The following is a 56328-nucleotide window of genomic DNA, read 5'->3' as shown; positions in this document are numbered from 1 at the left end:
GCTGCTCATCGGGATCCCCGCCGGCTATCTGGTGATCTCGGCGAACCAGAGCCGTGACAGCGGCAAGGACAAGGAGGCCAAGTACTCGGCGACGGGCCTGACCATCGGCTGGCCGTCGAAGGTGCAGCGGCGCCTGTACGAGATCCCGATCCCCCGGCAGTCCCGCGCCGTCGCCTACTACGAGACGAACAACTACAAGGTCAGCCGCCTGTACGCACAGTTTCTCACCGGCGGCGACGGCCTGGAGAAGTTCCTCGAGGACATCGGCAGCAGCACGGACGAGCTGCGGCAGGACGACTGGGCGATCAGCGACCGCGACCGGTCGGTGGCGGGCTGGGAGTTCACGGGCCCCGGCCCCTGGTACGGCCTCACGCACGCGCAGAAGGACCCGTCGCCCACCCACAGCGTCGTGGTGAACCGCTCCAACCCGGACCACCCCATGGTCTACGTAGTCTCGACCACGCACCCCTGACGACCGCCCCCGGACCGTCGGCCCCGGATTGTGAACAACGGGTGTGAACAGCGCGTTGCAGTACGGAAGTTGATCTGGCCGGAACACCCGCCCCTCCCTACACTCCGGGCGTGACGACACAGACCGAACCACCCGGAATCCTGACCGACGAGGCCGCCTACGACCGGCGCCGGCTGCGACAGTGGCTCGCCGGGCGGGCGAGGGCCGACACCGTGGACCGCCGCGACCTGCTGAGACTCCTCGCGGCGGCGGGCCTCGCGACCGCCTTGCCGCCCGCTCTCGCCGCCCCGGCCCACGCCGCGCCCCGGGCGACCGCCCCGGCCGCCGCCGCGCCCGGCATCGTCAAGCCCCTCCCCGCCGACCGCTTCACGATCCGCGGCACGAACGCCGAGACGAACTTCGCCGCGCTCGCGGAGACCGGCCACTCCACGCCCGTCTCCCACTTCTTCGTCCGCAACCACACCTCGACGCCGCTCATCGACCCGGCGACCTGGGAGCTGAGGCTGTGGGGCGACGGCCTCGCGGGCGGCAAGGAGAGGACGTTCACGCTCGCCGACCTCAAGCGGTTGCCCACCGTGACCCGCTCCGCGTTCGTCGAGTGCGCGGGCAACGGCCGCAGCTTCTACGCGAGCCAGCAGGGCCAGAGCGTCGAGGGCACCGCCTGGACCCTCGGCGCGATCGGCTCGGCCCGCTGGCGCGGCGCCCGCCTCTCCGACGTCCTGCGCCTCGCGGGGATCCGGCGCGACGCGGTCGACATCCTGCCGCGCGGCCTCGACCCGGAGTACGTGACGGCGGACGGCACGAACCTGGGCCGGGTGCGCCGCCCCCTGCCCGTACCGAAGGCCCTCGACGACGTACTCCTCGCCTACGAGATGAACGGCGCGCCCCTCCCGCCGGACCACGGTGCCCCGGTCCGCCTCGTCGTCCCGTCCTGGGTCGGCATCGCGTCGACGAAGTGGGTCGGCGACATCGAGGTGTCGCGCGAGCCGCTGTTCTCACCCTGGAACACGATCTTCTACCGCCTGTTCGGCGCCGCGTACCCGCCCGAGGGCAGCGCCCCGCTGACCCGCCAGACCCTGAAGTCCGCCTTCGAACTCCCCTGGAACGCGACCCTGCCCGCCCGCACCGGCCACCGCCTCACGGGCCGCTCCTGGTCGGCGACGGGCACCATCGCGCGCGTGGACGTCAGCACGGACGCGGGCCGCACCTGGCACCGCGCCCAGCTCAACGACACCCCGCGCCGCGCCGACTGGGTCCGCTGGTCCACCCGCTGGCACCCGACCGCCAAGGGCCCGACGGAACTCCTCGCCCGAGCCACGGACACCACGGGCCACACCCAGCCCGCCACCGCGGTCCACAACACCCAGGGCTACTTGTTCGACGCGGTGGTACGCCACCCGGTCACCGTCGTCTGACACCGACCCTTTGATCGACATCCCCATGGTGTACGGCGGCGCCGGCTTCCGGCTACGCGCCGCTCCGCGCGACGGCGTGGACGGTGACTCCTTCGGACACGACGGCGGCGGTTCGGCCCCTCTGGCCTGGCCCGGCCCGGCGCGGGAGTCGGTGTCTCCTACATCACCAACCTGCTCATCGCGGCGGGCGCCCGCCGATGCCATATACGATCCTCATCCCCCTCGCTGCCCGCGCACTCACTTCACCGGAGCACCTCTGATGGAAACCGGCGCCTCGGTCTTCGCCACCCCCGCCACCATGCCGCCGGGATCGCTGGCCCGGCTCCTGGAGGAGCACGGGCACACCGCCCTCTACTTCGCCGAGCACACGCACGCCGTGGCGGGAGCGCAGCCCGCCCGGATGCCGCACAAGTTCCGGGAGACACTCGATCCGTTCGTGGCCGCCACGGCCGCCGCCTGTGCCACTCGTTCACTGCGCGTCGGCAGCGCCATCTGTCTGGTGGCCCAGCACGATCCGCTGGTGCTGGCCAAGACCGTCGCGAGCGTCGACCATCTCTCCGGCGGTCGCGTCGACTTCGGCGTCGGCGCGGGCTGGGCCACCGACGAGATGCGGCACCACGGTGTGGACCCGGACCGCCGCTTCGCTCGCATGCGGGAGCACGTGGAGGCGATGCGGGCGATCTGGACTCAGCCGACGGCCGACTACGCGGGCGAGTTCGTCACCTTCGAGGGCGTCTGGTCCCGGCCCAAGCCGGCTCAGTGGCCGCATCCTCCGGTCATGGTCGGCGGCATGGGTCCCCGGGTACTGGACCGGGTCCTCGCCTATGGGGATGCCTGGCTGCCCGATTTCGCGAACGAGGACACGCTCACCCACACGCTGAGCCGCATCCCCGAACTGAACAAGCGGGCCGAGGACGCCGGACGCGCTCGCGTTCCTGTGGTCCTGGCCGGCGTACCGCATGACCCGCGCATTCTGGAACGCTGTGAACAGGCAGGTGTCACACGGGTGCTGACCTTGCTGCCGGCGGCCGGACGGGCCGTGGTCGAGCGGTATCTGGAGCAGTACGAACTGGCGATCGCCGCATGGCGGGGTGAGTGAGTGCTCAGCTTGCCTGTCGCAACGCCACCGTGCCGCGCTCCATGAAGCGAACCGCCAGCGGATGGGCGCCGGTCGAGGGACACACCGGCCACAGCGGCATGGGCGGGGCTCCTCCGAGCGGGACGAACTCGGTGAATCCGCCGCACAGCGTCACGTTGGTGGGCCGGGCCCCCTCCGGCCGGTCCCGCAGTCGCGTGGCCCCGCTCACCGTGTTGATCATTACCGGATGTTCGGCGAGTTCCGACCAGCCGAGGCTGTGCCGGCCGGCCGGCGGGGAGCTGCGGGCGACACATGCGACTTGACCTTCACCCTGACGTCAAGGTTGATGCTGCCACCCATGACCACACCAACCCCTTCTTCCTCCGAGCGGGCCACCTCCTGGGCCCTGGCCGTCCTCACTCTCTGCTCGTTCACTCTCGGCACCGGCGAAATCATGATCGCCGGCCTGCTGCCGGACATCGCCGCCGATGCCGATGTCTCACTGTCCACGGCAGGGCTGCTGGTCAGCTCCTTCGCCATGACCGTCGTCATCGGGGGCCCGGTCCTCGCCCTGACCACCGGGCGAGCGCGCAGGCGACGGCTGTTGATCGCTCTGATGGCCGTCTACGTACTCGGCAACATCGTCTCCGCGGTGGCGCCCTCCTTCTGGCCGCTGGCCGGTGGCCGGATCATCGCCGCGCTGGCCCACTCCGCGCTGATGCCCCTCTTCTTCGGCATCGCCGCGGACATCGTGCCGCCGCACAAGCGGGGCATGGCGGTTGCCAGGGTCTCGCTGGGCTTCAGCCTGGCGATGATCGCCGGCCTGCCCATCGGTACCGCACTCGGACAGTGGCTGGACTGGCGCGCCACCTTCTGGGCGGTCGCGGCGCTGACCCTCGCCGCCACCGTGCCCGTCGCGGCCCTCGCCCCCGACACCGCCGGCATCTCTGCCGACGACGACCAGGGCAGGCTGAGGGAGCTCAAGGTTCTCGGTGACCGCAGGGTGCAGATCGTCACGGGGATCACCGCACTGTGTGCGGCTGCTTCCTTCACCGCCTACACCTACGTCACTCCTCTGCTCACCGATGCCGTCGGATTCGGCGCATCCTCGGTCACCGTCCTCCTGTTGCTGTTCGGCATCGGAGGCACAGTCGGCAACCTGATCGGCGGTCGGCTCACGGACCGCTCGGTTCTCGGTGCCGTAACGGTCGGCGTCGCGGCCCTGGCGGCGTCCCTGCTGCTCCTGGGCGGCTCCACCGACGTCAAGTACGTGGCGGTGGCGTTCCTGTTCCTGTTCGGCGCCGCCTACTACGCGGTCATGCCCGCGGTGAACACCCGCCTGCTCAACGTGGCCTCGCAGCAGGCCCGCACCCTGGCACTGACCGTGCAGAGCTCGGCGTTCAACCTCGGTACGGCTCTGGGCGGGTGGCTCGGCGGCCGGGTCATCGCCGCGGGCGCCGGACTGCGCTGGCTGCCCGTTGTCGGTGGTGTCGTCGCTCTGATCGCCCTGCTGCTCGCCTTGGGCGAGACCACGGGAGAGCGACGTCGTACAGCCGGCCGGCAAACGGAAGCCGAGCCCGTGTCCGTTAAGACGGTCTGAGCACTCCGACCGGAAAGGAAGAGGACCATGCGCATCGGGGAACTCGCGTACGCCACCGGCACGACCACGCGCGCACTGCGTTATTACGAGGAACACGGACTGCTGCACCCCGAGCGCACCTCGAACGGGTACCGCGTCTACGGTCCCGACGCCGTGCGGGTCGTGGAGAACATCCGGCTGCTGTTGGCGGCCGGTCTCACCACGGAGGACCTGCTCCTCATCGACGACTGCCTGCGTGACGAGTTGCTGAGCGAGCACAGCTGCACGGACCTCAGCGCCAAGATCGCCGTCTTCGAGCAGCGGCTCTCGGTGATTCAGCAGCGGATCGACCATCTCACCCGTGTCCGTGCCGAGTTGCGCGACCGGCTCGGCGAACTGCGCGACCGGGTCGCCCCACCCGGGGAACGGGTCTGCCCCCGCCGCCTCGCGGAGAACAAGGCGGCCTGAGCACCCTGTCCGGGACGCCGTCCCGTGCTCCGCCGCCAACCCGGGGCCGTCAGCGGCTTCGCTGATGGAGGAAGCGGTGCGCCCACGTGAGGGCCGGGTGAAGACGCGGCCAGCATGCCGCACTGCGTCCGGAGCGGGCTCTATGCGCTGAGAGGCTGGATCTGACCGGCGAGACCGGCGGCAGCGCCCGACGCGTCGGGCTGTGCGTGCGTCGAGCCGTCGGCTTCACCCGGCTGTGTGAGAGTTTGTGAGACGTGAGAGGGTCTGGGGCGTGAGTGAGATGCCGTCGAACACCCTGCAATACCGCTTTGACGGGCCAGAGGAGGCCCCGGTCCTGATCCTCGGTCCCTCACTGGGCACCACCTGGCACATGTGGGACCGCCAGATACCCGAGCTGGCCAAGCAGTGGCGGGTGCTCCGCTTCGATCTTCCCGGGCACGGCGGCGCCCCCGCCCATCCGGCCGGTTCCGTCGCGGAGCTCGCGAACCGGCTTCTCGCCACCCTCGACGCCGTGGGCGTGCAGCGCTTCGGGTACGCGGGCTGTTCGCTCGGCGGTGCGGTCGGTGCCGAGCTGGCGCTGCGCCATCCGCAGCGCGTCGCCTCCCTCGCCCTGATCGCGGCCTCGCCGAGATTCGGGACGGCCGACGAGTTCCGCCAGCGCGGCGTCATCGTGCGCAGCAACGGGCTCGACCCGATCGCGCGGACCTCGCCCGAGCGCTGGTTCACCTCCGGCTTCGCCGCCGCGCAGCCCGCCATCACCGACTGGGCCGTGCAGATGGTCCGCATGACCGACCCGGGCTGCTACATCGCCGCGTGCGAGGCGCTCGCCGCCTTCGACATCCGTACGGAGCTGGGCGCCATCGGGGTGCCGACCCTCGTCCTGGTGGGGTCGGAGGACCAGGTCACCGGCCCGGCCGAGGCCCGTACGCTCGTCGCCGGCATCCCGGACGCGCGGCTCGCCGTCGTTCCCGGCGCCTCGCACCTGGCCCCGGTCGAGCAGCCGGCGGCCGTCACCGATCTCCTCGTACGCCACTTCTCCTCGGCCTGGATCCCCGGCTACGAGACCGGGCAGCACGCGATCGTCGCCGCCCCCGCCAAGCCGGTGATCGCGCCGCCGCCCCCGCCGGTCGCCCCGGTCGCCGAGATCGCCGCCGCTCAGCCGGAGGCGGCGGTGCGCGCCGATCCGCACGAGGCGGGGCTGAAGGTGCGCCGCGAGGTCCTCGGCGACGCGCACGTGGACCAGGCGCTCGCCACGGCCGACGACTTCTCCGGCGACTTCCAGGAGTTCCTCACCCGCTACACCTGGGGCGAGGTGTGGAACCGCGGCGGCCTCGACCGCCGCATGCGCTCCGTCGTGGCGCTGACGGCCCTGGTCGCGGGCGGGCACCACGAGGAGCTGGCAGCGCACACCCGGGCCGCCCTGCGCAACGGCCTCACCGCCGACGAGATCAAGGAAGTGCTGATCCAGACGGCGGTCTACTGCGGGATGCCCGCCGCGAACGCCGCTTTCAAGGTGGCCAAGGAGGTCATCCGCGAGGAGACGACACCACAGGAGTAGGGCCCGTCCGCCCGTCCGCCCGTACGGCGGAGCAGGATGGGATCCATGAAGCTCACGAAGAAGTCCCACTCCTGCGTCCGCCTGGAGAAGGACGGACAGACGCTGGTCATCGACCCGGGCGGGTTCTCCGAGGAGGACGCCGCGCTCGGCGCCGACGCGATCCTGGTGACGCACGAGCACCCCGACCACTTCGACGAGGCACGGCTGCGCGCCGGGATGGAGGCCAACCCCGGCGCGCGGATCTGGACGCTGAGGTCGGTGGCGGAGCAGCTCTCGGCGGCGTTCCCGGGCCGCGTCCACACGGTGGGCCACGGCGACACGTTCACGGCGGCGGGGTTCGACGTCCAGGTCCACGGCGAGCTGCACGCCGTCATCCATCCGGACATCCCGCGCATCACGAACGTCGGCTACCTCGTGGACGGCGGCGCCGTCTTCCACCCCGGTGACGCGCTCACCGTCCCCGACCACCCTGTCGAGACGCTGATGCTGCCCGTCATGGCCCCGTGGAACAAGATCTCCGAGGTCATCGACTACGTACGCGAGGTCAAGCCGAGCCGCGCCTACGACATCCACGACGCGCTCCTCACCGACCTCGCCCGGCCGATCTACGACCGGCAGATCGGCGGGCTCGGCGGGGCCGAGCACCTGCGCCTGACGCCGGGCGACTCGGCGCAGCTCTGAACACCCGCTAGCGGGCGAGGAGTTCGAGCACCTCGTCCACCGTGCCGAGCTGGGCGATGCGGGGGAAGATCTTGCCCATGGAGTGCTCGTGGGACGCGGCGTCCGTGTCGGTCGTCGCGTCCGTGACGATCACCTGGTGGTAGCTCAGCTCGAACGCGGAGCGCGCGGTCGACTCGACGCCGATCGACGTCGAGATGCCGCCGAGCACGATCTGCGTGACGCCGCGCCGGCGCAACTGCAGGTCCAGTTCGGTGCCGGTGAAGGCGCCCCAGTGCCGCTTGGTGATCACGATGTCGTCGCCGAGGGGGCCCAGCTCGGCCGGGAACTCCGCGAACTCGGCGGGCGGCGCCTGCCGGGGGCCGGGCGCCTCGGTGCGGCTCACCGGCAGGTCGCCGCCGTCCGGCGACCAGGCCACGCGCACACGCACGACGGGCAGGCCCTTGGCGCGGAAGGCGTCGGCGAGCCGCGCGGCGTTCTTCAGCACGTCCGCCGAGGGGTGCACGGTGGGCAGGCCGAGGATGCCGTTCTGGAGGTCGATGAGGACGAGCGCGGGGCGCTCGTCCAGGGGGGTGCTGATGCTCATGGTGCGCAGGCTAGCCGTCCGGCAGGAAAACTTGCAAGGTTACCTGTCTATGTGCGGGGGTGGGGCGGGCACGTGGTCACGGGCCCGTTGTCACACCCGGCGGGTAGGTTGGACGGCATGCGCATTGCTACGTGGAACGTGAACTCGATCACCGCGCGCCTCCCGCGCCTCCTGGCCTGGCTGGAGTCCAGCGGCACGGACGTGCTGTGCGTCCAGGAGACCAAGTGCTCGGCTGAGCAGTTCCCCACGGACGAGCTGCGGGAGCTGGGCTACGAGGCGGCGGTCAACGCCAACGGGCGGTGGAACGGGGTGGCGGTGATCTCCCGCGTCGGCCTGGAGGACGTCGTCCGGGGGCTGCCCGGGGACCCCGGGTACGAGGGGGTCGAGGAGCCGCGCGCCGTCTCCGCGACCTGCGGTCCCGTGCGGGTGTGGTCGGTCTACGTGCCGAACGGGCGGGAGGTCGGGCATCCCCACTACGCGTACAAGCTGGAGTGGTTCGAGGCGCTGAGGGCCGCCGTCGCGGACGACGCGGCCGGCTCCCGGCCGTTCGCCGTCCTCGGCGACTACAACGTGGCGCCGACCGATGACGACGTCTGGGACATCTCCCTCTTCGAGGGCGCCACCCATGTCACCCCCGGGGAGCGCGCCGCGCTGGCCGCGCTGCGCGACACGGGGCTCTCCGATGTCGTCCCGCGCCCCCTCAAGTACGACCACCCCTTCACGTACTGGGACTATCGGCAGCTCGGGTTCCCTAAGAACCGGGGGATGCGGATCGATCTGGTGTACGGGAATGCGGCGTTCGCTGCCGCGACGAAGGATGCGTATGTCGATCGGGAGGAGCGGAAGGGGAAGGGGGCGTCCGATCACGCCCCCGTCGTGGTGGACCTGGACGTGTAGCGCGGCCCGGCGGCAGCGCGTCGGCCCTGCCCGGGTCGCGTCCCGGCCGCCCCCCCGTCGTGGCTGGTCGCGCCGTTCCCCGCGCCCCCGGAATGCGCACTTCGTGCGGCATTCCCCCCTGCGCGTTTTCGGGTGCGGCTCACGTCGTGGTTGCTCGCGCCGTTCCCCGCGCCCCTGAGATGCGCACTGCGTGCGCCATCTCAGGGGGCTGCGGCGGAGCCGCATGCTCCAGGGGCGCGGGGAACTGCGCGACCAGCCACGACGAGAGCCGCACCCCTCACCCAACCGGTCGACCTACGGCGTCAGAAGGCGCAGGTCCACCGAGTCCGCCAGCGCCCGCAACCCCGCATCGCCCGGATGCAAATGATCCCCCGAGTCGAACTCCGCCCGCATCCGCGAAGGCCGCCCCGGGTCCCGCAGCACGGCGTCGAAGTCAAGCACCCCGTCGAACCCTGAACCGGCCCCGCGCAAGAACCCGTTCACCGCGACGCGCTCCGCATCGGCGGCCCCCGTGCACAACGCCTCCCCCTCGCACGGAGTGACCGTCGCCCCGATCACCTTGAGCCCCCGCGCGTGCGCCCGCCGCGCGATCTCCCGCAGCCCGGCCACGACCTGTTCCGCGCTCGCCCCCCACCGCACGTCGTTGATGCCCTGGAAGACGACGACGGTCCGTGCCGAGGTCTGGGAGAGGACGTCGCGGTCGAGGCGGTGCAGGGCGCTGACCCCGCCCGTGTCGGTGGAGATCCCGTCGCCCGGGTACCGGTCGGCGACGACGCGGTTCGCGGAGATCCCTTCGTTCAGTACGCCGTAGCGCGGCACGTCCGACTGGCCGAGCAGCCGCGTGGCGAGCACGTTCGGCCACCGCCGGTTGGCGTTCGGCGTCGAGCGCACCCCGTCCGTGATGGAGTCCCCGAGCAGCACCACGGAGCCGGGACCGCCGTCCACGTCGACCCCCGTGAGCAGCGGCCAGTACGAGATCGTCGACGTGTACGCCGTCCCCGCCGCCTCCGTCGCGTGGTCCCCGGGTTCGCTCACGTACGACGTCTGGAGGGCCTGGCTGTGCACGGGCGCGGCGGCGACCGGTTCGGGCAGGTGAAAGCTGACCAGCAGATTGGTGTCGGCGGGCACGCGGAAGCGGACCGGGTCGCTGTACGCCTGGCCGCCCGCGGGCAGCACCGTGCCGAGCCCGCCCCGGAACGTCAGCCGCGCCGGTTTGCCCCGCGCCTCCGCCCCGGCCCCCTGCACGGCCACGGACGCGCTCCCGACCCGTACCGGCGTCGAGGCGAACGTGTTGTCGAGCCGGATGCGGACCCGCGAGCCGCCGACGCTGCTGTGCACGACGAGCCGCACCGTGCGGTCGAGCCAGGGCCCGACCGTCGTGTACCCGGCGGGGGAGGCCGCCCAGGTCCCGGTCCAGCCGGTCGTCGCCGCCCGCACGGACAGGGCGAAGACGTGCAGCGCCGCGCCGCCCGTCGCTCGCGGCAGGTCCACCGACGTGATCCGGTGGCCGGTCCGCACCGGCACCGTCACCACGTACAGGCGGGTCTTCTCGGCGAGCTGACCGCCGGGCGTGTTGCGGTGCGGCAGGGCCACCGTCTTCGTGGCGAGCGGGCCCGTGCGCCAGTCGGGCGCGGTGAGCGTGTACGCGGACCGGGAGCCGTCCGCGTAGCGCACGGTGCCGGAGCCGTGCGCGTCGCCGCCCGTCCCGGCGACGAGGAACGCCAGCGCGTCGCCCCGCCCGGAGACGCGGACGCGCTGGCCGTCGGCCCGTACGTTGTCCGCTCCCGAGCCCGCCGTGCGCGGCCAGGTCAGGCGGGCGCCCTCGACGCCGAGCCGGGTGCCGGGCGTCCACCCCGCGGCCGTCAGGTCCTGCGCGGAGAGCGAGCCGCCCGCGCCGTCGAAGTCGGCGGCGTCCGGCGCGCTGTCGTCGCTGACCGCGCGGTTGTCGAAGAGCCGCTCCAGGGGGAGCGGCCCGGGTCTGTGCGGGGCGGGGGCGGCGCCCGCGGCGGTGACGGGGGCGAGGCCCGCGCAGACGGCCAGGGCGAGTGCGGCGGTCCAGGTGCGTCGGCGCACGGCCGGCTCCCTTCGTGGTGCGGCTGGCGTGAACGGTGCGCACTGAACGTAAGGAGACGGTGACGACGGGTCAATGAGGTGCGGCCGAAAGCGGCGTGAACTCACCGCGAACGTAGGCCAGCGCGCCTGTGGTGCGAGGGCGGGGCCGGATGCGAGGCTGTCGGTATGAAGATCCCTTTCGTGGCGCAATGGCGCAAGAGGTACGGTGCGACGGCCGTGGCCGTCTCCGCACCGGACGGGACCGACGCCGCCGGTGTCGCCGAACTCCTCGCCGAGTGCGAACTGTTGCGCGCGCAGGCGGAGCAGTCCGGGGTCGAACTCGATGACTCCGTGCAGTCCTTGGCGGCGCTCGACCAACTCGTGCCGCGCTGGCGGGAGGACGAGGAGGCGCTGCACTGGCTCGGCAACGACGCGGGGCTCTATCTCGGCACGGTACTGGTGCGCCGGGTGCCCGGCGCGCGGTGGGTGATCTGGCCCGACGGACAGCCGGTGGTGCGCCTCGCGTCGGGCCGGGAGATCGACGTGGTGGAGGCCGGGCACGCCTGGGCGTCGAGCGGTGCCCCCGAGTTGTCGCAGTTCTACGCGGAGGCCGCCGAGTCGTAGCGGGACCCGTGGGCGAACGCAGTTGAGCCGCAAATACGGTTAATTCCCCTGCGCGCGTGTCGTCCGTTAAGTCCCATATCGGCGTGGATAGTTTGCGCGGACCGACAAGCCGAGAGTGGGCAGGTACTGCCATGGCCGTCGATCCGTTGATCGAGCTGCGTGACGTGAACAAGTACTACGGGGAGCTGCATGTCCTCCAGGACATCGACCTCACCGTCGGCAAGGGGGAGGTGGTGGTGGTCATCGGCCCGTCGGGGTCGGGGAAGTCGACGCTCTGCCGGACGATCAACCGCCTGGAGACGATCCAGTCCGGCTCCATCCGGCTCGACGGGCAGCCGCTGCCCGAGGAGGGCAAGGCGCTCGCCCGGCTGCGGGCCGAGGTCGGCATGGTCTTCCAGTCCTTCAACCTCTTCGCGCACAAGACGGTCCTGCAGAACGTCTCCCTCGCCCAGGTGAAGGTCAGGAAGCGCAAGCGGGACGAGGCCGACAGGCGCTCCCGGGAACTCCTCGACCGGGTCGGCCTCGCCGCGCACGCCGACAAGTTGCCCGCCCAGCTCTCCGGCGGCCAGCAGCAGCGCGTGGCCATCGCCCGCGCCCTGGCCATGGACCCGAAGGCGCTCCTCTTCGACGAGCCGACCTCGGCCCTCGACCCCGAGATGATCAACGAGGTCCTGGAGGTCATGCGGCAACTGGCGCGCGAGGGCATGACGATGGTCGTCGTCACCCACGAGATGGGCTTCGCCCGCACCGCCGCCGACCGGGTCGTCTTCATGGCGGACGGCAGGATCGTCGAGGACCGCGCCCCGGAGGAGTTCTTCGCCCGGCCCGAGACCGAGCGCGCCCGGGACTTCCTCTCCAAGATCCTCAAGCACTGACGGGGGAGTGCAGCACGCATGATGCGCAAGTCGCCACTGCTCCTCGCCGCCCTGGCGCTGACGGCCGTCGCCGCCACCGCCTGCGGCAAGGAGGGCAGCCCGCCCGTCAAGGGCCCGTCGGGGGACGAACTCCCCGAGTACACCGTCGCGCGCGGGTTCTCCCTGCCGGACTCCCGGACGTGGCGGGCCGCGAAACGACGCGGACACTTCGTCGTCGGCGCCAAGGAGGACCAGCCCTACCTCGGCGAGAAGAACCCGGCCAACGGCGTCTACTCCGGCTTCGACATCGAGATCGCCAGAATGGTCTCGGCCTCGCTCGGCCTGGACCCGAAGAAGACCACGTTCAAGACGATCGCCTCCGCCAACCGCGAGACGGCCCTGCAGAACGGCCAGATCGACTACTACGTCGGCACCTACACCATCAACGACAACCGCAAGAAGCTCGTCGGCTTCGCCGGGCCCTACTACATGGCGGGCCAGTCGCTCCTCGTCCGCACCGACGAGGACGGCATCGAGGGCGCCGACGACCTCGACGGCAAGCGCGTCTGCTCGGCCGCGGGCTCGACCCCGTACCAGCGCATCAAGGCCGACCACCCCAAGGCCGACCTCGTCGCCTACGACACGTACTCGATCTGCGTCGACAACCTGCTGACCTATCAGGTCGACGCCGTCACCACCGACGACGCGATCCTGCTCGGCTTCGCCGCCAAGGCGCCCGACGAGCTGAAGCTCGCCGGCAAGCCGTTCTCGAAGGAGCCGTACGGCATCGGCGTCCCGAGGGGCGACAACGCCCTGCGCCTCGCCATGGACGACGCCCTCGCGGCCCGGCAGAGGAACGGCGACTGGAAGCGCGCCTTCGAGGCCACGCTCGGCCTGTCCGGCGCGCCCGCCCCGAAGCCGCCCGCCATCGACCGCTATCCGGCGAGCTGAGGAGCGTCCCCTTGAATGTCCTGACCGACAACTTCTCGACGTACTGGAAGGGCTTCCTCGGCACGGTCGAGCTGACCGTCTACGCCTCGGTCCTCGCCCTGCTGCTCGGCTTCCTCATGGCGTCCTTCCGCGTCGCGCCCGTCGGCTCCTTCCGCGCGCTCGGCACCGCCTGGGTCACCGTCCTGCGCAACACGCCGCTGACGCTGCTGTTCTTCGCCGTGCTGCTCGGGCTTCCGCGGTTCGGGCTCGTGCTGCCCTTCACCGTCTTCGCGGTGCTCGCGCTCGGCTGCTACACCTCCGCGTTCATCTGCGAGGCGGTGCGCTCCGGTATCAACACCGTGCCGAAGGGGCAGGGCGAGGCGGCGCGCAGCCTCGGCATGACCTTCGGCCAGACGCTGACCCATGTGATCCTGCCGCAGGCGTTCCGGTCGGTGATCCCGCCCGTCGGCTCCACGCTCATCGCGCTCGCCAAGAACTCGGCGATCGCGGGCGCGTTCAGCGTCGTCGAACTGCTCGGCACGTACAAGACGCTCAGCGAACTCGGCTACGACATCATCTGGACGTTCGTCTGGATCGCGCTCGGCTACCTCATCATCACGCTCGCCATCAGCGCCTTGTTCAACGTCCTCGAGAAGCGCTGGGGGATCGCCCGATGAAGGCACTCGACCACAGCTCCACCGCCCTCTACGACATCCCGGGCCCGAGGACCGAGCGCCGCCACCGCCTCTACGGCGTCCTCTCCACGCTCGTCGTGCTCGCGCTGGTCGGCTGGCTCCTCTACCTCCTGGTCGACACCGAGCAGTTCACGCACACCAAGTGGATGCCCTTCGAGTACAAAGGCATCCAGGAGCTGCTGCTGCGCGGCCTCGGCAACACGCTGAAGGCGTTCGCCCTCGCCGCCGTCCTCTCCCTGGCGCTCGGCACGCTCCTCGCCGTGGGGCGTCTGTCCGAACACCGGCCGGTGCGCTGGCTGGCGACGCTCTTCGTCGAGTTCTTCCGCGCGATGCCGGTCCTCGTGATGATCTTCTTCATCTACGTGGCCCTGAAGAGGGAGCCGCTCTTCGCGCTCGTCGCCGGTCTGACGCTCTACAACGGCTCCGTCCTCGCCGAGGTCTTCCGCTCCGGCGTCAACTCCGTCGAGCGCGGGCAGCGCGAGGCGGCGTACGCGCTCGGCATGCGCAAGACGCAGGTCATGACCCATGCCCTCGTACCGCAGGCCGTACGGGCCATGCTGCCCGCCATCATCAGCCAGTTGGTGGTGGCCCTGAAGGACACCTCGCTCGGTTATCTGATCACGTATGAGGAGTTTCTCCATGCCGGGAAGCTGATCGCTTCGAACCTCGACTACGATTTGCCCTTCATCCCTGTGGTGATGGTGATCTCGCCGATCTACATCGGGATGTGCATGCTGCTGTCGTGGTTCGCCCAGTGGGTGTCCAAGCGGCAGCGGCGCAATCCCAAGACCGAGGCCGCGGACATCGCCCCGGCCGAACCAGGGACGCTGCTGCCAGGGGTGCAGTAGCCGGAGCATGGGCAGTCCTCGCCCGGCAGCCGGAGATCACTTCGCATTCCGTGCGGAGAAGGTCAGCTGCGCGCGGGACGGGACGCGCCTGCTTGCCGAGGCCGAGCGGGCCCTTGTCGCCTTCGTACGCGGCAGGGGCACCGCTCCCCTTGGTCTCAAAGGGGTCTATGGGGCGCGGTGCGAGTTCCGCGGGCCGGACGGGTTCGGCAGCGGTGTCTGCGCGGCCCGCGTGACATCGCCCACCAGTTCGACCACGTCGGGCCCGTACGCCCCCGAGTTGACGACCTTCAGGAGCAGGACGAACGAGGTGCCGCCGTGCTTGCGCGCGAGGCGCTCGTGGTGCCGGGCGAGATACCGGGTGGCGGCCTGGTTGGTGACCGGCATCTGGCCGCAGAAGAGGAACACCGGCCGCGCCCCCTCGCCCTGGCCCGCCGTCAGCCGGGCGAGGACCACGTACTCCGTCATCCCCGGCTCCAGGCGGTAGCGCTCGGAGCCGATCTGGAAGGCGCCGCGGTCGGGGCCCGCCTCGGGATCGTTGTTGACCCGGACGCCCGGCAGCAGGCTGACCATGTGCGCGGCCATCCGGCGGTTCGCCACCGGCCCGCCGACACAGAACTCCGTACGCTCCCCGAAGCCCTGCTGGGCCGTGTCGTGCGCGACGACCTGGGCGTGCGCGCCGCAGTCCTTGACGAGCGCCGACAGTTCGAGGAGCGCGAAGACGTCGTGGCGCCGCACCATCAGGTCGGGGCCGCCCGCGTCCCGGCTCACCACGAGCAGCGACTCGGAGTTCTCCGGCAGCCCGAAGAAGGCCTGTTTCCGACGGAGCCGGCGCTTCCACAGGTAGCTGCGGGCGAGCCAGCCGAGGGCGGCGCCGACGCCCGCCGCGATCAGGCCGATGACGACATGGCGCACGTCTTCAGTCATGGGCGCGCACTCTAGCGGGCGGACACACCGGTGTTCGAGGGGGTCCTGACGGCTGTGCGAAGGCAAGTTACGCTGCGCGGACGGCTGTTGACCGGAGGTACTGATGCGACGTTCGATTGGGCGGAAACTCACCTTCTGCGCCGTTGCGGCGACCATGGTGGCGGTCGGCGCGGCGGCGCCCCCCTCGGCCGCCCCGGGCAGTCCCGGCGGCTCCCACGAGGCTCCGCGGAAGGTACCGGTGGCCGTCGGGTACGGCGGCGCCGTGGCGAGTGTCGACGCGGACGCCTCGGCGGCGGGCATCGAGGTGCTGCGCAAGGGGGGCAACGCGGTGGACGCCGCCGTCGCCACCGCCGCCGCGCTCGGCGTGACCGAGCCGTACTCCTCGGGCGTCGGAGGGGGCGGCTACTTCGTCTACTACGACGCCAAGACGCGCCAGGTGCACACGATCGACGGCCGCGAGACGGCGCCGCTGTCGGCGGGCCCGGACCTGTTCCTGGAGAACGGCAAGCCGATCCCCTTCGCCGACGCGGTCACCAGCGGCCTGAGCGTCGGCACGCCCGGCACCCCGGCGACCTGGCAGTCCGCGCTGGACGCGTGGGGCAGCAAGCGGCTCGACACGGTGCTGAAGCCCGCCGAGAAGCTGGCGCGCGACGGGTTCACGGTCGACGCGACGTTCCGCTCGCAGACCGCCGCGAACGAGGCCCGCTTCCGCAACTTCCCCGACACGGTGAAGCTGTTCCTGCCCGGCGGGAAGCTGCCGGAGGTCGGCTCGACGCTGAAGAACCCCGACCTGGCGCGCACCTACCGTGAGCTGGGCCGCGAGGGCGTGGACACGGTGTACCGGGGCGACATCGGCGCCGACATCGTGCGCACCGCCGACAAGCCGCCCGTCGACCCGGCGTCCGGCTACCACGCGCGGCCGGGCAAGCTGTCGGCCAAGGACCTGCGGGCCTACCGCGCCAAGCACCAGGCCCCGTCGAAGACCTCGTACCGGGGCCTCGGCGTCTACTCGATGGCGCCGTCCTCGTCCGGCGGCACGACCGTCGGCGAGGCGCTCAACATCCTGGAGCGGACGAACCTGTCCAAGGCGTCCGACGTGCGCTATCTGCACCGGTACATCGAGGCGAGCCGCATCGCGTTCGCCGACCGGGGCCGCTGGGTCGGTGACCCCGCCTTCGAGGACGTGCCGACCAGGCAGCTCCTGTCCCAGCGGTTCGCGGACTCGCGGGAGTGCCTGATCTCGGACGACGCGGTGCTGACCAGCCCGGTCGCGCCCGGCGACCCAAGGCATCCGGGCACGTGCGGCAAGGCGGGGGACAAGGCGGCCCCGACGACGTACGAGGGCGAGAACACCACGCACCTCACCACCGCCGACAAGTGGGGCAACGTCGTCGCCTACACCCTCACCATCGAGCAGACCGGCGGCAGCGGCATCACCGTGCCCGGCCGCGGCTTCCTGCTCAACAACGAGCTGACCGACTTCTCCTTCGCCCCCGCCACCCCCGGCGTGCACGACCCGAACCTGCCGGGCCCGGGCAAGCGGCCGCGCTCGTCCATCTCGCCGACCATCGTGCTCGACAAGGCCGGCAAGCCCGTCGTCGCGGTCGGTTCGCCCGGCGGCGCCACCATCATCACGACCGTGCTGCAGACCCTGACCGGCTTCCTCGACCGGGGCCTGCCGCTCGTCGACGCCATCGCCGCGCCCCGCGCCAGCCAGCGCAACGCCGCGCAGACCGAGCTCGAACCCGGCCTGTACGACAGCCCGCTCCGGGCGAAGCTGGAGGCCATCGGGCACTCCTTCAAGCTGAACCCGGAGATCGGCGCGGCGACGGGTGTGCAGCGGCTGCCGCACGGCAAGTGGCTGGCCGCCGCCGAGCCCGTACGGCGCGGGGGCGGGTCGGCGATGGTGGTGACGCCCGGGAAGTAACCCGCCCGCCACGCCACGGGGGCAAGTCATACGTCCCTGCGGCGCACCACGATCAGAGCGAGCGCGACGGCCGCCAGTGGCCAGACGGCGAACACCGTCCAGGACCCGGCGACCGTCGCGCCGCCGTACGCGTCCGGACCCCATCCGTACAAGGTCACGAGGCGCTGCCAGGCGCTCTGCACCATCATGTTCCGCGCCCGCTCCACCCACGGCTCGCGCGAGCCGAAGAACATCGGCAGCATCAGCAGCACGAACGCGGAGGCCACCATGGTCGTCGCGCCGTGCCGGATCAGCACGCCGAGCCCGAACCCGGTCAGCGCGCTGACCGGGGCGAGGAGCGCCGACGCGGCGAGGGCGCGCAGCGCGCCCGGATCGGTGAGGGACACGGCGGCGCCCCGGCCGCTCAGGATCGCTTGCGACACGGCGAACGAGCCGAGCGCGCAGAGCAGTCCGACCCCGGTCCACAGCAGGGCGGTCACGGCGGCCTTGGCGAGCATCAGTGACCGGCGAGCGGGCACGGCGGCGGTCGTGGTCCGGATCAGGCCGCTGCCGTACTCGCTGACGACGACGATCGCGCCGACGCTGCCCGCCGCCAGCATCAGCACGAGGTAGCCCTCGGCGGGGAACGCGTCGCCCAGCGAGAAGACGTGCTCGCGGCGGGCGTCGGCGTCGAGCCGAGGGATGTCCTGGTAGTCGCTCCAGGCGGCGAGCGCGGCGGTGACGAGCACGGTCAGCGTGACGGCCCCGAGGATCCACGGCGTGGAGCGCAGCGACTGGATCTTGATCCACTCGGCGGCGAGCAGATCGGTGAAGCGGGCGCGGGGGACGGCGGCGGTGGCGACGGTGGTCATCGGGCGGCTCCTGTCGAGGACGTGTCGCGGGCCGGGTACTCGACCCGGTCGGCGGTCAGCTCCATGAACGCTTCCTCCAGGGAGGCCGTCCTGGTGGTCAGTTCGCGCAGTGGGAAGCGGTGCTCCAGCGCGAGGGCGCCGATCCGCTCGGCGGACAGCCCGGTCACCACGAGCCGCTCCCCACGCTCAGGGCCGTCCTCCGGCACGGTCTGCGCGCCCGCCGCCGCGAGGAGCCCGGCGAACTCCGCCGCGCGCGGAGTCCCCACCACCACACTGAGCCGCGCCGCCCGCGCTGCGAACACCCGCAGCGGCTCGGCCGCGACGAGCCGGCCCCGCCCGATGACGACCAGCTCGTCAGCCGTGGACTCCATCTCCGACATCAGATGGCTCGACAGGAACACCGTGCGCCCCTCGCCCGCGAGCCGCCGGAACAGCCGCCGCAGCCACAGCACGCCCTCCGGGTCCATCCCGTTGAACGGCTCGTCGAACAGCAGCACCGGCGGGTCCCCGAGCAGCGCCGCCGCGACCCCGAGCCGCTGCTTCATGCCGAGCGAGAAGCCGCCGATGCGCCGCCCGGCGGCCTCGGCGAGCCCGACCTCGGCGAGGACGTCGGCGACCCGCCGCGCGGGCAGCCCGTTGGAGCGGGCGAGCGCCGCCAGATGGGCTCTCGCCGTACGTCCGCCGTGCACCTGCTGCGCGTCGAGGAGGGCGCCCGCGTGCCGCAGCCCGCGCGGGTGCGCGGCGAAGGGCACCCCGCCGACGGCCGTGCCGCCCGCGTCCGGCGCGTCCAGGCCGAGGACCACCCGCAGGGTGGTGGACTTGCCCGCCCCGTTCGGCCCGAGGAACCCGGTGACGACACCGGGCCGCACGGTGAAGGACAGGCGGTCGACGGCCGTCCTGCGGCCGTACCGTTTCGTGAGTTCGCTGACTTCGATCACGCGAGCCACCGTGCCGCGCGCCGCCGCGCCCGCACATCGGGCCACGGGATGCATCCCCCGGGCCGATGCCGCCGCGCGCCCGCCCTCGTACGCTCACCGGTGTGAACGGTGGAAACGCGAGCTCGTCGACGCGACGGTCGGTCCTCGCCTGGTGCGGCCTCGCCCTGTACCCCCTCGCCGGGGCCCTGTGCCTGTTCGGCTCGTCCGAGGTGCTGCCGTCGGTGCGCGCCGCCGGGGTGGCGCTGTCGGCGGTGCTCCTCGCCGGGGTGGCCGTGCGGGCGCCGCTGCTCGCGCTCGTCGTGGTGCTGCTCGGCACCCTGTTCGCGGTCGCGCTGTCGCCCTCGTACGGGCCCTGGGACGGTTCGCGGCAGACGACGGTGGTGGCGTTCGTCTCCGCCGACGTGGTGCTCGCCCGCCTGGTCGCGACCCGGTCGCCCGCGCAGTGGATCACCGGCGTCGTCCTCGCCTTCCTCGCGCAGGCCGCCGCCGTCCTCTTCTTCGTCCAGCCGCCGAACCTGATCGCGTTCGGGGTCGTCGCCCTGCTCGCGCTGCTCGTCGCCTGCATGGTCGGGCTGCTCCTGGGGGAGCGGCGCCGGTACGCCGCCGCCCTGCGCGAGCAGGCCGTCGCCGAGGCCGTGACCGCCGAACGGCTGCGCATCGCCAGGGAGTTGCACGACCTCGTCTCGCACAGCATCGGCGTCATCGCGATCCAGTCGGGCGTCGCGAGCCGCGTCATCGAGACCCGCCCGAAGGAGGCCCGCGACGCGCTGCGCGCCATCGAGACGACCAGCCGCGAGACGCTCAGGGGCCTGCGCCGCACCCTGGTCGCCCTGCGCAGGGCCGAGCCTGGGGAGACGGCGCCGCTCGCGCCGAGCACCGGCCTGGCCGACCTCGGCAGGCTCACGGAGACGACGACCAGGGACACGGGCGTACGCGTCGAGCTGACCGTGACCGGAGCACCCCGCGCGCTCCCGCCGGATGTCGACCTGGCGGCGTACCGCATCGTGCGGGAGTCGCTGGCCAACGTGGTCCGGCACGCCCACACCGACACCTGCCGCGTCCGCGTCACCCACGCCGACGACGCCCTGCGCCTGGAGATCGTCGACGCCGGGACGGGCCCCGCCCCGTCGGCTACCGTGCCCGGCATGGGGATCACGGGGATGGCGGAGCGGGTGAGCCTGCTGCACGGCGAGTTCAGCGCGGGACCCGGACCGGACGGCGGCTTCCGCGTGGCGGCGCGGATACCGCTGCCGGAGGCGGCCCGATGACCGTACGGGTGCTGCTCGTCGACGACCAGCCGCTGGTCCGCTCCGGGCTCAGGGTCCTGATCGGCGACACGGACGACCTGGAGGTGGCCGGCGAGGCGGGCGACGGCGCCGAGGCCGTCGAGCAGGCCGCGCGGTTGCGGCCCGATGTCGTCGTCATGGACGTCCGGATGCCCGGCACCGACGGCATCGAGGCGACCCGGCGGATCATGGCGGCGGACACCGGCAGCCGCGTCCTCGTCCTCACCACCTTCGACGAGGACGCGTACGTGTACGGGGCGCTGCGCGCCGGCGCGGGCGGCTTCGTCGTCAAGGACATGTCACTGGAGGAGATCCTCACCGCGATCCGCGTCGTCGCCGCCGGTGACGCGCTCATCGCGCCGGGGATCACCCGCCGCCTCATCGCCGACTTCGTGGGGCGGCCCGAGCGGGCGACGACGGCCCGCGCGGCACGCACCGTCGAGGGCGTCACCCCGCGCGAACGCGAGGTCCTCACCCTGATCGGCCTCGGCCGCTCGAACCAGGAGATCGCCGAGGACCTGGTCATCAGCGTGCCCACGGTCAAGTCCCACGTGGCCCGCCTGCTCACCAAGCTGGACGCGCGGGACCGCGTGCACCTGGTCATCACGGCCTACGAGGCGGGCCTGGTGACCCCGGAGCGCTGAGCCGGGACAGGAGGTCACCGGTATTCTTATCCGGTATAGGAATAGGGGTTCAGGTACCCTGGTCCCATGGTCCGCACCCCTTTGACCCCGGAAGAGCGAGAGCGCGGCGAGCGCCTCGGCCGCCTGCTGCGCGAGGCACGGCTCGGGCGCAGCATGACCGAGGTCGCCGCGGCGGCGGGCGTCTCGGTGGAGACGCTGCGCAAGATCGAGACGGGGCGGGCGCCGACCCCGGCGTTCTTCACCGTCGCCGCCATCGCCCGCGAACTGGGCCTGTCCATGGACGAACTGCTGGCGCACTGCAGCCCGGTGCCCGTCTGACGCGTCTTTCGGTACGGGCCGGAGATCACCCGCAAGGGTGTCAATCAAGATCGTTCGAGCGGGTTGCCGACGATGGTCTTGGCAAGCCTGCCGCACGGGCTTACGTTCGTGCCTCTACGACCCGTCTACGGGCGTAGAGGAGCAGGCAAAGGAGCGGCCCATGACACCCGATCTGCACGCCCGCCACCGCGCCGCCCTGCCGGACTGGCTGGCGCTCTACTACGCGAACCCCATCGAACTGACCCACGGCGAGGGCCGGCACGTCTGGGACGCGGCCGGCAACAAGTACCTCGACTTCTTCGGCGGCATCCTCACCACGATGACGGCGCACGCGCTGCCCGAGGTCACCAAGGCGGTCAGCGAGCAGGCCGCACGGCTCGTCCACTCCTCGACGCTCTACCTCAACCGCACGATGGTCGAACTCGCCGAGCGCGTCGCCCAGTTGTCCGGCATCCCCGACGCCCGCGTCTTCTTCACCACCTCCGGCACCGAGGCCAACGACGCGGCACTGCTTCTCGCCACCTCCTACCGCCGCTCGAACCAGATCCTGGCGATGCGCAACAGCTACCACGGCCGCTCCTTCTCGGCGGTCGGTATCACCGGCAACCGCGGCTGGTCACCGACCAGCCTCTCCCCGCTCCAGACGCTGTACGTGCACGGAGGCATCCGGAGCCGCGGCCCGTACGCCCACCTGTCCGATGCCGAGTTCACCGACGCCTGCGTCGCCGACCTGCGCGACATGCTCGGACAGACGCGCGGCGACGTCGCGGCGCTCATCGCGGAGCCGGTCCAGGGCGTCGGCGGCTTCACCTCGCCCCCGGACGGCCTCTACGCCCGCTTCCGCGACGTGCTCCGCGACCACGGCATCCTCTGGATCTCCGACGAGGTGCAGACCGGCTGGGGCCGCACCGGCGACCACTTCTGGGGCTGGCAGGCCCACGCCCGATCGGGGCCGCCGGACATCCTGACCTTCGCCAAGGGCATCGGCAACGGCATGTCGATCGGCGGGGTCGTCGCCCGCGCCGACGTCATGAACTGCCTCGACGCCAACTCCCTCTCCACCTTCGGCGGCTCCCCGGTCACCATGGCCGCGGGCCTCGCCAACCTCTCCTACCTCCTCGAACACGACCTCCAGGGCAACGCGCGCCGCGTCGGCGGCCTCCTCATCGAACGCCTCCGCGCCATCGCGGCGCACGCCCCCGGCGTACGGGAGGTACGCGGCCGTGGCCTCATGATCGGCATCGAACTGGCCCACCCCGACACGGGCGAGGCGGCCCCCGGCGCTGCCACGGCGGTCCTGGAGTCCTGCCGCGAGAACGGCCTCCTGATCGGCAAGGGCGGCGCCCACGACACCAGCGTCCTGCGCATCGCACCACCACTGTCCCTGACGGTGTCGGAGGCGGAAGAGGGCGCGTCCATCCTGGACGCGGCACTGCGAGAGTTCTCCTAGTCGGCAATCAGGTGCGCCCCGCCAGGGGCGCGGGGAACTGCGCGACCAGCCACGACGCACCCGCAGTCGGCGGTGGACAACAAACGATCTATGGCGCGTTTCCGTCCAGGAGAGGACGCCCCATGACCATCACAACCCCCTTCGACCACTCCCTCTCCATCCGCCAAATCCTCGCCCTGGACAGAATCGCGGCCGGAGACCCGGAGGTGGTCGCAGCAGCGAACCACCTCGACCGCCCCGTCCGCTGGGTCCACGTAGCGGAGGCGGCAGACGTGGGCGTCATGCTCACCGGCGGCGAGATGATCCTGACGACGGGCGTCCTGCTCGCGGGCGACGTCCGCAGCCAGACCGAGTACATCCGGTCCCTGCACAGGGCGGAGGCCGCCGCCCTGGTCCTGGGCCTCGGCCGCGCCTTCCCCGCACCGCCGGAGGACATGCGCCGAGAGGCGGAGCGCCACGGCCTCCCCATGGTGGTCCTGCACCGCCCGTTCCCCTTCGCGGAGTTGACGGAAGAGGTCCAGTCGAGACTGGTCCGCCGCAAGTACGCCGCCGTCAGCCTCTCCGAGGGCATCCGCACCGCGCTGACCGGCCTGATCACCGCGGGAGCGCCGCTGCAAAGTCTGCTGGACGAGATCGCCGCCCACAGCGCCTGCCCGGTGGTCGTCACCAACCTGGCCCATCGCGTCCTGGCCACCGCCGGGGAGCGCCCCGCCGTCGACGACGTCCTGCGCGACTGGGACCGCATCGCCCGCCAGCCCGGCGAGATCGACGGCGAGGGCTGGCTCCGCGCCGACCTCGGCGGCCGGGGCGAACGCTGGGGCTCCGTCGTCCTGTGCGGCTACCGGGGCGACAACGCCTCGGGCCGTCTGCTCGCGGACCGCGCCGCCGAGGCGCTGGTCCTGCATCGCATGTTGTCCGGCTCGGCGCCGAGCTGGGAGGAGCAGTCCGCGCGCTGCCTCCTCGCCGACCTGCTCTCCGGCGTCGTCCCGGCCCGCCAGCTGTTGCCCCGCGCCCGGGCGGCGGGCCTCCCGGTCAACCGCCGTACCTTCGTCCCGCTCGTGGTCCGCGCCGCAGAGCCCGCCCAACTCGACCGCGTACTGCGGGTGCTGGGCCTTCCCGGGCTCGTCGCGGAAGTGGCCGAGGGCGCGGTCGCCGTCCTGCTCAGCCTCGCCCGCGACCAGGCCGCCGACGCCCTCACCGACCGCTTCGCGTCCCGTCTGCGCGCCGAGACGGGGGAGGGGGACGCGGTCGTCGCCGCCGGACCCGCCCGCCCCGGCTGGGAGGACGTGCCCGCCGGACTGCGCGAGGCGCTGCACGTCGCCGAGGCCGTCGCGGGAGCGCCGCCCGGCCTGCCCGCCGTCGTGCGGCTCGGCGACGTACGCCTGCGCGGGCTGGTCCGGCTGCTGCGCGACGACCCGCGTGTGCAGTCGTTCGCCGAGCGGGAACTGGACGGCCTGCTGCGGGCGGAGGACACGGAAGCCCTGCTCCCGGTCCTGCGCACCTACCTCGCCACGGGCCGCAACAAGTCCCGCACGGCCCATCTCCACCACATGAGCCGCCCCGCCCTCTACCGCCGCCTGGAGACCATCGAGGCGCTCCTCGGCATGGACCTCGACGACTTCGAACAGGCGGCCTCCGTCCACATCGCCCTCCTCGCGCACGACGCCCAGCGCGGAACGTGACACCGTGCAACGCCGCGCGCCCGACGACGTGACACGGTGCGACTCGGCGGCCACGGCCCGCGTTCCTATCGTCGTCAGCACGCCGACAGCACCGCATCCCCCCGCAGGAGGTTCCGATGAGCCCCGTGATCCGTGCCGCGATCTTCCAGACCGCCTGGACCGGCGACAAGGAATCGATGATCGAGGCGCATGAGCAGGCCGTGCGCGACGCCGCCGCGCAGGGCGCCCAAGTCCTCTGCTTCCAGGAGCTGTTCTACGGCCCGTACTTCTGCCAGGTGCAGGACCCGGAGTTCTACGCGTACGCGGAGGCGATCCCGGACGGCCCGATCGTGCGCCGCTTCCAGGACCTCGCCCGCGAGCACCACATCGTCCTCGTCCTGCCGATGTACGAGGAGGAGCAGCCCGGCGTCCTCTACAACACGGCCGCCGTGATCGACGCCGACGGCTCCTACCTCGGCAAGTACCGCAAGACCCACATCCCGCAGGTGAAGGGGTTCTGGGAGAAGTTCTACTTCCGGCCCGGGAACTCCGGCTGGCCCGTCTTCGACACGGCCGTCGGCAAGATCGGCGTCTACATCTGCTACGACCGGCACTTTCCCGAGGGCTGGCGCGCGCTCGGCCTCGAAGGCGCGCAGATCGTCTTCAACCCCTCCGCGACCAGCCGGGGCCTCTCCCGCTACCTGTGGCAGCTGGAGCAGCCGGCCGCCGCCGTCGCCAACGAGTACTTCGTCGGCGCCATCAACCGCGTAGGGGTGGAGGAGTACGGGGACAACGACTTCTACGGCACCTCCTACTTCGCCGACCCCGAGGGCCAGTTCGTGGGCGAGGTCGCCGACGACAAGGCGCCCGAACTCGTCGTCCGCGACCTCGACCTCGCCAAGCTGCGCGAGGTCCGCGACCGCTGGCAGTTCTACCGCGACCGCGCCCCGCAGGCGTACGAGCCGCTGACCCGCCCGTAGCCCCGCCGTCCCTGGAGGAGAGCATGAGCGCCGTCCGTACCGTCGTCCGCGGGGGACTGGTCGTCACCGCCGCCGACGAGATGCACGCCGACGTCCTGATCGAGGACGGGCGCGTCGCGGCCCTCGCGGCCACCGGCAGCGACACCGCCGCGTCCTGGACGGACGCGCGGGTCGTCGACGCGCGCCACAAGTACGTCATCCCGGGCGGCGTCGACGGGCACACGCACATGGAGATGCCGTTCGGCGGCACCTTCGCCGCCGACACCTTCGAGACGGGCACCCGGGCGGCGGCCTGGGGCGGCACCACGACCATCGTGGACTTCGCCATCCAGTCGGTGGGCCGCTCGCTGCGCGAGGGCCTCGACGCCTGGCACGCCAAGGCCGACGGGCAGTGCGCGATCGACTACGGCTTCCACATGATCGTCTCCGACGTGCACGACGAGACGCTCAAGGAGATGGACCTCCTCGTGGAGGAGGGCGTGACCTCCTTCAAGCAGTTCATGGCCTATCCGGGCGTCTTCTACTCCGACGACGGACAGATCCTGCGCGCCATGCAGCGCGCCGCCGAGAACGGCGGCCTGATCATGATGCACGCCGAGAACGGCATCGCGATCGACGTCCTCGTGCAGCAGGCCCTCGCGCGCGGCGAGACCGACCCCCGCCACCACGGCGAGGTCAGGAAGGCGCTGCTCGAAGCGGAGGCCACGCACCGCGCGATCAAGCTGGCGCAGGTGGCGGGCGCGCCGCTGTACGTCGTGCACGTCTCCGCGCAGGAGGCGGTCGCCGAGCTGGCGCGTGCCCGCGACGAGGGCCTGCCCGTCTACGGCGAGACCTGCCCGCAGTACCTGTTCCTGTCCACCGACAACCTCGCCGAGCCGGACTTCGAGGGCGCCAAGTACGTGTGCTCGACCCCGCTCAGGCCCAAGGAGCACCAGGCGGCGCTCTGGCGCGGCCTGCGCACCAACGACCTCCAGGTCGTCTCCACCGATCACTGCCCCTTCTGCTTCACCGGCCAGAAGGAGCTGGGGCGCGGCGACTTCTCGAAGATCCCCAACGGGATGCCCGGCGTCGAGAACCGCATGGACCTCCTGCACCAGGCGGTCGTCGAGGGCCACATCACGCGCCGCCGCTGGATCGAGATCGCCTGCGCGGCACCGGCCCGGATGTTCGGCCTGTACCCGAAGAAGGGCACCATCGCGCCGGGCGCGGACGCGGACCTCGTCGTCTACGACCCGCACGCCGAGCAGACGATCAGCGCCGCCACGCACCACATGAACGTCGACTACTCGGCGTACGAGGGCAAGCGGCTCACCGGCCGGGTCGAGACGGTGCTCTCGCGCGGCGAACTCGTCATCAGCGAGCGGGAGTTCACCGGACGCGCCGGGCACGGGGCCTACACGCCGCGCTCGACGTGTCAGTACTGAGAGGGGGCACCATGGACTTCGGACTCGTCCTGCAGACCGACCCGCCCGCGTCGGCGGTCGTGGACCTGATGAAGCGCGCGGAGGGGGTCGGGTTCCGCTACGGGTGGACCTTCGACTCGTGCGTGCTCTGGCAGGAGCCGTTCGTCATCTACAGCCGCATCCTCGCCGAGACGGAGCGGCTGATGGTCGGCCCGATGGTGACCAACCCGGGGACCCGCACCTGGGAGGTGACCGCCTCGACCTTCGCCACGCTCAACGACATGTACGGCAACCGCACCGTCTGCGGCATCGGCCGCGGCGACTCCGCCATGCGCGTCGCGGGCCGCACCCCGAACACCCTCGCCCGGATCAGCGGCGCGATGAAGGTGATCCGCGCGCTCGGCCGGGGCGAGGAGGCGGACCTCGGCGGCGGCGCGGTCGTCCGCTTCCCCTGGGTGCGCGAGGGCGCCGAACTCCCCGTGTGGATGGCCGCGTACGGGCCCAAGGCGCTGAAGATGACCGGCGAGGAGGCCGACGGCTTCATCCTCCAGCTCGCCGACCCGTTCCTGACGGAGTGGATGGTGAAGGCGGTGCGGGACGCGGCCGTCGCGGCGGGCCGGGACCCGGCGGACGTGAAGATCTGCGTCGCCGCGCCCGCGTACGTCACCGACGACGACTCCCCGGACGCCCTCGCCCACGCGCGTGAGCAGTGCCGCTGGTTCGGCGGGATGGTCGGCAACCACGTCGCCGACCTCGTCGCCAAGTACGGGGCGCACTCCGGCATGGTCCCCGACGAGCTGACCGAGTACATCAAGGCCCGCGAGGGCTACGACTACGCCCACCACGGCCGCTCCGGCAACCCCGACACGGCGTTCGTGCCGGACGAGATCGTGGACCGCTTCTGCCTGATCGGCCCGGCCTCGGCACACCTCGAAAAGCTGCGCGCGCTGCGGGAGTTGGGCGTCGACCAGTTCGCCCTGTACGCCATGCACGACGCGAAGGAGGCGGTGATCGACCGGTACGGCCGGGACGTGATCCCGGTGCTCGACGTGTGAACCGTTGGACAGAACGGACTGCCCATGACCGACACCGCCCCGCCCGTCCGCGCGGCCGACCTGGGGGCCGACGCCTTCCCGGCCGACAGCCGCTACGCCAACGAGGATCTGCGCCCCGTACCGATCGCCGAGCGCCGCTGGACCACGTACAACTTCGTGGCCCTGTGGATCGGCATGGCCCACTGCATCCCGTCCTGGACGCTCGCCTCGGGCCTGGTCGCGCTCGGCATGGACTGGAAGCAGGCGGTGCTCACCATCGCCCTGGCCAACGTCATCGTGCTCCTCCCGATGCTGCTCACCGGGCATGCCGGGCCGAAGTACGGCATACCGTTCCCGGTCCTGGCCCGCGCCTCGTTCGGGATACGCGGCGCGAACCTGCCCGCGATGGTGCGCGCGGCGGTGGCCTGCTGCTGGTTCGGCATCCAGACGTGGATCGGCGGCCAGGGCATCTTCGTCCTCCTGGGCAAGATCTTCGGCGGCTGGGCCGACGCGGCGAGGATCGGCGGCTACCCGTGGACGCTGTGGCTCTGCTTCGTCGTCTTCTGGGTGCTCGAACTCGCCATTATCTACCGGGGGATGGACACGCTGCGGCGGTTCGAGAACTGGGCGGCGCCCTTCGTGCTCGTCGGCGCGCTCGTGCTGCTGATCTGGATCGCGAACAAGGCGGGCGGCTTCGGCCCGCTGCTGCACGAGCCGTCGAAGGTCGGCTGGGGCCCGGACTTCTGGAAGGTCTTCTTCCCCGGCCTGATGGGCATGATCGGCTTCTGGTCGACGCTGTCGCTGAACATCCCGGACTTCACGCGGTTCGGCCAGGGGCAGAAGGCGCAGGTGGTCGGACAGGCGCTCGGACTGCCCACCACCATGACCCTGTTCGCGCTGATGTCGGTCCTCGTGACGGCCGGTTCGGAGAAGGTGTACGGCGTCGCGATCTGGGACCCGGTCGAGCTGGCCGGCAAGACGGACAACGTCTTCGGGCTCCTCTTCGCCCTGGTCACGGTGTTCGTGGCGACGATCTCCGTCAACATCGCCGCCAACGTCGTCTCCCCGGCGTACGACCTCGCCAACCTGGCGCCGAAGTTCATCACCTTCCGCACCGGCGCGATCATCACCGGCGTCGTGGGCGTCCTGGTCATGCCGTGGAAGCTGACCTCGACGCCCGAGCTGTACATCTTCACCTGGCTCGGCGTGGTCGGCGGGCTGCTCGGCACGGTCGCGGGCATCCTCATCGCCGACTACTGGATCGTCCGGCGGACCGTGCTGCACCTGGCGGACCTGTACGTGGCCGGGGGCCGTTACTGGTACTCCGGCGGCTGGAACCCGCGGGCCGTCACCGCCTTCGCCGTCGGCGGGGTGCTCGCGGTCGGCGGATCGTACTCCACGGTGGACGCGGACGGGAACAAGGCGGGCCCCTTCCCCGAGTCCGGGCTGATCCCCTTCCTGAAGCCGCTGGCCGACTACGGGTGGGCCGTGGGACTCGCCGCGTCACTGTGCGTGTACCTGGCGCTCATGGCGGCCGGGCGGGATCGCGGGACGCGCTGACGGTTCCGCCGCGCGCTCGCGGTAGTTGAAAGCCGGATTCCCCTGACGCGTTCCATTGACGGATGCCTTTCGCACGCCGTATTGGTATACCAAAGCCGTCGGGGCGCCCTGTCGCTCTCACGGAGGCGTGTGCCCCCATGTCCGCATCGCCGGACGAACCGGGCGCATTCAGACAGAGGAGCGCGTCATGGTCGCCGTGCACGAACAGACCTCCACAGCCACAGCCACAGCCGCAGGACCGGACGGGACCAGTCCCGGCCTGTACAGCCCCGACCTCGCGCCCACCCGCAGGGAGGGCCGCCGCTGGGGCGCGTACAACGTGTTCACGCTGTGGGGCAACGACGTGCACAGCCTCGGCAACTACGCCTTCGCCATGGGCCTCTTCGCCCTCGGCATGAGCGTCTGGCAGATCCTCATCGCCTTCGCCATCGCCTCGGCCCTGCTGTTCGGACTGCTCACACTGTCGGGGTACATGGGCCACAAGACGGGCGTCCCGTTCCCGGTGATGAGCCGGATCTCCTTCGGCACCAAGGGCGCGCAGCTCCCGGCGGCGGTGCGCGGCGCCGTCGCCATCGCCTGGTTCGGCATCCAGACCTATCTGGCCGCCTCGGTGCTCCGCGCGGTGATCAAGAAGCTCACGCCCGGCGCCGCGTCGCTCGACCACAACTCGGTCCTGGGCCTGTCCACGCTCGGCTGGATCACCTTCGTCGCCCTGTGGGCGGTCCAGGTCGTGATCGTCAGCTACGGCATGGAGCTGATCCGCAAGTACATGGCGTTCGCCGCGCCCGCCATCCTCATCACGATGTGCGGCCTCGCGGTCTGGATCCTGACCAGGACGGACCTGTCGGTCGCGGTCTCCACGGGCCACGCCCCGACCGGCCTCGACGCCTGGCGGCAGATCCTCGAGAGCGCCGCGCTCTGGGTCGTCATCTACGGCACGTTCGTCCTGAACTTCTGCGACTTCACGCGCTCCGCCAAGAGCCGCCGCGCCATCGTCGTCGGCAACCTCGTCGGCATCCCGCTCAACATGCTCTTCTTCGCCGGGATCGTGGTCGTGCTCTCCGGCGGCCAGTTCAAGCTCGACGGGCAGGTCGTCACCGGGCCCGAGGACATCGTCGCCACCATCCCCAGCACGACCCTGATGGTGCTCGCCTCGCTCGCCTTCATCACCCTGACCATCGCGGTGAACCTCCTCGCGAACTTCGTCGCCCCGATCTACGCGCTGGTCAACCTCTTCCCGCGCAGGCTCGACTTCCGCAAGGCCGGCCTGGTCAGCGCCGTCATCGGCCTCGTCATCCTGCCCTGGAACCTCTACAACAGCCCGACCGTCGTCAACTACTTCCTCGGCGGCCTCGGCGCCCTCCTCGGCCCCGCCTTCGGCGTCGTCATGGCCGACTACTGGCTGGTGCGCCGCACCCGCGTCAACGTCCCCGCCCTCTACACCGACGCCGCCGACGGCGACTACCACTACCGCTCCGGCCTCCATCTGCGCGCCGTCGGCGCCTTCGCGCCGGCCGCCGCCGTGGCCGTCGTCGTCGCGCTCGTCCCCGCCTTCGCGTCGGTCTCCGGCTTCTCCTGGTTCATCGGCGCCGGACTCGCCGCCCTGCTCTACGTGGTCCTCGCCGACCGCAGCCGCACCCCGCAGGACGTGGACGGCGAGGCGCTCGCGGTCGACGCCGCGTAACCCCCGCCCCGCCAGCGGCAGCTGACCCACCCCCACAGCACAGGAAGCACCGCCATGCGCATACTCGTCTGCAACGTCAACACCACCGGGACGATGACCGACGCCATCGCCGCCCAGGCCCGGTCCGTCGCCGCGCCCGGCACCGAGATCGTGGCGCTGACCCCGGCGTTCGGCGCCGAGTCCGTCGAGGGCAACTACGAGAGCTACCTCGCCGCCATCGCCGTGATGGAGACGGTGCGCGCCTACCCGGAGCCGTTCGACGCCGTCATCCAGGCCGGATACGGCGAGCACGGCCGCGAAGGGCTCCAGGAACTCCTCGACGTACCGGTCGTCGACATCACCGAGGCCGCCGCCTCCACCGCCCAGTACCTCGGCCACCGCTACTCCGTCGTCACCACCCTGGACCGGGCCGTCCCGCTCATCGAGGACCGGCTGAGGCTCGCCGGGCTCACCGACCGGTGCGCCTCGGTGCGGGCCAGCGGCATGGCCGTGCTCGACCTCGAACGCGACCCGGACGCCGCCGTCGAGGCCATCGTGGAGGAGGCCGCCCGCGCCGTGGAGCTCGACCGCGCCGAGGTGATCTGCCTCGGCTGCGGCGGCATGGCCGAGCTGACCGAGCGGGTCAAGGAGCGCACCGGCGTCCCGGTCGTCGACGGGGTCGCCGCCGCCGTCACCGTCGCCGAGTCGCTCGTCCGGCTCGGGCTCACCACTTCCAAGGTGCGGACGTACGCGCGGCCCCGCGAGAAGAAGATCCGCAACTGGCCGCCGTTCATCAGCGCCTAGGGCCTGTCGTCAAACACCCGTCGTCGCCCGGAGCGCGGCGACGGCGTCGCGGGCCGCCCGCAGCGCACCCTTGTCCACCGTGTCGGCGGACGGCGCGCCCTTGGTCTCGAAGTCGCTGCCGTTGTAGGTGACCGTCACCAGCGCGTTCGCGGCGCGGACCGTGACGATGGCCTCGCGGGTCTTCTGCTTGTCCTTGGTGGTGAGCGCCGACGTCAGCCGCGCCCCGTCGCCGATCTCCTGCGGCGTGCCGTCCCCCTTGTCCCCGGCGGCGTACGCCTGCTTCGCCAGCGCGTCGGAGTCCTTCACCTCGAAGGAGACGTCGAGCCAGTGGTAGTCGTAGCCCTTGAGCGCGCTCCAGGAGCAGCCGCGGCGCACCGACTCGTCGGTCGCCGCCAGCTCCTTGCCCGCCGTCCCGGCGCCCGGCACGAGCGCCTTGACCGTCGCCGCCGTCACGGCCCCGCAGGGCGCGGGCGGCTTCGCGTACGTCCTGGCCGCGACGCTGGCGCTCGGGCCGGGCGACGCGGACGCCGTCGGCTCCGGCGAGGCGTCCTTGTGCTTCTTGTCGGCGGAGTCGGACATCGGGCCCGTGGACCAGGCCCAGCCCACGCAGGCGAGCAGGGCGACCGGCAGCAGCCGGGCGGTCAGCATGACCGGCAGTGGGAGAGAACGCACGGCGTACGTCCCTTGCGTCAGGGGAGTGGGGGAGGCCAGTTTCACACGAGTTGCTGTGCGAACGACACCGCCACTTCCGTCACCCCCGCATCACACAGCGGCACCGCGCGCCGGAGCCCGCGGCGGGCTCACGCGCCCACGTCGTCCCGGCGCAGCGCCGTGACCACCCAGACCGCCGCGCGCAGCCGCACGCCGCCCGCGGTCGCGTACGGCCGGAGCGTGTTCTCCAGGGCGGCGCGCGTCCGGGCGGACACGCTCCGGCCGGGGGTGCGGGACAGGAGGAAGTCGACGGCGTCGGCGGGCGAGTCGCCCCAGCGGGTCCGCACGTCCACCGGGCTCACGGCGATCCGGCGGAACGTGCGGTGCAGCGCGGCGTGGATCCGGTACGGCTCGGACAGCGACGCCATCGCGGCGCCCGCCGCGCGCGCGTCCGGGTCGGGCTCGACCGGCGCCGCGTCCCGGGTGCCTTCCGCGAGGCGCCGTGCGAACCGGGCGAGCACCGCGCCCTCCTCCGTCTCCCGCCCCGTCCGGCGCGGGCAGACGAAGGCGAGCCGGCCGCCCTCGCGCAGGGCCCGCGCCACGTTCGCGAACGCCGCCACGGGGTCCTCGAAGAACATGACGCCGCCCCGGCTGAGCGCGAGGTCGTAGGTGCCCGGCGCGAAGGGGTGCGTCTGCACGTCACCGACCTCGTACGTCGCCCCGTGCACACCGTCCTCGGCGGTACGCGCGCGGGCGCGCGTGATCAGCGGCACCGACAGGTCGACGCCCACGGCGTGCCCGGGCGCCGCGAGCAGGGCCGCCGTGCGGGTGGTGGCGCCCGCGCCGCAGCCGATGTCCAGGACGCGGTCGCCCGGCGCGATCGCGGCGGCCTCGAACAGGGCCGCGTCGGCGTCACCGAGCATCGCGTCGAAGCGGCGGTGGTGGGCGGCCCAGTGGTGGCCGAGGGGGCCGTTCCAGGCGAGTTCCTGGCGGAGATTGGCGACGGCGCCCGGCGTCTGGCTGACCGGGTTCGTCGGCGCCATCGAGGTCATCGCACTCGTCGGGGTCATTGCACTTGTCGGGTTCGTCGGAGTCATCGGGTCTCCAGGAGGTGGGTCACGGGCAGGGCGGACTCGATCCGGTCCACGGCGGCGAACGCCCCGTAGGCGATCAGGCGCACCAGGCAGTGGTCGGTGTACGGCCGTACGCGCCACGCCGCCACGTCCGCGTCGGTGATCCGGTACGGCGCCAGCGCGGCGAGCAGCGCGAGCCGGGCCCCGGGGCGTTCGGCGCGGTCGGGGAGGCCCGGCCAGGCGGGCGCCGGGTGCGAGCCGTCCCAGCGCGCGACGGTGTCCTGGACGAGACCGAGGTCGGCGTCGTCGAGGAGGGCCGCGCCCGCCGTGGCCGCCGTGCGCAGGGCGTCGTAGGCGGGCCCGACGGAGGTGCCCGCCGCCCAGGCCGGTCCGGGGCCCGGCGAGTCGAGCAGGGCGAGGGAGGCGCCCGGGGCGTGGTCGGCGCGGACCACGCGCGCCATGTTCCGGCCCGCGAGCGCGCGGACCGGCCCGAGGCGCTGGGCGTTGCCGGGCAGCAGGTTCTCGGTGCACAGCGCGGAGACGATCCGGTTGATGAAGTGGAAGGTCAGCGCGGTGCCGACGTGCGAGGCGAGGTCGGCGCGGGCGAACGGCGGCGGCGTCAGCTCCGGGGACCCCGGCACGCGCGTGGCGCGGCCCCAGGCGAGGAGCCGGGCCGCGCGGGCGTCCGGCGGCACGCGGTCACGGGCCACCGCCTCGCCGAGCGCGCGGTCGCCGGTGGCGTGCAGCAGCACGGCGTGCGCGTCGACGCAGAACGGGCAGCGGTTGGCGAGGGAGGCCCCGGCCGCGACCAGCTCGCGGTCGGTCCGCGAACCGCTGCCCGCGATGAGGGACTCGCGCAGCAACGCCCAGGCGGGCGCGAGGAGTTCGGGCGCCGAGGAGAGGACGACGAGCGTCGAGGGGCGCGCGATGCCGAAGTCGGTCGCCGTCTGCGCCCAGACGGCGGCCGCGGTGCCGGTGGCGGACCTGGGCGACGGTGGCACGGTGTAGCGGTACGGGCCGGGCATACGGGCTCCTCCTGCCGGTCGGCGCGGCTCTGCCGGAACGGTGCCGCGACGCCGCTCAGCCTCGCCCCGCGGCCTGTACGCGGGCGTCGTACGGCGGATCCCAACTCGCTCTACTCCCGGGGGAGTAGGCGCGCGCCCGGTGCCGTCCTCGGGGCGGACGCCGATGTCAGTGGGGCGGTCTACTGTTCCGGGCAGACCAATCGCTCGGACGGGGCACGGGGGTGGACGGGGCATGGGCGTGGGCGTGGACACGGGTGGGGGAGCGGCGGCCGGCCGGGGCTCGGGTGCGGCGGCGGCTCCGCCCGGCCCGCGCGCGTACCTGGGCGACGCGCTGCTCGCGGTCGTGATCGCCGCGATCCTCGTGCTCGGCGCCGCGCTCGGCGACGACCGGGTGGCGCCGCTGGACTACGCCCTGATGGTGGCGTCCGCGCTGGCCCTCGCGGGGCACCGCCGGGCGCCCCGCGCGGTCCTGCTCGCCTCGGCGGCCCTGACCACGGCCCACGTGCTGCACGCCCACCCCGGCACCCTGGCCGCGCTGCCGGTCGTCGCGGCGGTCCACACGGCGTCCCGGGCCGGGCACCGGGGCCTCGGCGCCGCCGTGGCCGGAGTCTTCCTCGCCGTCTACGTCACCCAGGACGCGCTCACCGCCGACGGCGCGACCACGCGCGCGATGCTGCTCGCGGGCTGGTTCCTGTGCGCCGTCGTGACCGGGCTCGCCGACAAGAACTGGCAGGCCTACCTCCACCAGACCGAACAGCGCGCCCTGGAGGCCGAGCGGACCCGCGAGGAGGCGGCGCTGCGCCGCGCCGGTGAGGAGCGGCTGCGCATCGCGCGCGAGCTGCACGACTCCCTCACCCACAGCATCTCCATCGTCAAGCTCCAGGCCGGGGTCGCCGTCCACCTCGCACGCAAGCGCGGCGAGGAGATACCGCCCGCGCTCCTCGCCATCCAGGAGGCGAGCGGCGAGGCGATGCGCGAACTGCGGGCCACGCTCGACGTGTTGCGCGCGGACGAGCCCACCGGCGACCCCGCGACGCTGGTCGAGCGCGCCCGCGCGGCGGGCATCCCCGTCGACCACACCGTCACCGGCACCCCACGCCCCCTCCCGCCCGCGCAGGAGCGGGCGGCGTACCGGATCGTGCAGGAGGCGCTGACGAACGTCGCCCGCCACGCGGGCCGCGGGGCACGGGCCGACGTACGACTGGCGTACGACGAGACCGGGCTGACGGTGAGCGTGACCGACACCGGGACCGCGTCCCCGGCCCGGCCGGTCACCGAGGGCACCGGGCTGACGGGGATGCGGGAGCGGGTCGCGGCGGTGGGCGGCACGCTGGTCGCGGGGGCGCGCGAGGAGGGCGGGTTCGAGGTACGGGTGCGCCTGCCGCTGAACGCGGGGCCGTCCCGGGAGGCGGGAGCGGCCGGGGCGCCGTCGGACGCGGTCCCGTCGCATCCGGCCCCGCGGCCGCCGGTGCGCGAGGCGGCCACCCCGTGAGCCGCCCCGAGACCCGGCCCGTGATCCGCGTCGTCCTCGTCGACGACCAGGCGCTCATGCGCGCCGGGTTCCGCGCCCTGCTCGACGCCGAGGACGGGATCGAGGTAGTCGGGGAGGCCGCGGGCGGCGACGAGGGGGTACGGCTCGTCCGCGAGCGGGTGCCCGACGTCGTCCTCATGGATGTGCAGATGCCCGGCGTCAGCGGCATCGAGGCGACCCGCCGGATCGCCCAGGACCCCGCGCTCGCGCACGTCCGCGTCGTCATGCTCACCAACTACGGCCTGGACGAGTACGTCTTCGACGCGCTGCGCGCGGGCGCGTCCGGCTTCCTCCTCAAGGACAGCGAACCGGAGGACCTGCTCACCGGGATCGCGGTCGTGGCACGCGGCGACGCGCTCCTCTCGCCGTCCGTCACACGCCGCCTCATCGGCGCCTTCGTGGCCCGCCCGCCGGACCGTACGACCGCGCCGGGCCTGGAGTGCCTCACCCCGCGCGAGCGGGAGGTCACCGCGCTCGCCGCGCGCGGCCTCACCAACGAGGAGATCGCCGCGCACATGGTGATCAGCCCCTTCACCGCGAAGACCCACATCAGCCGCGCCATGACCAAGCTCGGCGCCCGCGACCGGGCCCAACTCGTCGTCTTCGCCTACGAGTCGGGTCTCGTCGCCGCCCGCACGCCGGACGCCGCGCGCGGGGCTACGTAGGATCACGCCATGACGATCAAGGGGAAGGCGGCGCTCGGGCGCGCCGTGGGGCTCATGGCGACGGCGCTGCTCGTCGCGGCGTGCGGGGCACCGGCACCGGTCACGCCCTCGGCCCCGGCGGACACCGGCGCCCGCGTGGACGACTACCGGGTCCACGCCGACTCCCTCGACACCGCCACCCCGGCACCGTACGGAAGCATCGACGTGGAAGGAGCCGCCCGCCCCGGCGCCTCCGCACGGACCCGGGCGCCCGAACCCTCCGGCCCCTGCCCGGACTCCGGGATGCGCATTACCGCGGGCGACGCCAACGCCGCCATGGGCCTGCGCGCCCTCACCGTCACCCTCACCAACTGCGGCAGAGCCACCTTCGACCTGTACGGATACCCGCGCCTGAAGCTCCTCGACGCGGACGGGACACCCGTCGAGCGCGTCCAGGTCCTCGAAGGCACCTCCGCGATCACCGCCGGCGTGCGCGACGACACCCCCCGCCGCATCACCGTGCGCCCCGGCGAGGCCGCCTCCACCTCCTGGGTGTGGCGCAACACCTACGACGACACGACGCACCCGCCCGTCACCGTCGCCCGCGTCGTCGTCGACCCCGCCCTCGGCCGCGGCACCCAGGCCGTCACCCCCGACCCGCCGCTCGACCTCGGCAGCACGGGGAGACTCGGCACCACCGCCTGGCGCAAGCGATGAGCGCCGCCCGCTAGGATCCGCAGACGTTGCAGAGGAACGCGGACACTGGGTCCGCCGTGGTGGTTGGGGGTCGGCGTGGTCGCTGGTCGTGTGGTGCGCTTCGACGGAGCGCGCGGATATGGGTTCATCGCGCCGGACGACGGCGGTGAGGACGTCTTCCTTCATGTGAACGACCTCCTCATCCCCGAGTCGTACCTGCGCACCGGGCTGAAGGTCGAGTTCGACATCGAGGAGGGCGACCGCGGCCCGAAGGCGTCCTCGGTGCAGCTCGCCGAGGGCACCGCCGCGCCGACGGCGGGCCGGAACGCGGTCGACGGCGACGACGTGCTGTGCGACGTGCTGCGCGTCGACGAGTTCACGAACGAGGTCACCGAACTGCTGCTGCGCGCCGCGCCCTCGCTGACCGGTGAGCAGATCCTCGCGGTCCGCCGCGAACTGCTGCAGAGCGGGCGCAAGCACGGCTGGGTGGACAGCTGACCGGAAGAGACCGAGCGAGCCGCGCGGCAGCGGCTGAGACACCCCGGGGCCCGGGCCGAGTCGACCACTCGGCCCGGGCCCCGTCCGTCGCTCCGCCCCGGGGCTCGCGCCGCGGCCTCTCGTACGATCCGGGACAACCGCACCGCCACCCGCTAGGAGTCCCCTTGTTCACCACCCGGCCGACTCTCCAGGGCACCTTCGGCATGGTGTCCTCCACGCACTACCTCGCCTCCCAGTCCGCGATGGCGGTCCTGGAGGACGGCGGCAACGCCTACGACGCCGCCGTCGCCGCGGGGTTCGTCCTGCACGTCGTCGAGCCGCACCTGAACGGGCCCGCCGGTGAGGTGCCGATCCTCCTCGCCCCGGCCGACGGCGAGGTGCGCGTCCTGTGCGGCCAGGGCGTGGCGCCCGCCGGGGCCACCGTCGCCCACTACCGGTCCCTCGGCCTCGACCTCGTACCCGGCACAGGACCCCTGGCGGCCGCCGTGCCCGGCGCCTTCGACGCCTGGATGCTCCTCCTCAGGGACCACGGCACGAAGACCCTCGCCGACGTCCTGAAGTACGCCATCGGCTACGCGGAGGACGGCCACGCGCCCGTGGAGCGCGTCGGCGAGACCGTCGAGACGGTACGGGAACTGTTCGAGACGGAGTGGCCGTCCTCGGCCGAGGTCTACCTGGCCGACGGCAAGGCGCCCGCGCCCGGCGCGCTGTTCCGCAACCCCAGGCTCGCCGCCACCTGGAAGCGGCTCATAGCGGAGGCCGGGGAGGCGGGCGCCGGCCGTGTCGCGCAGATCGAGGCGGCGCGGCGGATCTGGCGCGAGGGCTTCATCGCCGAGGCCCTGGTGCGCCAGGCGGCCCGGCCCACCATGGACACCAGCGGCGAGCGCCACACCGGCACCCTCACCCAAGCCGACCTCGCCGCCTGGGAAGCGACCTACGAGGCCCCGGCCACGTACGACTGGAACGGCTGGACGCTCTGCAAGGCGGGCGGCTGGAGCCAGGGCCCCGCCTTCCTCCAGCAGCTCGCCCTGCTCCCGCCCGAACTGCCCGCCTACGGCTCCGCCGACTACGTCCATCTGCTGATCGAGGGCTGCAAGCTCGCGATGGCCGACCGGGAGGCGTGGTACGGCGACGCGCGGGACGTCCCTGTGGACGCGCTGCTCTCCGACGAGTACAACGCCGCCCGCCGCGCCCTGATCGACCCGGCGAAGGCGTCGCACGAGCTGCGCCCCGGCCGCCCGCTCGGCGCCGAGCCCCGCCTCAGCGCGCACGCCACCGCCGTCGCCGCCGGTGCCCCCGGATTCGACGCCCTGGGGGTCGCGGGCGCCGGTGAGCCGACCGTCGCCAAGAGCCCCACGTCCCCGGTGCCGGGCGAGCCCGACGTCGGCGGCGACGGACTGACCCGCGGCGACACCTGCCACCTCGACATCGTCGACCGCTGGGGCAACATGGTCGCCGCGACCCCCTCCGGCGGCTGGCTCCAGTCCAACCCGGTCGTGCCCGAGCTGGGCTTCCCGCTCGGTACGCGCCTCCAGATGACGTGGCTGGAAGAGGGGCTGCCCAACTCGCTCACCCCCGGCCGCCGCCCGCGCACCACCCTCACCCCGTCGCTCGCCCTGAGGGACGGCGTCCCGGTCATGGCGTTCGGCACGCCCGGCGGCGACCAGCAGGACCAGTGGCAGATGCACTTCTTCCTCGCGGTGGCGCTGCGCCCGGCGGTCCGGGGCGGCCTCGACCTCCAGGGCGCCATCGACGCCCCGAACTGGCACAACGACTCCTTCCCCGGCTCCTTCTTCCCGCGCGGGATGCGGCCGGGATCGGTCACCGTGGAGTCCCGGATGGACGGGGAGATCGTCGCCGAGCTGCGCCGGCGCGGCCACGACGTGACCGTCGGGGACGCCTGGTCCGAGGGGCGGCTGTGCGCCGTCGCCCGCGACCCGTACACCGGTGTCCTCTCGGCGGCCGCGAACCCGCGCGGGATGCAGGGATACGCCGTCGGCCGCTGAGCCGCCCGCACCCCATGGGTGGAATCGCCCGCTGAGCGGTGATCGCCGATTTCATGGTGATTCCACCCACAGTTCACCTGATCAGTACGCGATGTCAGAGGCGCGTGTTCTCATGGAGGCATGATCGAAACAGTCACAGAGAGCATCGACGACTTTCTGACCAGCAATGTCACCGACTCCTTCGTCAGCGACGTGGAGCGGGTGGTCCGCGCCGCGGCCGCCGCCGAGATCACGCCCCGCTTCCGGCAGCTCGCCGCCCACGAGATCCAGCAGAAGAGCGCCCCGCACGACCTCGTCACGGTCGCGGACAAGCGCGCCGAGGAGTACCTCACGCGCGAGCTGCCCGCTCTGCTCCCCGGCTCCGTCGTGGTGGGCGAGGAGGCGGTCGCGGCCGACCCGACGACGTACGAGGCGCTGCGCGGCGCCGCACCCGTCTGGATCGTCGACCCGGTCGACGGCACCCGCCAGTTCGTCCACGGCGACCCCGGCTTCTGCACGCTCGTCGCGCTCGCGCTCGACGGCGTGGTCCTCGCCTCGTGGACGTACGCGCCCGCGCTGGACGAGTTCGCCGTCGCGGTCCGCGGCCGGGGCGCCCGGCTGAACGGGCAGGCCCTGCCGGCGGGCGCCCCCGCCCCCGGCCGCGATCTGCGCGTCGCCACCTCGCACCCCGACTTCACCACCGACGCCCAGAAGCGCGCCCTGCTCGGCCTGCGCACCGAGGGCGTCGCCCCGCGCCCGTGCGGTTCCGCGGGCCTGGAGTACCTGGCGATAGCCCGCGGCGACCTCGAAGCGGTCGCCTTCGGCTGGGAGCTGGCCTGGGACCACGCCGCCGGACTCCTCCTCGTGGAGGAGACGGGCGGCGCCCACCTCACCCGCGACGGCGTCCCGTTCACGCTCACCGGGGGCAACGCGCTGCCGTTCACGGCGGCGCGGGACGCGGCGACGGCGCGCCGGATCGCCGGGCTCCTCGCGGACGCCCGCTGACCTCCTGCTCCGCCGCTCGGCGGATGATCGCCGGGCGGCACCCGCGCCCGGCGACGTCACCGCCGCGGCATATCCTGTGCGGGCAGTGGCCGTCGGCTGACGAAGGAGTCCGAAGGTGCCGTCGATGCTCGATGCCGTCGTGGTCGGAGCGGGGCCCAACGGCCTGACCGCCGCGGTCGAACTGGCCCGGCGGGGCTTCTCCGTGGCCCTCTTCGAGGCCGAGTCCACCGTCGGCGGCGGCGCGCGCACCGAGGAACTGACCCTGCCCGGCTTCCGCCACGACCCCTGCTCGGCCGCGCACCCGCTGGGCGTCAGCTCCCCGGCGTTCCGGGCCATGCCGCTGGAGCGGTACGGCCTTGACTGGGCCCACCCCGACCTGCCCATGGCCCACCCGTTCCCCGACGGCACGGCCGCCGTCCTCGCCCGCTCCGTCGCCGAGACCGCCGCCTCCTTCGGGCCGCGCGACGCGGGCACCTACCGCCGCCTCGTCGAACCGCTCCTGCCGCGCTGGGACGCCCTCGTACGGGACTTCATGTCCCTGCCGCTCAGCGCGCTGCCCCGCGACCCGGTCGCCCTCGCCAGGTTCGGGGTGCGCGGACTGCCGCCCGCGACCTGGCTGATGCGCCGCTTCCGCGACGAGCGGGCCGGCGCCCTGTTCTCCGGGCTCGTCGCCCACACCATCGCCCCGCTCGGCGGCTTCGCCACATCGGCGATAGGGCTCGTCTTCGCGCTCGCCGCCCACGCGCGCGGGTGGCCTCTGGCGCGCGGCGGCTCCCAGTCCCTCTCCGACGCGCTCGCCGCCTACCTCAAGGACCTCGGCGGCGTGATCCACACCGACTACACGGTCAAGCGCCTCGACGACCTGCCGCCCGCCCGCGCCTACGTCTTCGACACCTCGCCCACCGCCCTCGCGCGGATCGCCGGGCTCGGCCGCTACTACGACCGGTTCCGGTACGGGGCCAGCGTCTTCAAGATCGACTACGCGCTCGACGGGCCGGTGCCGTGGACGGCCCCCGAGGCGAGGAAAGCGGGCACCGTGCAGGTGGGCCCATACCAGGCCGACATCGACAAGGCGCTGCGCGCCGCCTCCGTCGAGGGCCGGGCTCCGCGGACGCCGTTCCTCATCACCGTGCAGCCGAGCGTCGTCGATCCCTCGCGCGCGCCCGAGGGCAAGCACACGTTCTGGGCGTACGGCCACGTCCCGAACAACTGGGACGGCGACCTCACCGACGCCGTCGAACGCCAACTGGAGCGGTTCGCCCCGGGGTTCAGGGACCTGATCCTCGCCCGCGCCACCGCGGGGCCGCCCCAACTCGCCGTCCGCAACGCCAACTACGTGGGCGGCGACATCTCCTGCGGCTCGGTCGGCGGACTCCAACTGCTGCTCCGCCCCAAACTCTCCCTCTCCCCGTACACGACCCCGCACCCGGCCGTCTTCCTCTGCTCCTCGGCGACCCCGCCGGGCCCCGGCGTGCACGGCATGTCCGGGCACAACGCGGCGAAGGCCGTCTGGCGCAGACTGCGAGCGACATGAGCACCCGACTGACCCTCGTCCAGGGCGACATCACCGAACAGGACGTGGACGCCGTGGTCAACGCGGCGAACTCCTCCCTGCTCGGCGGCGGCGGAGTCGACGGCGCGATCCACCGCCGCGGCGGCCCCGAGATCCTCGCCGCGTGCCGCGCCCTGCGCGCCTCCCACTACGGCAAGGGCCTGCCGACCGGCCAGGCCGTCGCCACCACGGCCGGCCGCCTCCCGGCCCACCACGTCATCCACACGGTCGGCCCGCGCTGGTCCGCCACCGAGGACCGCTCGTCCCTGCTCGCCTCCTGCTACCGGGAGTCGCTGCGGGTCGCCGCCGGGCTCGGTGCCCGTACGGTCGCCTTCCCGGCGATCTCCACGGGCATCTACGGCTGGCCTCTGGAGGACGGGGCGCGAATCGCGGTGGAGACGGTACGGGCCTCGGCCCCGGTGGAGATCGAGGAGGTCCGGTTCGTGGTCTTCGACGCCCGCGCGCGAACGGCTTTCGCCGGGTACGTGGACTGAGCGGCTCTGGGCGGGCGGGGAGGGCGTTGTGTCCCGGTGCGGGTTGCGTCGTGGCTGGTCGCGCAGTTCCCCGCGCCCCTGGGTGGGCCCTTGCTCGGGCCGGTTTCTGGGTGCGAGTTCGTTGTGGTCGGGAGCGGGTTTCGTCGTGGCTGGGCGCGCAGTTCCCCGCGCCCCTGAGATGCGCACTTCGTGCGGCATCCATAGGGCGGCGGTGCCGCGTGGCGGCTGCGTGAGGACGATGTCGGAATCTCGCCAGCCCGGCCGCTCACCATGCACGATGCTGGGTGCATGCCCAGCGCCGAGAACACCCGCGGCACCACTGCCCCGCCCGCCGACGCCGCCGCCGAGCGTACGTCCGGCATCGAGGTCCCGCCCGACGCCGCCGCCGAGCGTACGTCCGGCATCAACGTCCCGCCCATCGACACCGTCGCCGAGCACACGCCCGGTGCCGCCGGTGCGCGCGCCGACAGGCCCCGCGCGGGCAACTTCGGGGGCGCCGCCATGCACACCGACACCGAGCGGTGTGTGCGGGCCGTGCAGGCCAAGGATGCTCGGTTCGACGGGGTGTTCTTCACCGCCGTCGTGACCACCCGGATCTACTGCCGGCCCGGCTGTCCCGTCGTGCCGCCCAAGCCGCGGAACATGCGGTTCTATCCGAGCGCCGCCGCCTGTCAGCAGGCCGGGTTCCGGGCCTGCAAGCGGTGTCGGCCCGATACCAGCCCGGGGTCGCCGGAGTGGAACCAGCGGGCCGATCTCACCGCACGCGCGATGCGGCTCATCGCGGACGGGACCGTGGACCGGGAGGGTGTGCCGGGGCTTGCGAGCCGGCTCGGGTACAGCGCGCGGCAGATCGAGCGGCAGCTCCTCGCCGAGCTGGGGGCCGGTCCGCTGGCGCTCGCCCGTGCTCAGCGGGCCCAGACCGCGCGGCTGCTCATCGAGACGACCGGGATGCCGATGGCGGACATCGCGTTCGCCGCCGGGTTCTCCTCCATCCGCACGTTCAACGACACCGTCCGCGAGGTCTTCGCCCTCTCCCCGAGCGAACTGCGCACCCGCGCCCCGCAGGGCCTGCCGAGCGCGCCGGGCGCGATCACGCTCCGGCTGCCGTTCCGCGCGCCCCTCAACCCCGACAACCTCTTCGGCCACCTCGCGGCGACCGCCGTTCCGGGCGTCGAGGAGTGGCGGGACGGGGCGTACCGGCGCACGCTGCGGCTCCCGTACGGGCACGGCATCGTGGCCCTGACGCCGGGCGCCGAGCGGTACATCGGATGCCGGCTCACCCTCACCGACCAGCGCGATCTGACCGTCGCCATCAGCCGCTGCCGCCGCCTGCTCGACCTCGACGCCGATCCGGTGGCTGTCGATGACCGGTTGCGCGCCGACCCGCTGCTCGCCCCGCTGGTCGACAAGGCGCCGGGGCGCCGGGTGCCGCGCACGGTCGACGAGGCCGAGTTCGCGGTCCGGGCCGTGCTCGGGCAGCAGGTCTCCACGGCTGCCGCCCGCACCCACGCGGCCCGGCTCGTCCAGGCGCACGGCGAACCCGTCGAGGACCCCGAGGGCGGCCTGACCCACCTCTTCCCGTCGCCGGAGGCCCTGGCATCGCTCGACCCGGAGGCCCTCGCCCTGCCGCGCAGCCGCCGGACCACGCTCATCACACTCGTACGACACCTCGCCACGGGCGCGCTGACGTTGGGCCCCGAGTCCGACTGGGACGAAGCCCGCGCCCGGCTCGCCGCACTGCCCGGCTTCGGGCCCTGGACCATCGAGGCGGTCGCGATGCGCGCCCTGGGCGACCCGGACGCCTTCCTCCCCACCGACCTCGGGATGCGCCGCGCCGCGAAGGAGCTGGGCCTGCCGCACACCCCGGCGGCGCTCACCGCGCGGGCGGCGGCCTGGCGCCCCTGGCGCGCGTACGCCGTCCAGTACCTCTGGGCGACCGACAGCCACCCGATCAACTTCCTCCCGACCGCCTAGCAGACAGGACGCACGACCATGGGAAGCAAGCAGTACACCGTCGTCGACAGCCCCTACGGCGCGCTCACCCTCGTCGCCACGGACGGCACGCTCTCCGGTCTCTACATGACCGAGCAGTGCCACCGGCCCGCCGAGGAGACGTTCGGCGTGCGCGACGAACGCCCCTTCGGCCCCGTCATCGACCAGCTGAACGCCTACTTCGCCGGCGAGCTGACCACGTTCGACCTGCCGCTGCACCTGCACGGCACACCGTTCCAGCGCTCGGTCTGGGAGCAGCTCCAGAAGATCCCGTACGGCGAGACCCGTACGTACGGGGAGCTGGCCGCCGCCCTCGGCAACCCGGCCGCCTCCCGCGCCGTGGGCCTCGCCAACGGCAAGAACCCGATCGGTGTCATCGTCCCCTGCCACCGGGTGATCGGCGCGAGCGGCGGCCTCACCGGGTACGGCGGCGGCTTGGAGCGCAAGCGCCGCCTGCTCGACTTCGAGCGCGGCACCGCGCTCTTCTAGGCGGCGTCCTCCGCGGCCTCCGCGTCGATGGGGCTCGGGATCAGCAGCGACGTGCACAGCGCCGCCACGATCAGGACGAGCCCGGCGACGACACCGGCGCTGTACCCGCCGACGGACGTCCCGTCGGCGGGGGCGACCGCGTCCATCACCGCGTACAGGACGACGAAGCTGAGCCCCGCGCCGAGGTTGAAGCATCCGGCGTTCAGACCGGGCAGGAAGCCCGGGTTCTCGCCGGGGGAGAGCAGGATGCCGAGGCCGTTGAGCATGATGTTGACCGTGCCCGCGTAGGTCGCGCCGAGCAGGATGGACGAGGTGAGCAGCAGACCCGAGGAGTCGGTGTGCAGGGTCAGCAGCGCCACCACCGTCGCGACGGCCGTCGAGATCAGGCCGATCCGCAGGATCCGCCCGTAGCCGAAGCTCGCCGCGAGCCGTCCGGCCAGCGGGCCCATCGCGAGGCCCGCGAGCGCGTACGGCGTCAGCGTCCACCAGGTGGCGCCCTCGGCGCCGAGGCCGAGACCGACGCCGGTGTCCTGGGCGAAACCGGGGAGCAGGCCGTTCATGATGGCGAAGACGCCGGTCATGGTCAGCATGGTCGAGGCGAGCAGCGACCAGGTGGCGCGCCGCTTCAGCAGGTGCGTGGCGACCAGCGGGGTGCGGGCGCGGCTCTCCGTCCGCCAGAACGCCCAGAACGCGAGCGCGGCCAGGACGAGCAGGCCGACGGCGAGCGGCCAGTTGGCGTCGGCGAGTTTGCCCGCCTCGTTGAACGAGATCAGCAGCGCGCCGACGGAGACGACCAGGAGCGCGACGCCCGGCCAGTCCATGGGCGGGCGCTCCTCCGCGCGCGACTCGGACGCGAGGAAGCGGACGAGGAGGGCGGCGAGCGCCGCGAAGGCGGTCATGACCCAGAAGATCGACGCGTAGCCGTGGTGCTCGGCGAGGGAGCCGCCCGCGAACGAGTCGACGCCCGCGATGCCGCCGTTGACCGCCGTGACCAGGCCGAGCAGGGTCCCGTACCGCTTGGGGTCGGGGACCTCGACGCGCAGCATGATCAGCGCGAGGGGGATTGTCGGACCGGACGCGCCCTGGATGACGCGCCCGACGGCGAGCGTCCCCACGGACGTGGCCAGCGCGGAGATCACGCAGCCGACGGCCATCAGGACCATCATCCCGGTCAGCACCTTGCGACGGCCGATCAGGTCGCCGAGGCGCGGCAGGAACAGCGAGAACAGCGCGGCGGCCGTGAAGAACGCCGTCTGCGTGACGCCGACGGCGGAGGCCGTGGTGTGCAGCTCGTCGGCCATCGTGGACAGCGCCGGGCTGAGCATTGACGCGTTGAGCTGGAAGGCGAAACTGGCCGCGAGCAGTGCGGCCATCAGGGCGCCGACCCGGGCGGGGCGGCCCGTGCGCGGGCCGCCGGCCGGGGTGTGGGGGGTGGCGTCGACGCTCATGCCACCGGGTCCCCGATGCGCACGAGGGCGTCCACGACGAGGTTCCAGAACCGCTCGTGGTCGAGGTCGACGGCGACCTGGGTGTGACAGTCGTCGGGCGCGGGCGCGCGCAGGTCCGTGACGGTCATGCCGAGCGTGAGCGTGCCCCGCAGCTCGATGTCGACGGGGGCCTTGCGTACGGTCATGACGCCCGGGTCGATCACGTACGCGACGGCGCACGGGTCGTGCACGGGCGGGTGCTCGAAGCCCTGGTTCTCGCGGTAGGCCTCGCGGAAGAACTCCAGGAGTTCGAGGACGAACGCGGCGGGCTTGGTGCCCACGGCCGCGATCTTCTTCTCCACCTCGGGGGTGGCGAGCGCCTGGTGGGTGAGGTCGAGGCCGACCATCGTGACCGGCCACTTCTCGTTGAAGACGATGTGGGCGGCCTCGGGGTCGATGACGATGTTGAACTCGGCGACCGGGCTCCAGTTGCCCTCGTGGAAGCCGCCGCCCATCAGCACGACCTCGCGGACGCGCTCGACGATGCGCGGCTCCTTGCGGGCGGCGAGCGCGATGTTCGTCAGTCCGGCCGTCGGCACGATGGTGATCTCACCGGGCTCGTGCGCCATGACGGTGTCGATGATGAGGTCGACGGCGTGCCGGTCGTCGAGCTCGGTCGTCGCCTCGGCCAGCTCGGGCCCGTCCAGGCCGGTGTCGCCGTGGATGTCCGCGGCGGTCTCGATCTCGCGCACCAGCGGGCGCGCGCAGCCCGCCGCGAAGGGCACCCCGGTGATCCCGGCGATGGCGGCCACCGAGAGCGCGTTGCGGGTCACCTTCTCCAGGGTCTGGTTCCCGACGACGGTCGTCACCGCGACCAGGTCGATGTCGGGGTTGCCGTGCGCGAGGAGCATGGCGATCGCGTCGTCGTGCCCCGGGTCGCAGTCGAGAATGATCTTCCTGGCCAACGGAATGAGCCCCTTTGCTCCGAAAAAGTGTCCACGGACAGCTCACCTGTCGCACGCCCTGTTGTCAACGCGCGTAGATGACAACGTACGGTGGTCTGATTCGTGGGGACCTCCAAGGAAGCGGAGGCGAGCCTTCCTGAATGATCCTAGGGCTGGATCAGCGCCACCGTCCGCTCGGCGAGTTCGCTGATCCGTACCCCGTCGAAGCCGAAGACCGCGCTGCGGACCCGGTCCTCCAGGGGCGCCGTCCACTGCTCGGGAAGGGCCGCGGCCCCGCACAGCACGCCCGCGACCGAACCGGCCGTCGCCCCGTTGGAGTCGGTGTCGAGACCGCCGCGCACCGTCAGCGCGAGGGTGTGGGTGAAGTCGTCGCCGCCGAACAGCAGGGCGGCGGTGATCACGGCGGCGTTCGGGACCGTGTGGATCCAGCCGAGCCCCGCCGTCTCCCGCTCGACCGTGGCGAGCGTCTCCTCCCAGCCCAGGCGCGCGTCGTGCAGTGAGGTCGTACGGCGTAGAACGCGGGCCAGCCGGCTGCTCGCCGGAATCGTGGTCAGCGCCGTGTCGAGCGCGGCGCGCGCGGACGGCGCCGTGAACGCCGCGGCCACCAGCGCCGCCGCCCACATCGCGCCGTACACCCCGTTCCCCGTGTGCGACAGCGCCGCGTCACGACGGGCCAGGTAGGCGGCGCGGCGCGGATCCCCGGGCGACGTCCAGCCGAAGACGTCCGCACGGATCAGCGCGCCGATCCACTCCTGATAGGGGTTGTCGTACGTGGCCGTCAGCGGCGGCTTCAACCCGTTCGCCAGATTGCGGTACGCGGCGCGCTCCGCCGTGAACGTCTGGAGGTACGGAAGGCGCAGCAGCCACACCTCGCCCACCTGCTCCGTGCTGAACGCCGAACCGAACGTCTCCAGCAGGTGCAGATTGAGGATCGCGTAGTCCACGTCGTCGTCCCGGCAACTGCCCCGCACCCGCCCCCGTACGCACCGCTGCCACTCGGGGCGCAACGCCGAGGCGATCTCCTCCGACGGCGGCTGGGGGAGATAGTCGGTCAGCGGCAGCGCGTCGGCGCTGCGCAGATAGCGGTCGATGCGCGCCCGCGTCCACACCTCGCCCTGCTCCACCGGCTTCCCGAGCATGTTCCCCGCGATGCGGCCCAGCCAGCCGCCGAGCACGCGGTCGGCCAGGACAGGGGCGGCGAGCGGAGGGCTCGTGGCGGGACCGGTCGGCGTCATGCACCCGGTCTACTCGCTTCGCCCCCCACCTGCCAGTACCCCGGGGCACCCCTGGGCAGCGGGCCCCTCCTGCGGTTAAGGTCGCAGCGGCGCGACTGCCTTGACGCGAGCAAGGCCCGAGAAAGCAAGGGGAGCAAGGTGGCGGACGCTGCACAGGCCGCGCGACGCGTGTTGATCGCTGCGGACAAGTTCAAGGGGTCGCTCACCGCGGTGCAGGTCGCCGAACGGGTGAGCGCGGGACTGCGCCGGGTCGCGCCGGACATCGAGATCGCGTCCGTGCCCGTCGCGGACGGCGGGGACGGCACCGTCGCGGCGGCGGTCGCGGCCGGGTTCGAACGCCGTGAAGTACGGGTCACCGGGCCGCTCGGCGAACCGGTGACGGCGGCGTACGCGCTGCGCGACGGCACGGCGGTCGTCGAGATGGCGGAAGCATCCGGCCTCCAACTCCTGCCCGAGGACGTCTTCGCCCCGCTGACCGCCACGACGTACGGATCCGGCGAACTCATCGCCGCCGCGCTCGACGCGGGCGCGACGTCCATCGTGTTCGGCGTCGGAGGCAGCGCGACCACCGACGGCGGCGCGGGCATGCTGTCCGCGCTCGGGGCACGCTTCCTCGACGCGTCCGGCGCCGAGGTCGGACCGGGCGGCGGCGCGCTCGCCGCGCTGGCCTCGGCGGACCTGTCCGGGCTCGACCCGCGCCTGGCGTCGGTGTCCGTCGTCCTCGCCAGCGACGTCGACAATCCGCTCACCGGGCCCAAGGGGGCGCCCGCCGTCTACGGCCCCCAGAAGGGCGCCACGCCCGAGGACGTGGCCGCACTCGACGCGGCGCTCGGCCACTTCGCGAAGGTGCTCGGGGACTGCGTCGGGCCGAAGGCGCTCGAGTACGCGGAGTCGCCCGGGGCGGGGGCCGCGGGGGGCATCGGATACGGAGCCCTGGTCGGACTCGGGGCGAGTTTCCGGGCCGGGATCGAGGTCATGCTCGACGTCCTCGGATTCGCGCCGGCGCTCGAAGGGGCCACGCTGGTCATCACCGGCGAAGGGTCCCTCGACGAACAGACGCTGCACGGCAAGGCGCCGGCGGGGGTGGCCTCGGCCGCGCGGGCCGCCGGGATCGAGGTCGTCGCGGTCTGCGGCCGCCTCGCCCTCGACCCGTCGGCCCTCGGCCGGGCCGGGATCCGGCGGGCCTACGCGCTGACGGAACTGGAACCGGACGTGGCCCGGTGCATCGCCGAGGCGGGGGCCATTCTGGAGGACGTGGCTGAGCGGATCGGGGCGGATTTCTTGAGCTAGGGGTGGGGTGGCCGGGGCCGTCTCGTGCGGGCCCGGCCCCCTACGCCCTGCCCGACCGGGCGAAGCGCCCCGCGCCGGGGTGCGGGCGTCCTTCGCGCCGTTCCCGGGTGCGGGTCGCATCGTGGCCGGTCGCGCAGTTCCCCGCGCCCCTGAGCGTCTGCCCTGTGCGCGTCGTTCTCGGGTGCGGGTTGTGTTGTGGCTGGTCGCGCAGTTCCCCGCGCCCCTGAAAGGCTGCGGCTTCGCCGCGCCTTCCCCCAGCGGCGCCCGGGAGATGGCGCACGAAGTGCGCATCTCAGGGGCGCGGGGAACTGCGCGACCAGCCACGACGCGAGCCGCACTCGACGGACGGGAGGGAATGGCGCACGCAGTGCGCATTCCGGGGGCGCGGGGAACTGCGCGAGCGACTACGACGCGACCCGCACCCGACAGCCCGCATCCAACACCCCACCCCACCCCTACGACACCCGCGACAACCGATACGCGTCCAGCGCCAGCGTCATCTCCATCAAGTCCCTCGGCCGCGACAACGACCGCGAGGTCAACTGCTCCAGGCGCCGCAGCCGGTTGAACACGGTGTTCCGGTGACAGTACAACCGCCCGGCCGCCCGCCCGGCGGACCCCTCGCAGGCCAGCCACGCATCCAGCGTCTCCAAGAGCACGGCCCGGTCGGCCGGTTCGAGGGAGAGGAGTTCGCCGAAGACCCCGGAGACGAGGCGCTGCGCCAGATCGGGCTGGCTGACCACGAGCGCGGTCGGCATGCGCTGGTCCAGCCGCATCACCCCGGTAGTGTCCGGAGGACATGTGCGCAGGGCCAGCTCCGCGAGCCGCCGCGCATGCCCGAGTTCGGCGAGCCCCGTGACGACCGGGCTCAGCCCGCCGGGGCCGGGGCACCGCCCGTCGAGCAGCGCCGCGAGTTCCTCCAGTTCGCGCCCGGCGCCGAGCGCCACGACCCCGACTTCGCAGTCCGCCCGCATCCGCCAGACGAACCGGAATCCCGGGTCCTGGATGCGCCGGTGGAACGCCTCCCGCCCGTCCCGCCGTTCGACGCGGAGCACGACGACCGCGTACGGGCCGTGCTCGGGCAGGTCGAGCCCGGCGGCGGCCCGCGCGGCGAGCCCCGGCGCGGGGCGGCCCTCCAGCAACGCGTCGAGCAGCGCCTGCATCTGCTCGTCGGTCCGGCGCCGAAGCTCCAGCTCCGTCGCCCTGTACGCCTCCGACGCCGCCTCCGCCTGCGCGTCGACCGCCGCCCACACCATGGTCGCGGAGCGCATCAGCGCGGAGAGCCGGTCGGGTTCGCCGCCCGCGGACTCCATCAGGGCGTCCCACACCAGGTAGCCGGCGTTGCGGTAGGCGTGGACCAGCAGTTCGAGCGGCAGACCTTGACCCGCCCGGCGCCGCCCCGCCTCCTCCGCGTACGCCAGATCGCGGCGCGGTGAGTCGCGCGGTGCGGAGATCGTCTCGATGCCGATCCGCATCGCTTCCTCCGCCTCCCGCCACTGGACGTCGTACGGCAGCACGCGCGCATACACGTCGGAGTGCGCGGTCAGTTGCCGCAGATGCTCGTCGACCAGCTCGGGCACCCGATCGAGCAGTGTCGTGCACGCCTCCTTGAGGAGCTTCCAGTCCTGCCCGGTGCGATGCCTGCGCCCGCCCATCGCCCCTCCCCAACACCTCGTAAAGCGACGGCAAAGGACTTGCTTGCTGTCCGGAGGATGTCATCTCGCCGCGGTCCCCGGCAGGCCCCTGACACGGGGTCTTGTGCGCGCGCACAACCGAGGCGGGCGGGCGCTGGGCCCGCGCAGCGATTCGCGGGCCGCCCGTGGACGGGCCGCCCGCGCGGTGCTGTCGTGAGCGCCACCGGTCCAGGGAGGGACACAGAGTGACCGATGCACAAGGGGAGGGCCTCGCCGTCGACACGATGTCGGTCGGCTACGGCCCCGTACGCGCCCTGCGCGATGTGACGCTGACGGTGCCGCAGGGCGCCTGCGTCGCCGTGCTGGGCGGCAACGGCGCGGGGAAGTCGACGCTGCTGCGCGCCGTCTCGCGCACGCTGCGGTTCCACGGTGGGACGGTGACGTCCGGCGAGGTGCGGTTCGGCGGGCGCCGGATCAGCGGCCTGTCCGCCGACCGTGTCGTGGCCGCGGGCGTCTGCCACGTACCGGAGGGGCGGCGGGTGTTCGCCCGGATGACCGTCGCCGACAATCTGCGGGCCGGCGCGCTCGGTTCGACGGGGTCGCGCGCCGACAAGGCGGCGGCGCTGCGCCGCGTCCACGAACTGTTCCCGGTCCTCGCCGACCGGGCGCACCAGCGCGCGGGTCTGCTCTCGGGCGGCGAGCAGCAGATGCTGGCGGTGGGCCGGGCCCTGATGGCGGGCCCGCGCCTGCTCCTGCTCGACGAGCCGTCGCTGGGGCTCGCCCCGCTGATGGCGGCCCGGATCGCCGACACGATCCGGGAGATCAACGCGCAGGGCGTCGCCGTCCTCCTCGTCGAGCAGAACGCGGCGCTCGCGCTCCGCCTCGCTTCGCACGCGTACGTCCTGGAGGTCGGCGAGATCACCCTGCACGGCCCCGCCGACGACCTGGCGGGCTCGGACGAGGTACGCCGCCGCTACCTGGGCGTGGTCGACGAAACAGCCGCGGCGGACGCCTCCGGCGGCGCCACCCACGCCCCGTCCCTGCGCCGCTGGGGAGGAACCCGATGACCCCTGACCCCGACCTCACCACACCCCCGGCCCCGCCCCACGAGCCGACCCCCGCCCACTCCGCGCGGAGGACGGCCGGTGTCCGCCGGGGACCGGTCGCCGCCCACTCCGCGCGGAGGACGGCCGGGCCCGCCACCGGTATCGTCCGCGCGCCGGTCGCCGACTGCTCCGCGCGGAGGACGGCCGGGCCCGTCACCGGTGTCGTCCGCGCGCCGGTCGCCGGCTGCTCCGCGCGGAGGACGGCCGGGCCCGTCACCGGTGTCGTCCGCGCGCCGGTCGCCGGCTGCTCCGCTCGCAGAACCGCCGGGCCTGCCACCGGTGTCGTCCGCGCGCCGGTCCCCGGCTGCTCCGCGCGGAGGACGACCGGGCCCGTCACCGGTGTCGTCCGCGCGCCGGTCCCCGGCTGCTCCGCCCGCAGAACCGCCGGGCCTGCCACCGGTTTGGTCCGCCCGTCGATCCCCGGTCGCTCCGCCCGCAGAACCGCCGGGCCCGCCACCGGCACCGTCCGCCCGTCGATCACCGGCTGCTCCGCCTGCAGGACCGTCGGGCCTGCCACCGGTGTCGTCCGCCCGTCGATCACCGGTCGCTCCGCCCGCAGAACCACCAGGCCCGCCACCCACGCCCTCCGCGCACCCGGCCCGCTCCGACCGGGAGGTTGCCGATGACCACCGCCACCGACACCACCAGCGGCACCAACGTGCTGCCCCTCCGCGTCCGGGACCTGACCGTCCGCTTCGCCGGGCTCACCGCGCTCGACGCGATCGGCTTCACCGTCGCGCCCGGCACTGTGCACGCCGTCATCGGCCCGAACGGCGCGGGCAAGTCGACCTGCTTCAACGTGCTATCCGGCGTCTACCGCGCCACCAGCGGCACCGTCCACCTCGGCGACCAGGAACTCACTGGCCTCCCGCCGCACCGCATCGCCGGGCTCGGTGTCGCCCGCATCTTCCAGAACCTCGCCCTGCCGCCGCGCACCACGGTCGCCGACAGCCTGATGCTGGGCCGCCACCGGCTGACCCGTACCGGGTTCGTCGCCGCCGGGCTGCGGCTGCCGTCCGCCGTCCGTGAGGAGCACGCGCACCGCGCGCGGGTACGGGAGATCGCCGAGTTCGTCGGCATCGCCGACCAGCTCTCCACCCCGACCGGCGCCCTGCCCTACGGCCAGCAGAAGCTCGCCGAACTCGCCCGCGCCCTGTGCATGGAGCCCCGCGTCCTGCTGCTCGACGAGCCCGTCGCCGGAATGACGGCGGACGAGCGGCGCCGTACCGCCGCCGTCATCGCGGGTGTCCGCGACAGCCTCGGGATCTCCATCGTCCTGGTCGAACACGACATGGGAGTCGTCATGCGCCTCGCCGACGAGGTCACCGTCCTCGACTTCGGCCGCCGGATCGCCGGCGGACCACCGGAGCGCGTCCAGAACGACCCGGCGGTGGTCCAGGCGTATCTGGGCGCACCCACCGAGGACGAGACGGAAGACGGGGAGGCCACCGCGTGACCACCTTCCTCGAACTCCTCCTCAACGGCCTCTCCATGGGCTCGGTGTACGCACTCATCGCCCTCGGCTTCGTCGTCATCTTCCGCGCCACGGAGGTCGTCAACTTCGCCCACGCCTCGCTGCTCCTCGCGGGCGGCTACGTCACCGCCACCCTCCACGACGACATCGGCTTCTGGCCCGCCCTCGGCGTCGGCATCGCCGCCGCGGCCGTGGTCGGCGCCGCCGTCGAGTTCCTCGTCATGCGCCGCTACCGGGGGCACGACCAGTCCGTCCTCGCCATCGTCACGATCGGCGTCGACATCCTGCTGACCACCGAACTCACCCGCCGCCTCGGCACCGACGTCCTGTCGATGGGCGACCCCTGGGGCGACGCCGTCCTCACCGTCGGCGGGGTCTCGATCGCGCACACCCGCATCGCCGCGTTCGTCACCGCCGCGCTGCTCATCACCGCCTTCCTCCTCGTCTTCCGCTACACGTCGTGGGGCGTCGCGATGCGCGCCGCCGCCGAGAGCGGGGAGACGGCCGCGCTGATGGGCGTACGCCTGCACCGGGTGTCGCTCGGCGCGTGGGCCGTGGCGGGCGGGCTCGCGGCGGTCGCCGCGCTGTTCCTGTGCGTGTTCCCGACACCGGGTCTGGAGAGGGCCACGTCCCTCGCCGCCCTCAAGGCGTTCCCCGCCGCGATCCTCGGCGGCCTCGACTCGACCACCGGCGCGCTCATCGGCGGCCTGGTCGTCGGCGTCACCGAGTCCCTCGCCACCGGCTACCAGAGCGAGCTGGCCTTCATGGGCCGCGGCCTCGGCGACCTCGCCCCCTACCTCGTGATGACCGTGATCCTCCTGCTGCGGCCCTCCGGCCTCTTCGGCACGAAGGAGCTGGCCCGTGTCTGACACCCTCGCCGCGACGAAGACCGCGGAAAGGCCGGAGCGGAACACCCCGGCCCGCACTTTCCTCACCCGCCGCACCGGCTACGTCCTCGCCGTCTGCGCCGCCCTTCTCCTCCTCGCCCTGCCCTTCTACCTCGACCGGTTCTGGCTCCAGGCGGGCCTCTTCGCCATGGCCGCCGCGATCGGCGCGATCGGCCTGAACCTCCTCACCGGCGCCACCGGCCAGCTCTCCATGGGCCACGCCTTCTTCCTCGCCATCGGCGCGTACGGGTACTGCGTCTTCGCGGGGGAGCGCGGCGAGGACCTGGACGGGCTCGGCCTGCCCCCGTGGCTCGCCGCCGTCCTCGCGGTGCTCGTCGCCGGGGTCGCGGGCGGCCTGTTCAGCCCCATCGCGGGCCGCCTCAAAGGCGCGTACCTCGGTATCGCGACCCTCGCGCTGATCTTCATCGGGCAGCACGTCCTGTTCAACGCCGAGGACCTGACCGGCGGCGCCAACGGCCGCGACGTCCCCGCGATGAG

The 56328-nt window shown here is 72.9% G+C and carries 54 protein-coding genes (2 of these 54 cut by a window edge); 41 read left to right on the top strand and 13 right to left on the bottom strand.

What is annotated here, in order from left to right:
* From ABZ877_RS20400 to ABZ877_RS20390, 3 genes are all read left to right on the top strand, one after another.
* On the top strand, positions 1-472 hold the 3' portion of the coding sequence (locus ABZ877_RS20400) for a sugar kinase (RefSeq protein ID WP_361072998.1). It extends 113 nt beyond the left edge of the window; only the last 472 of its 585 coding nucleotides appear in the window; the start codon falls outside the window, past its left edge; the stop codon is at positions 470-472.
* A gap of 110 nt (positions 473-582) precedes the next feature.
* Positions 583-1887, top strand: coding sequence for a sulfite oxidase (locus ABZ877_RS20395; protein WP_361072995.1), 1305 nt, complete (start codon positions 583-585; stop codon positions 1885-1887).
* A 259-nt stretch (positions 1888-2146) separates the two neighbouring features.
* Positions 2147-2986: a TIGR03619 family F420-dependent LLM class oxidoreductase gene (locus ABZ877_RS20390; RefSeq protein WP_361072992.1), complete on the top strand. Its 840-nt coding sequence runs from the start codon at positions 2147-2149 to the stop codon at positions 2984-2986.
* Positions 2987-2990: 4 nt separating this feature from the next.
* Here the strand turns inward: ABZ877_RS20390 and ABZ877_RS20385 are convergent, their stop codons facing one another.
* Positions 2991-3206 (bottom strand): hypothetical protein, encoded by a 216-nt coding sequence (locus ABZ877_RS20385; protein WP_361072989.1) that lies wholly within the window; start codon positions 3204-3206, stop codon positions 2991-2993.
* Between the two features lie 117 nt (positions 3207-3323).
* Here ABZ877_RS20385 and ABZ877_RS20380 point away from each other — a divergent pair, with 117 nt between their 5' ends.
* From ABZ877_RS20380 to ABZ877_RS20365, 4 genes are all read left to right on the top strand, one after another.
* Positions 3324-4565 carry an MFS transporter gene (locus tag ABZ877_RS20380; protein WP_361072986.1) on the top strand — a complete coding sequence of 414 codons (1242 nt, stop codon included), beginning with the start codon at positions 3324-3326 and terminating at the stop codon, positions 4563-4565.
* Positions 4566-4592: 27 nt separating this feature from the next.
* Positions 4593-5012: a MerR family transcriptional regulator gene (locus tag ABZ877_RS20375; protein WP_361072983.1), complete on the top strand. Its 420-nt coding sequence runs from the start codon at positions 4593-4595 to the stop codon at positions 5010-5012.
* 271 nt (positions 5013-5283) lie between these two features.
* Positions 5284-6570 carry a 4-carboxymuconolactone decarboxylase gene (pcaC, locus tag ABZ877_RS20370; protein ID WP_361072980.1) on the top strand — a complete coding sequence of 429 codons (1287 nt, stop codon included), beginning with the start codon at positions 5284-5286 and terminating at the stop codon, positions 6568-6570.
* Positions 6571-6615: 45 nt separating this feature from the next.
* Complete coding sequence (locus tag ABZ877_RS20365; RefSeq protein ID WP_361072977.1) at positions 6616-7251, top strand: MBL fold metallo-hydrolase; 636 nt, start codon at positions 6616-6618, stop codon at positions 7249-7251.
* Between the two features lie 7 nt (positions 7252-7258).
* Here ABZ877_RS20365 and ABZ877_RS20360 read toward each other — a convergent pair whose 3' ends face one another.
* A complete protein-coding gene (locus tag ABZ877_RS20360; RefSeq protein ID WP_361072974.1) occupies positions 7259-7834 on the bottom strand; it encodes a hydrolase in 576 nt (191 codons plus the stop codon).
* A 117-nt stretch (positions 7835-7951) separates the two neighbouring features.
* Here ABZ877_RS20360 and ABZ877_RS20355 point away from each other — a divergent pair, with 117 nt between their 5' ends.
* Positions 7952-8731, top strand: coding sequence for an exodeoxyribonuclease III (locus ABZ877_RS20355; RefSeq protein ID WP_361072970.1), 780 nt, complete (start codon positions 7952-7954; stop codon positions 8729-8731).
* Between the two features lie 294 nt (positions 8732-9025).
* On the opposite strand, the gene ABZ877_RS20350 is transcribed toward ABZ877_RS20355, so the two are convergent.
* Positions 9026-10804, bottom strand: a complete 1779-nt coding sequence (locus ABZ877_RS20350) for an SGNH/GDSL hydrolase family protein (protein ID WP_361072967.1) — start codon at positions 10802-10804, stop codon at positions 9026-9028.
* Positions 10805-10969: 165 nt separating this feature from the next.
* Here ABZ877_RS20350 and ABZ877_RS20345 point away from each other — a divergent pair, with 165 nt between their 5' ends.
* The 5 genes from ABZ877_RS20345 to ABZ877_RS20325 all read left to right on the top strand — a co-directional run bounded on the left by ABZ877_RS20345 (position 10970) and on the right by ABZ877_RS20325 (position 14734).
* Positions 10970-11407, top strand: coding sequence for a DUF6278 family protein (locus tag ABZ877_RS20345; RefSeq protein ID WP_361072964.1), 438 nt, complete (start codon positions 10970-10972; stop codon positions 11405-11407).
* 131 nt (positions 11408-11538) lie between these two features.
* The gene (locus ABZ877_RS20340) at positions 11539-12282 is read left to right on the top strand and encodes an amino acid ABC transporter ATP-binding protein (RefSeq protein WP_361072961.1); all 744 of its coding nucleotides are present in this window, start codon (positions 11539-11541) and stop codon (positions 12280-12282) included.
* 18 nt (positions 12283-12300) lie between these two features.
* Positions 12301-13212, top strand: coding sequence for a glutamate ABC transporter substrate-binding protein (locus ABZ877_RS20335; RefSeq protein WP_361072958.1), 912 nt, complete (start codon positions 12301-12303; stop codon positions 13210-13212).
* An 11-nt stretch (positions 13213-13223) separates the two neighbouring features.
* Positions 13224-13868, top strand: coding sequence for an amino acid ABC transporter permease (locus ABZ877_RS20330; protein ID WP_361072955.1), 645 nt, complete (start codon positions 13224-13226; stop codon positions 13866-13868).
* Complete coding sequence (locus ABZ877_RS20325; protein WP_361072952.1) at positions 13865-14734, top strand: amino acid ABC transporter permease; 870 nt, start codon at positions 13865-13867, stop codon at positions 14732-14734. The genes ABZ877_RS20330 and ABZ877_RS20325 overlap by 4 nt, the downstream gene beginning before the upstream one ends.
* A 165-nt stretch (positions 14735-14899) precedes the next feature.
* On the opposite strand, the gene ABZ877_RS20320 is transcribed toward ABZ877_RS20325, so the two are convergent.
* A complete protein-coding gene (locus tag ABZ877_RS20320; RefSeq protein WP_361072949.1) occupies positions 14900-15658 on the bottom strand; it encodes a hypothetical protein in 759 nt (252 codons plus the stop codon).
* Between the two features lie 103 nt (positions 15659-15761).
* On the opposite strand from ABZ877_RS20320, the gene ggt reads away from it, so the two are divergent.
* Positions 15762-17585, top strand: coding sequence for a gamma-glutamyltransferase (gene ggt / locus ABZ877_RS20315; RefSeq protein ID WP_361072946.1), 1824 nt, complete (start codon positions 15762-15764; stop codon positions 17583-17585).
* Between the two features lie 26 nt (positions 17586-17611).
* Here the strand turns inward: ggt and ABZ877_RS20310 are convergent, their stop codons facing one another.
* Positions 17612-18436, bottom strand: a complete 825-nt coding sequence (locus ABZ877_RS20310; protein ID WP_361072943.1) for an ABC transporter permease — start codon at positions 18434-18436, stop codon at positions 17612-17614.
* On the bottom strand, positions 18433-19374 hold the full coding sequence (locus ABZ877_RS20305; protein ID WP_361072940.1) for an ATP-binding cassette domain-containing protein: 942 nt from the start codon (positions 19372-19374) through the stop codon (positions 18433-18435). Before ABZ877_RS20305 ends, ABZ877_RS20310 begins: the two co-directional genes overlap by 4 nt.
* Positions 19375-19475: 101 nt before the next feature.
* On the opposite strand from ABZ877_RS20305, the gene ABZ877_RS20300 reads away from it, so the two are divergent.
* The 11 genes from ABZ877_RS20300 (at position 19476) to ABZ877_RS20250 (ending at position 32177) form a co-directional block, all read left to right on the top strand.
* A complete protein-coding gene (locus tag ABZ877_RS20300; RefSeq protein ID WP_361072937.1) occupies positions 19476-20642 on the top strand; it encodes a sensor histidine kinase in 1167 nt (388 codons plus the stop codon).
* Positions 20639-21304: a response regulator transcription factor gene (locus ABZ877_RS20295; RefSeq protein ID WP_361072934.1), complete on the top strand. Its 666-nt coding sequence runs from the start codon at positions 20639-20641 to the stop codon at positions 21302-21304. The genes ABZ877_RS20300 and ABZ877_RS20295 overlap by 4 nt, the downstream gene beginning before the upstream one ends.
* A gap of 66 nt (positions 21305-21370) precedes the next feature.
* Positions 21371-21622, top strand: a complete 252-nt coding sequence (locus tag ABZ877_RS20290; protein ID WP_361072931.1) for a helix-turn-helix transcriptional regulator — start codon at positions 21371-21373, stop codon at positions 21620-21622.
* 160 nt (positions 21623-21782) lie between these two features.
* Positions 21783-23072, top strand: coding sequence for an aspartate aminotransferase family protein (locus ABZ877_RS20285; RefSeq protein ID WP_361072928.1), 1290 nt, complete (start codon positions 21783-21785; stop codon positions 23070-23072).
* A gap of 122 nt (positions 23073-23194) precedes the next feature.
* Complete coding sequence (locus tag ABZ877_RS20280) at positions 23195-24754, top strand: PucR family transcriptional regulator ligand-binding domain-containing protein (RefSeq protein WP_361072925.1); 1560 nt, start codon at positions 23195-23197, stop codon at positions 24752-24754.
* 116 nt (positions 24755-24870) lie between these two features.
* On the top strand, positions 24871-25713 hold the full coding sequence (locus tag ABZ877_RS20275) for a nitrilase-related carbon-nitrogen hydrolase (RefSeq protein ID WP_361072921.1): 843 nt from the start codon (positions 24871-24873) through the stop codon (positions 25711-25713).
* A gap of 23 nt (positions 25714-25736) precedes the next feature.
* Positions 25737-27137, top strand: coding sequence for a dihydropyrimidinase (gene hydA / locus ABZ877_RS20270; RefSeq protein WP_361072918.1), 1401 nt, complete (start codon positions 25737-25739; stop codon positions 27135-27137).
* A gap of 11 nt (positions 27138-27148) precedes the next feature.
* On the top strand, positions 27149-28171 hold the full coding sequence (locus tag ABZ877_RS20265; RefSeq protein ID WP_361072915.1) for a TIGR03842 family LLM class F420-dependent oxidoreductase: 1023 nt from the start codon (positions 27149-27151) through the stop codon (positions 28169-28171).
* A 24-nt stretch (positions 28172-28195) separates the two neighbouring features.
* The gene (locus tag ABZ877_RS20260; protein WP_361072912.1) at positions 28196-29710 is read left to right on the top strand and encodes an NCS1 family nucleobase:cation symporter-1; all 1515 of its coding nucleotides are present in this window, start codon (positions 28196-28198) and stop codon (positions 29708-29710) included.
* Between the two features lie 187 nt (positions 29711-29897).
* Positions 29898-31394: an NCS1 family nucleobase:cation symporter-1 gene (locus tag ABZ877_RS20255; RefSeq protein ID WP_361072909.1), complete on the top strand. Its 1497-nt coding sequence runs from the start codon at positions 29898-29900 to the stop codon at positions 31392-31394.
* Positions 31395-31448: 54 nt separating this feature from the next.
* Positions 31449-32177, top strand: a complete 729-nt coding sequence (locus ABZ877_RS20250) for an aspartate/glutamate racemase family protein (protein ID WP_361072906.1) — start codon at positions 31449-31451, stop codon at positions 32175-32177.
* A 9-nt stretch (positions 32178-32186) separates the two neighbouring features.
* Here ABZ877_RS20250 and ABZ877_RS20245 read toward each other — a convergent pair whose 3' ends face one another.
* The 3 genes from ABZ877_RS20245 to ABZ877_RS20235 form a co-directional block, all read right to left on the bottom strand.
* Positions 32187-32849 carry a hypothetical protein gene (locus ABZ877_RS20245; RefSeq protein ID WP_361072903.1) on the bottom strand — a complete coding sequence of 221 codons (663 nt, stop codon included), beginning with the start codon at positions 32847-32849 and terminating at the stop codon, positions 32187-32189.
* Between the two features lie 128 nt (positions 32850-32977).
* A complete protein-coding gene (locus ABZ877_RS20240) occupies positions 32978-33898 on the bottom strand; it encodes a class I SAM-dependent methyltransferase (protein ID WP_361072900.1) in 921 nt (306 codons plus the stop codon).
* 23 nt (positions 33899-33921) lie between these two features.
* The gene (locus ABZ877_RS20235; protein WP_361072897.1) at positions 33922-34926 is read right to left on the bottom strand and encodes a carboxymuconolactone decarboxylase family protein; all 1005 of its coding nucleotides are present in this window, start codon (positions 34924-34926) and stop codon (positions 33922-33924) included.
* Positions 34927-35158: 232 nt separating this feature from the next.
* Here ABZ877_RS20235 and ABZ877_RS20230 point away from each other — a divergent pair, with 232 nt between their 5' ends.
* The 10 genes from ABZ877_RS20230 (at position 35159) to ABZ877_RS20185 (ending at position 45812) form a co-directional block, all read left to right on the top strand.
* The gene (locus tag ABZ877_RS20230) at positions 35159-36418 is read left to right on the top strand and encodes a sensor histidine kinase (RefSeq protein WP_361072894.1); all 1260 of its coding nucleotides are present in this window, start codon (positions 35159-35161) and stop codon (positions 36416-36418) included.
* A gap of 20 nt (positions 36419-36438) precedes the next feature.
* Entirely contained in the window at positions 36439-37122 is a 684-nt protein-coding gene (locus ABZ877_RS20225; protein ID WP_361073074.1) for a response regulator transcription factor, read from the top strand.
* Positions 37123-37131: 9 nt separating this feature from the next.
* Entirely contained in the window at positions 37132-37818 is a 687-nt protein-coding gene (locus ABZ877_RS20220; RefSeq protein ID WP_361072891.1) for a DUF4232 domain-containing protein, read from the top strand.
* 75 nt (positions 37819-37893) lie between these two features.
* Positions 37894-38295 carry a cold shock domain-containing protein gene (locus ABZ877_RS20215; RefSeq protein WP_361072888.1) on the top strand — a complete coding sequence of 134 codons (402 nt, stop codon included), beginning with the start codon at positions 37894-37896 and terminating at the stop codon, positions 38293-38295.
* Positions 38296-38459: 164 nt separating this feature from the next.
* Positions 38460-40301 (top strand): gamma-glutamyltransferase, encoded by a 1842-nt coding sequence (locus tag ABZ877_RS20210; protein WP_361072885.1) that lies wholly within the window; start codon positions 38460-38462, stop codon positions 40299-40301.
* 120 nt (positions 40302-40421) lie between these two features.
* Positions 40422-41285, top strand: a complete 864-nt coding sequence (locus tag ABZ877_RS20205; protein ID WP_361072882.1) for an inositol monophosphatase family protein — start codon at positions 40422-40424, stop codon at positions 41283-41285.
* A 115-nt stretch (positions 41286-41400) separates the two neighbouring features.
* Positions 41401-42819, top strand: a complete 1419-nt coding sequence (locus ABZ877_RS20200) for an NAD(P)/FAD-dependent oxidoreductase (RefSeq protein ID WP_361072879.1) — start codon at positions 41401-41403, stop codon at positions 42817-42819.
* Complete coding sequence (locus ABZ877_RS20195; protein ID WP_361072876.1) at positions 42816-43331, top strand: O-acetyl-ADP-ribose deacetylase; 516 nt, start codon at positions 42816-42818, stop codon at positions 43329-43331. Before ABZ877_RS20200 ends, ABZ877_RS20195 begins: the two co-directional genes overlap by 4 nt.
* A 501-nt stretch (positions 43332-43832) precedes the next feature.
* Complete coding sequence (locus ABZ877_RS20190) at positions 43833-45305, top strand: AlkA N-terminal domain-containing protein (RefSeq protein WP_361073071.1); 1473 nt, start codon at positions 43833-43835, stop codon at positions 45303-45305.
* 18 nt (positions 45306-45323) lie between these two features.
* Positions 45324-45812, top strand: coding sequence for a methylated-DNA--[protein]-cysteine S-methyltransferase (locus ABZ877_RS20185; protein WP_361072873.1), 489 nt, complete (start codon positions 45324-45326; stop codon positions 45810-45812).
* Here ABZ877_RS20185 and ABZ877_RS20180 read toward each other — a convergent pair.
* The 3 genes from ABZ877_RS20180 to ABZ877_RS20170 all read right to left on the bottom strand — a co-directional run bounded on the left by ABZ877_RS20180 (position 45809) and on the right by ABZ877_RS20170 (position 49439).
* Positions 45809-47260 (bottom strand): MFS transporter, encoded by a 1452-nt coding sequence (locus ABZ877_RS20180; protein ID WP_361072870.1) that lies wholly within the window; start codon positions 47258-47260, stop codon positions 45809-45811. The genes ABZ877_RS20185 and ABZ877_RS20180 overlap by 4 nt on opposite strands.
* Positions 47257-48204: a nucleoside hydrolase gene (locus ABZ877_RS20175; RefSeq protein WP_361072867.1), complete on the bottom strand. Its 948-nt coding sequence runs from the start codon at positions 48202-48204 to the stop codon at positions 47257-47259. The genes ABZ877_RS20180 and ABZ877_RS20175 overlap by 4 nt, the downstream gene beginning before the upstream one ends.
* Positions 48205-48350: 146 nt before the next feature.
* Positions 48351-49439: an ADP-ribosylglycohydrolase family protein gene (locus tag ABZ877_RS20170; RefSeq protein WP_361072865.1), complete on the bottom strand. Its 1089-nt coding sequence runs from the start codon at positions 49437-49439 to the stop codon at positions 48351-48353.
* 138 nt (positions 49440-49577) lie between these two features.
* On the opposite strand from ABZ877_RS20170, the gene ABZ877_RS20165 reads away from it, so the two are divergent.
* On the top strand, positions 49578-50729 hold the full coding sequence (locus ABZ877_RS20165) for a glycerate kinase (RefSeq protein ID WP_361072862.1): 1152 nt from the start codon (positions 49578-49580) through the stop codon (positions 50727-50729).
* A 455-nt stretch (positions 50730-51184) separates the two neighbouring features.
* Here ABZ877_RS20165 and ABZ877_RS20160 read toward each other — a convergent pair whose 3' ends face one another.
* On the bottom strand, positions 51185-52384 hold the full coding sequence (locus tag ABZ877_RS20160; protein WP_361072859.1) for a helix-turn-helix domain-containing protein: 1200 nt from the start codon (positions 52382-52384) through the stop codon (positions 51185-51187).
* A 263-nt stretch (positions 52385-52647) separates the two neighbouring features.
* On the opposite strand from ABZ877_RS20160, the gene ABZ877_RS20155 reads away from it, so the two are divergent.
* The 5 genes in view from ABZ877_RS20155 to ABZ877_RS20135 are tightly spaced (each overlapping or abutting the next) and all read left to right on the top strand, a layout consistent with a single transcriptional unit that may run on beyond the window.
* A complete protein-coding gene (locus ABZ877_RS20155) occupies positions 52648-53430 on the top strand; it encodes an ABC transporter ATP-binding protein (RefSeq protein ID WP_361073068.1) in 783 nt (260 codons plus the stop codon).
* Positions 53427-54095, top strand: coding sequence for a hypothetical protein (locus tag ABZ877_RS20150; RefSeq protein ID WP_361072856.1), 669 nt, complete (start codon positions 53427-53429; stop codon positions 54093-54095). The genes ABZ877_RS20155 and ABZ877_RS20150 overlap by 4 nt, the downstream gene beginning before the upstream one ends.
* Positions 54092-54925 carry an ABC transporter ATP-binding protein gene (locus ABZ877_RS20145; RefSeq protein ID WP_361072853.1) on the top strand — a complete coding sequence of 278 codons (834 nt, stop codon included), beginning with the start codon at positions 54092-54094 and terminating at the stop codon, positions 54923-54925. The genes ABZ877_RS20150 and ABZ877_RS20145 overlap by 4 nt, the downstream gene beginning before the upstream one ends.
* On the top strand, positions 54922-55812 hold the full coding sequence (locus ABZ877_RS20140; protein ID WP_361072850.1) for a branched-chain amino acid ABC transporter permease: 891 nt from the start codon (positions 54922-54924) through the stop codon (positions 55810-55812). Before ABZ877_RS20145 ends, ABZ877_RS20140 begins: the two co-directional genes overlap by 4 nt.
* Positions 55805-56328, top strand: partial view of a branched-chain amino acid ABC transporter permease gene (locus tag ABZ877_RS20135; protein ID WP_361072847.1) — the beginning only. The gene runs 598 nt beyond the window's last position; the window shows 524 of its 1122 coding nt (coding positions 1-524); the start codon lies at positions 55805-55807; its stop codon lies beyond the right edge, outside the window. The genes ABZ877_RS20140 and ABZ877_RS20135 overlap by 8 nt, the downstream gene beginning before the upstream one ends.

This window comes from Streptomyces sp. NPDC046939 (assembly GCF_040644575.1).
In the GTDB taxonomy this organism is placed as follows: Bacteria; Actinomycetota; Actinomycetes; order Streptomycetales; family Streptomycetaceae; genus Streptomyces.
Note: the sequence above shows the minus strand (reverse complement) of the source record. Positions and strands in the feature narration are given on the sequence as shown.

Coding starts and splice junctions, on each gene's coding strand:
- ABZ877_RS20335 (WP_361072958.1), top strand. CDS start 12,301: ATGATGCGCAAGTCGCCACTGCTCCTCGCCGCCCTGGCGCTGACGGCC.
- ABZ877_RS20340 (WP_361072961.1), top strand. CDS start 11,539: ATGGCCGTCGATCCGTTGATCGAGCTGCGTGACGTGAACAAGTACTAC.
- ABZ877_RS20250 (WP_361072906.1), top strand. CDS start 31,449: ATGCGCATACTCGTCTGCAACGTCAACACCACCGGGACGATGACCGAC.
- ABZ877_RS20360 (WP_361072974.1), bottom strand. CDS start 7,834: ATGAGCATCAGCACCCCCCTGGACGAGCGCCCCGCGCTCGTCCTCATC.
- ABZ877_RS20280 (WP_361072925.1), top strand. CDS start 23,195: ATGACCATCACAACCCCCTTCGACCACTCCCTCTCCATCCGCCAAATC.
- ABZ877_RS20195 (WP_361072876.1), top strand. CDS start 42,816: ATGAGCACCCGACTGACCCTCGTCCAGGGCGACATCACCGAACAGGAC.
- ABZ877_RS20320 (WP_361072949.1), bottom strand. CDS start 15,658: ATGACTGAAGACGTGCGCCATGTCGTCATCGGCCTGATCGCGGCGGGC.
- ABZ877_RS20355 (WP_361072970.1), top strand. CDS start 7,952: ATGCGCATTGCTACGTGGAACGTGAACTCGATCACCGCGCGCCTCCCG.
- ABZ877_RS20260 (WP_361072912.1), top strand. CDS start 28,196: ATGACCGACACCGCCCCGCCCGTCCGCGCGGCCGACCTGGGGGCCGAC.
- ABZ877_RS20380 (WP_361072986.1), top strand. CDS start 3,324: ATGACCACACCAACCCCTTCTTCCTCCGAGCGGGCCACCTCCTGGGCC.
- ABZ877_RS20190 (WP_361073071.1), top strand. CDS start 43,833: ATGCACACCGACACCGAGCGGTGTGTGCGGGCCGTGCAGGCCAAGGAT.
- ABZ877_RS20255 (WP_361072909.1), top strand. CDS start 29,898: ATGGTCGCCGTGCACGAACAGACCTCCACAGCCACAGCCACAGCCGCA.
- ABZ877_RS20365 (WP_361072977.1), top strand. CDS start 6,616: ATGAAGCTCACGAAGAAGTCCCACTCCTGCGTCCGCCTGGAGAAGGAC.
- ABZ877_RS20295 (WP_361072934.1), top strand. CDS start 20,639: ATGACCGTACGGGTGCTGCTCGTCGACGACCAGCCGCTGGTCCGCTCC.
- ABZ877_RS20230 (WP_361072894.1), top strand. CDS start 35,159: ATGGGCGTGGGCGTGGACACGGGTGGGGGAGCGGCGGCCGGCCGGGGC.
- ABZ877_RS20265 (WP_361072915.1), top strand. CDS start 27,149: ATGGACTTCGGACTCGTCCTGCAGACCGACCCGCCCGCGTCGGCGGTC.
- ABZ877_RS20310 (WP_361072943.1), bottom strand. CDS start 18,436: ATGACCACCGTCGCCACCGCCGCCGTCCCCCGCGCCCGCTTCACCGAT.
- ABZ877_RS20145 (WP_361072853.1), top strand. CDS start 54,092: ATGACCACCGCCACCGACACCACCAGCGGCACCAACGTGCTGCCCCTC.
- ABZ877_RS20170 (WP_361072865.1), bottom strand. CDS start 49,439: ATGACGCCGACCGGTCCCGCCACGAGCCCTCCGCTCGCCGCCCCTGTC.
- ABZ877_RS20285 (WP_361072928.1), top strand. CDS start 21,783: ATGACACCCGATCTGCACGCCCGCCACCGCGCCGCCCTGCCGGACTGG.
- ggt (WP_361072946.1), top strand. CDS start 15,762: ATGCGACGTTCGATTGGGCGGAAACTCACCTTCTGCGCCGTTGCGGCG.
- ABZ877_RS20275 (WP_361072921.1), top strand. CDS start 24,871: ATGAGCCCCGTGATCCGTGCCGCGATCTTCCAGACCGCCTGGACCGGC.
- ABZ877_RS20385 (WP_361072989.1), bottom strand. CDS start 3,206: ATGATCAACACGGTGAGCGGGGCCACGCGACTGCGGGACCGGCCGGAG.
- ABZ877_RS20155 (WP_361073068.1), top strand. CDS start 52,648: ATGTCGGTCGGCTACGGCCCCGTACGCGCCCTGCGCGATGTGACGCTG.
- ABZ877_RS20205 (WP_361072882.1), top strand. CDS start 40,422: ATGATCGAAACAGTCACAGAGAGCATCGACGACTTTCTGACCAGCAAT.
- ABZ877_RS20390 (WP_361072992.1), top strand. CDS start 2,147: ATGGAAACCGGCGCCTCGGTCTTCGCCACCCCCGCCACCATGCCGCCG.
- ABZ877_RS20150 (WP_361072856.1), top strand. CDS start 53,427: ATGACCCCTGACCCCGACCTCACCACACCCCCGGCCCCGCCCCACGAG.
- ABZ877_RS20290 (WP_361072931.1), top strand. CDS start 21,371: ATGGTCCGCACCCCTTTGACCCCGGAAGAGCGAGAGCGCGGCGAGCGC.
- ABZ877_RS20375 (WP_361072983.1), top strand. CDS start 4,593: ATGCGCATCGGGGAACTCGCGTACGCCACCGGCACGACCACGCGCGCA.
- ABZ877_RS20240 (WP_361072900.1), bottom strand. CDS start 33,898: ATGACCCCGACGAGTGCGATGACCTCGATGGCGCCGACGAACCCGGTC.
- ABZ877_RS20325 (WP_361072952.1), top strand. CDS start 13,865: ATGAAGGCACTCGACCACAGCTCCACCGCCCTCTACGACATCCCGGGC.
- ABZ877_RS20220 (WP_361072891.1), top strand. CDS start 37,132: ATGACGATCAAGGGGAAGGCGGCGCTCGGGCGCGCCGTGGGGCTCATG.
- ABZ877_RS20345 (WP_361072964.1), top strand. CDS start 10,970: ATGAAGATCCCTTTCGTGGCGCAATGGCGCAAGAGGTACGGTGCGACG.
- hydA (WP_361072918.1), top strand. CDS start 25,737: ATGAGCGCCGTCCGTACCGTCGTCCGCGGGGGACTGGTCGTCACCGCC.
- ABZ877_RS20160 (WP_361072859.1), bottom strand. CDS start 52,384: ATGGGCGGGCGCAGGCATCGCACCGGGCAGGACTGGAAGCTCCTCAAG.
- ABZ877_RS20185 (WP_361072873.1), top strand. CDS start 45,324: ATGGGAAGCAAGCAGTACACCGTCGTCGACAGCCCCTACGGCGCGCTC.
- ABZ877_RS20235 (WP_361072897.1), bottom strand. CDS start 34,926: ATGCCCGGCCCGTACCGCTACACCGTGCCACCGTCGCCCAGGTCCGCC.
- ABZ877_RS20180 (WP_361072870.1), bottom strand. CDS start 47,260: ATGAGCGTCGACGCCACCCCCCACACCCCGGCCGGCGGCCCGCGCACG.